67 protein-coding genes (1 of these 67 cut by a window edge) are annotated in these 49,651 nt (G+C 67.6%); 9 read left to right on the top strand and 58 right to left on the bottom strand.

The genetic code is table 11. The features are described 5' to 3' along the window. The 8 genes in view from ABNQ39_RS00335 to ABNQ39_RS00300 are tightly spaced (at most 5 nt apart) and all read left to right on the top strand, a layout consistent with a single transcriptional unit that may run on beyond the window. Positions 1 to 406 carry the 3' end of a hypothetical protein gene (locus ABNQ39_RS00335; RefSeq protein ID WP_376956452.1) on the top strand. 659 nt of this gene lie to the left of the window's left edge, so only the last 406 of its 1,065 coding nucleotides appear in the window; the start codon falls outside the window, past its left edge; its stop codon occupies positions 404 to 406. A gap of 5 nt (positions 407 to 411) precedes the next feature. After that, a complete protein-coding gene (locus ABNQ39_RS00330) occupies positions 412 to 1,611 on the top strand; it encodes a Lar family restriction alleviation protein (RefSeq protein WP_376956450.1) in 1,200 nt (399 codons plus the stop codon). 3 nt (positions 1,612 to 1,614) lie between these two features. Then, on the top strand, positions 1,615 to 2,382 hold the full coding sequence (locus ABNQ39_RS00325; protein ID WP_376956448.1) for a DNA cytosine methyltransferase: 768 nt from the start codon (positions 1,615 to 1,617) through the stop codon (positions 2,380 to 2,382). After that, the gene (locus ABNQ39_RS00320) at positions 2,379 to 2,849 is read left to right on the top strand and encodes a hypothetical protein (protein ID WP_376956446.1); all 471 of its coding nucleotides are present in this window, start codon (positions 2,379 to 2,381) and stop codon (positions 2,847 to 2,849) included. Before ABNQ39_RS00325 ends, ABNQ39_RS00320 begins: the two co-directional genes overlap by 4 nt. Beyond that, the gene (locus ABNQ39_RS00315; RefSeq protein ID WP_376956444.1) at positions 2,842 to 3,156 is read left to right on the top strand and encodes a hypothetical protein; all 315 of its coding nucleotides are present in this window, start codon (positions 2,842 to 2,844) and stop codon (positions 3,154 to 3,156) included. The genes ABNQ39_RS00320 and ABNQ39_RS00315 overlap by 8 nt, the downstream gene beginning before the upstream one ends. Further along, complete coding sequence (locus ABNQ39_RS00310; protein ID WP_376956442.1) at positions 3,143 to 3,319, top strand: hypothetical protein; 177 nt, start codon at positions 3,143 to 3,145, stop codon at positions 3,317 to 3,319. Before ABNQ39_RS00315 ends, ABNQ39_RS00310 begins: the two co-directional genes overlap by 14 nt. Beyond that, on the top strand, positions 3,319 to 3,666 hold the full coding sequence (locus tag ABNQ39_RS00305) for a hypothetical protein (protein WP_376956440.1): 348 nt from the start codon (positions 3,319 to 3,321) through the stop codon (positions 3,664 to 3,666). The genes ABNQ39_RS00310 and ABNQ39_RS00305 overlap by 1 nt, the downstream gene beginning before the upstream one ends. Next, positions 3,659 to 4,375, top strand: a complete 717-nt coding sequence (locus ABNQ39_RS00300) for a hypothetical protein (protein WP_376956438.1) — start codon at positions 3,659 to 3,661, stop codon at positions 4,373 to 4,375. The genes ABNQ39_RS00305 and ABNQ39_RS00300 overlap by 8 nt, the downstream gene beginning before the upstream one ends. On the opposite strand, the gene ABNQ39_RS00295 is transcribed toward ABNQ39_RS00300, so the two are convergent. The 4 genes from ABNQ39_RS00295 to ABNQ39_RS00280 all read right to left on the bottom strand — a co-directional run bounded on the left by ABNQ39_RS00295 (position 4,372) and on the right by ABNQ39_RS00280 (position 7,329). Further along, positions 4,372 to 4,935: a hypothetical protein gene (locus ABNQ39_RS00295; RefSeq protein WP_376956436.1), complete on the bottom strand. Its 564-nt coding sequence runs from the start codon at positions 4,933 to 4,935 to the stop codon at positions 4,372 to 4,374. The two genes, ABNQ39_RS00300 and ABNQ39_RS00295, sit on opposite strands and share 4 nt — an antisense overlap. Next, on the bottom strand, positions 4,935 to 5,549 hold the full coding sequence (locus ABNQ39_RS00290; RefSeq protein ID WP_376956434.1) for a ParA family protein: 615 nt from the start codon (positions 5,547 to 5,549) through the stop codon (positions 4,935 to 4,937). Before ABNQ39_RS00290 ends, ABNQ39_RS00295 begins: the two co-directional genes overlap by 1 nt. After that, positions 5,546 to 6,052 carry a hypothetical protein gene (locus tag ABNQ39_RS00285; RefSeq protein WP_376956432.1) on the bottom strand — a complete coding sequence of 169 codons (507 nt, stop codon included), beginning with the start codon at positions 6,050 to 6,052 and terminating at the stop codon, positions 5,546 to 5,548. The genes ABNQ39_RS00290 and ABNQ39_RS00285 overlap by 4 nt, the downstream gene beginning before the upstream one ends. An 869-nt stretch (positions 6,053 to 6,921) precedes the next feature. Further along, a complete protein-coding gene (locus ABNQ39_RS00280) occupies positions 6,922 to 7,329 on the bottom strand; it encodes a 3TM-type holin (RefSeq protein ID WP_376956430.1) in 408 nt (135 codons plus the stop codon). Positions 7,330 to 7,491: 162 nt separating this feature from the next. On the opposite strand from ABNQ39_RS00280, the gene ABNQ39_RS00275 reads away from it, so the two are divergent. Further along, on the top strand, positions 7,492 to 8,013 hold the full coding sequence (locus ABNQ39_RS00275) for an HNH endonuclease signature motif containing protein (protein WP_376956428.1): 522 nt from the start codon (positions 7,492 to 7,494) through the stop codon (positions 8,011 to 8,013). A 147-nt stretch (positions 8,014 to 8,160) separates the two neighbouring features. Here the strand turns inward: ABNQ39_RS00275 and ABNQ39_RS00270 are convergent, their stop codons facing one another. The 54 genes from ABNQ39_RS00270 to ABNQ39_RS00005 form a co-directional block, all read right to left on the bottom strand. Beyond that, on the bottom strand, positions 8,161 to 8,526 hold the full coding sequence (locus tag ABNQ39_RS00270) for a hypothetical protein (protein WP_376956426.1): 366 nt from the start codon (positions 8,524 to 8,526) through the stop codon (positions 8,161 to 8,163). Beyond that, positions 8,523 to 9,200: a glycoside hydrolase family protein gene (locus tag ABNQ39_RS00265; protein ID WP_376956424.1), complete on the bottom strand. Its 678-nt coding sequence runs from the start codon at positions 9,198 to 9,200 to the stop codon at positions 8,523 to 8,525. The genes ABNQ39_RS00270 and ABNQ39_RS00265 overlap by 4 nt, the downstream gene beginning before the upstream one ends. A 64-nt stretch (positions 9,201 to 9,264) precedes the next feature. Further along, complete coding sequence (locus tag ABNQ39_RS00260) at positions 9,265 to 9,474, bottom strand: hypothetical protein (protein WP_376956422.1); 210 nt, start codon at positions 9,472 to 9,474, stop codon at positions 9,265 to 9,267. Further along, positions 9,471 to 9,914 carry a hypothetical protein gene (locus ABNQ39_RS00255; RefSeq protein WP_376956420.1) on the bottom strand — a complete coding sequence of 148 codons (444 nt, stop codon included), beginning with the start codon at positions 9,912 to 9,914 and terminating at the stop codon, positions 9,471 to 9,473. The genes ABNQ39_RS00260 and ABNQ39_RS00255 overlap by 4 nt, the downstream gene beginning before the upstream one ends. After that, positions 9,911 to 10,234 (bottom strand): hypothetical protein, encoded by a 324-nt coding sequence (locus tag ABNQ39_RS00250; RefSeq protein WP_376956418.1) that lies wholly within the window; start codon positions 10,232 to 10,234, stop codon positions 9,911 to 9,913. The genes ABNQ39_RS00255 and ABNQ39_RS00250 overlap by 4 nt, the downstream gene beginning before the upstream one ends. Before the next feature lie 68 nt (positions 10,235 to 10,302). Further along, a complete protein-coding gene (locus ABNQ39_RS00245; RefSeq protein ID WP_376956416.1) occupies positions 10,303 to 16,653 on the bottom strand; it encodes an LPD38 domain-containing protein in 6,351 nt (2,116 codons plus the stop codon). Further along, on the bottom strand, positions 16,653 to 19,259 hold the full coding sequence (locus ABNQ39_RS00240; protein ID WP_376956414.1) for a hypothetical protein: 2,607 nt from the start codon (positions 19,257 to 19,259) through the stop codon (positions 16,653 to 16,655). The genes ABNQ39_RS00245 and ABNQ39_RS00240 overlap by 1 nt, the downstream gene beginning before the upstream one ends. A gap of 3 nt (positions 19,260 to 19,262) precedes the next feature. Continuing rightward, positions 19,263 to 19,697, bottom strand: a complete 435-nt coding sequence (locus ABNQ39_RS00235; protein ID WP_376956412.1) for a GNAT family N-acetyltransferase — start codon at positions 19,695 to 19,697, stop codon at positions 19,263 to 19,265. Positions 19,698 to 19,705: 8 nt separating this feature from the next. Beyond that, a complete protein-coding gene (locus ABNQ39_RS00230) occupies positions 19,706 to 21,106 on the bottom strand; it encodes a hypothetical protein (protein ID WP_376956410.1) in 1,401 nt (466 codons plus the stop codon). Continuing rightward, positions 21,103 to 21,378, bottom strand: a complete 276-nt coding sequence (locus ABNQ39_RS00225) for a hypothetical protein (RefSeq protein WP_376956408.1) — start codon at positions 21,376 to 21,378, stop codon at positions 21,103 to 21,105. The genes ABNQ39_RS00230 and ABNQ39_RS00225 overlap by 4 nt, the downstream gene beginning before the upstream one ends. Beyond that, complete coding sequence (locus ABNQ39_RS00220; protein WP_376956406.1) at positions 21,375 to 22,892, bottom strand: hypothetical protein; 1,518 nt, start codon at positions 22,890 to 22,892, stop codon at positions 21,375 to 21,377. Before ABNQ39_RS00220 ends, ABNQ39_RS00225 begins: the two co-directional genes overlap by 4 nt. A gap of 31 nt (positions 22,893 to 22,923) precedes the next feature. Beyond that, positions 22,924 to 23,865, bottom strand: coding sequence for a glycine-rich protein (locus tag ABNQ39_RS00215; protein ID WP_376956404.1), 942 nt, complete (start codon positions 23,863 to 23,865; stop codon positions 22,924 to 22,926). 2 nt (positions 23,866 to 23,867) lie between these two features. Beyond that, entirely contained in the window at positions 23,868 to 24,731 is an 864-nt protein-coding gene (locus tag ABNQ39_RS00210) for a hypothetical protein (protein WP_376956402.1), read from the bottom strand. 7 nt (positions 24,732 to 24,738) lie between these two features. After that, positions 24,739 to 25,449 (bottom strand): phage adaptor protein, encoded by a 711-nt coding sequence (locus ABNQ39_RS00205; protein WP_376956400.1) that lies wholly within the window; start codon positions 25,447 to 25,449, stop codon positions 24,739 to 24,741. Positions 25,450 to 25,452: 3 nt separating this feature from the next. After that, positions 25,453 to 25,770, bottom strand: a complete 318-nt coding sequence (locus tag ABNQ39_RS00200; protein WP_376956398.1) for a hypothetical protein — start codon at positions 25,768 to 25,770, stop codon at positions 25,453 to 25,455. Positions 25,771 to 25,781: 11 nt separating this feature from the next. Then, positions 25,782 to 27,749, bottom strand: a complete 1,968-nt coding sequence (locus ABNQ39_RS00195; RefSeq protein WP_376956396.1) for a hypothetical protein — start codon at positions 27,747 to 27,749, stop codon at positions 25,782 to 25,784. Position 27,750: 1 nt separating this feature from the next. Beyond that, the gene (locus ABNQ39_RS00190; protein ID WP_376956394.1) at positions 27,751 to 28,071 is read right to left on the bottom strand and encodes a hypothetical protein; all 321 of its coding nucleotides are present in this window, start codon (positions 28,069 to 28,071) and stop codon (positions 27,751 to 27,753) included. Beyond that, on the bottom strand, positions 28,068 to 28,739 hold the full coding sequence (locus ABNQ39_RS00185; RefSeq protein WP_376956392.1) for a phage adaptor protein: 672 nt from the start codon (positions 28,737 to 28,739) through the stop codon (positions 28,068 to 28,070). The genes ABNQ39_RS00190 and ABNQ39_RS00185 overlap by 4 nt, the downstream gene beginning before the upstream one ends. Continuing rightward, positions 28,739 to 29,050: a hypothetical protein gene (locus ABNQ39_RS00180; protein WP_376956390.1), complete on the bottom strand. Its 312-nt coding sequence runs from the start codon at positions 29,048 to 29,050 to the stop codon at positions 28,739 to 28,741. The genes ABNQ39_RS00185 and ABNQ39_RS00180 overlap by 1 nt, the downstream gene beginning before the upstream one ends. Next, positions 29,047 to 29,283 carry a DUF6321 domain-containing protein gene (locus ABNQ39_RS00175; RefSeq protein WP_376956388.1) on the bottom strand — a complete coding sequence of 79 codons (237 nt, stop codon included), beginning with the start codon at positions 29,281 to 29,283 and terminating at the stop codon, positions 29,047 to 29,049. The genes ABNQ39_RS00180 and ABNQ39_RS00175 overlap by 4 nt, the downstream gene beginning before the upstream one ends. 72 nt (positions 29,284 to 29,355) lie before the next feature. Further along, positions 29,356 to 29,748 carry a hypothetical protein gene (locus ABNQ39_RS00170; protein ID WP_376956387.1) on the bottom strand — a complete coding sequence of 131 codons (393 nt, stop codon included), beginning with the start codon at positions 29,746 to 29,748 and terminating at the stop codon, positions 29,356 to 29,358. Beyond that, positions 29,745 to 30,101, bottom strand: coding sequence for a hypothetical protein (locus ABNQ39_RS00165; protein WP_376956385.1), 357 nt, complete (start codon positions 30,099 to 30,101; stop codon positions 29,745 to 29,747). The genes ABNQ39_RS00170 and ABNQ39_RS00165 overlap by 4 nt, the downstream gene beginning before the upstream one ends. Positions 30,102 to 30,116: 15 nt before the next feature. Continuing rightward, positions 30,117 to 31,031 (bottom strand): hypothetical protein, encoded by a 915-nt coding sequence (locus ABNQ39_RS00160; RefSeq protein ID WP_376956383.1) that lies wholly within the window; start codon positions 31,029 to 31,031, stop codon positions 30,117 to 30,119. 92 nt (positions 31,032 to 31,123) lie between these two features. Next, a complete protein-coding gene (locus tag ABNQ39_RS00155) occupies positions 31,124 to 32,029 on the bottom strand; it encodes a phage major capsid protein (protein WP_376956381.1) in 906 nt (301 codons plus the stop codon). A 12-nt stretch (positions 32,030 to 32,041) separates the two neighbouring features. Next, positions 32,042 to 32,614, bottom strand: a complete 573-nt coding sequence (locus ABNQ39_RS00150; RefSeq protein WP_376956379.1) for a hypothetical protein — start codon at positions 32,612 to 32,614, stop codon at positions 32,042 to 32,044. 69 nt (positions 32,615 to 32,683) lie between these two features. Continuing rightward, on the bottom strand, positions 32,684 to 33,187 hold the full coding sequence (locus tag ABNQ39_RS00145) for a hypothetical protein (protein WP_376956377.1): 504 nt from the start codon (positions 33,185 to 33,187) through the stop codon (positions 32,684 to 32,686). After that, a complete protein-coding gene (locus ABNQ39_RS00140; protein ID WP_376956375.1) occupies positions 33,184 to 34,113 on the bottom strand; it encodes a hypothetical protein in 930 nt (309 codons plus the stop codon). The genes ABNQ39_RS00145 and ABNQ39_RS00140 overlap by 4 nt, the downstream gene beginning before the upstream one ends. Positions 34,114 to 34,117: 4 nt before the next feature. After that, positions 34,118 to 34,357: a hypothetical protein gene (locus tag ABNQ39_RS00135; RefSeq protein WP_376956373.1), complete on the bottom strand. Its 240-nt coding sequence runs from the start codon at positions 34,355 to 34,357 to the stop codon at positions 34,118 to 34,120. Between the two features lie 3 nt (positions 34,358 to 34,360). Then, positions 34,361 to 34,591, bottom strand: coding sequence for a hypothetical protein (locus tag ABNQ39_RS00130; RefSeq protein ID WP_376956371.1), 231 nt, complete (start codon positions 34,589 to 34,591; stop codon positions 34,361 to 34,363). Then, positions 34,591 to 34,950, bottom strand: coding sequence for a hypothetical protein (locus ABNQ39_RS00125; RefSeq protein ID WP_376956369.1), 360 nt, complete (start codon positions 34,948 to 34,950; stop codon positions 34,591 to 34,593). The genes ABNQ39_RS00130 and ABNQ39_RS00125 overlap by 1 nt, the downstream gene beginning before the upstream one ends. Further along, positions 34,947 to 35,171 carry a hypothetical protein gene (locus tag ABNQ39_RS00120; RefSeq protein WP_376956367.1) on the bottom strand — a complete coding sequence of 75 codons (225 nt, stop codon included), beginning with the start codon at positions 35,169 to 35,171 and terminating at the stop codon, positions 34,947 to 34,949. The genes ABNQ39_RS00125 and ABNQ39_RS00120 overlap by 4 nt, the downstream gene beginning before the upstream one ends. Next, on the bottom strand, positions 35,171 to 35,386 hold the full coding sequence (locus ABNQ39_RS00115) for a hypothetical protein (protein WP_376956365.1): 216 nt from the start codon (positions 35,384 to 35,386) through the stop codon (positions 35,171 to 35,173). Before ABNQ39_RS00115 ends, ABNQ39_RS00120 begins: the two co-directional genes overlap by 1 nt. 1 nt (position 35,387) lies before the next feature. Beyond that, entirely contained in the window at positions 35,388 to 35,588 is a 201-nt protein-coding gene (locus ABNQ39_RS00110; protein ID WP_376956363.1) for a hypothetical protein, read from the bottom strand. Next, positions 35,588 to 38,137: a hypothetical protein gene (locus ABNQ39_RS00105; RefSeq protein WP_376956361.1), complete on the bottom strand. Its 2,550-nt coding sequence runs from the start codon at positions 38,135 to 38,137 to the stop codon at positions 35,588 to 35,590. Before ABNQ39_RS00105 ends, ABNQ39_RS00110 begins: the two co-directional genes overlap by 1 nt. Positions 38,138 to 38,141: 4 nt before the next feature. After that, positions 38,142 to 38,417: a hypothetical protein gene (locus ABNQ39_RS00100; RefSeq protein ID WP_376956359.1), complete on the bottom strand. Its 276-nt coding sequence runs from the start codon at positions 38,415 to 38,417 to the stop codon at positions 38,142 to 38,144. Between the two features lie 305 nt (positions 38,418 to 38,722). Then, positions 38,723 to 38,941 carry a hypothetical protein gene (locus tag ABNQ39_RS00095; RefSeq protein WP_376956357.1) on the bottom strand — a complete coding sequence of 73 codons (219 nt, stop codon included), beginning with the start codon at positions 38,939 to 38,941 and terminating at the stop codon, positions 38,723 to 38,725. A gap of 2 nt (positions 38,942 to 38,943) precedes the next feature. After that, positions 38,944 to 39,315, bottom strand: a complete 372-nt coding sequence (locus ABNQ39_RS00090; protein WP_376956355.1) for a hypothetical protein — start codon at positions 39,313 to 39,315, stop codon at positions 38,944 to 38,946. A 119-nt stretch (positions 39,316 to 39,434) separates the two neighbouring features. Then, complete coding sequence (locus ABNQ39_RS00085) at positions 39,435 to 40,001, bottom strand: hypothetical protein (protein WP_376956353.1); 567 nt, start codon at positions 39,999 to 40,001, stop codon at positions 39,435 to 39,437. A 79-nt stretch (positions 40,002 to 40,080) separates the two neighbouring features. Then, on the bottom strand, positions 40,081 to 41,592 hold the full coding sequence (locus ABNQ39_RS00080; RefSeq protein WP_376956351.1) for a terminase large subunit domain-containing protein: 1,512 nt from the start codon (positions 41,590 to 41,592) through the stop codon (positions 40,081 to 40,083). Continuing rightward, the gene (locus tag ABNQ39_RS00075) at positions 41,543 to 42,079 is read right to left on the bottom strand and encodes a hypothetical protein (protein WP_376956349.1); all 537 of its coding nucleotides are present in this window, start codon (positions 42,077 to 42,079) and stop codon (positions 41,543 to 41,545) included. Before ABNQ39_RS00075 ends, ABNQ39_RS00080 begins: the two co-directional genes overlap by 50 nt. Continuing rightward, entirely contained in the window at positions 42,057 to 42,593 is a 537-nt protein-coding gene (locus tag ABNQ39_RS00070; protein WP_376956347.1) for a hypothetical protein, read from the bottom strand. Before ABNQ39_RS00070 ends, ABNQ39_RS00075 begins: the two co-directional genes overlap by 23 nt. Next, positions 42,590 to 43,051, bottom strand: a complete 462-nt coding sequence (locus tag ABNQ39_RS00065) for a phage holin family protein (RefSeq protein WP_376956345.1) — start codon at positions 43,049 to 43,051, stop codon at positions 42,590 to 42,592. The genes ABNQ39_RS00070 and ABNQ39_RS00065 overlap by 4 nt, the downstream gene beginning before the upstream one ends. A 289-nt stretch (positions 43,052 to 43,340) precedes the next feature. Beyond that, a complete protein-coding gene (locus ABNQ39_RS00060; RefSeq protein ID WP_376956343.1) occupies positions 43,341 to 43,625 on the bottom strand; it encodes a hypothetical protein in 285 nt (94 codons plus the stop codon). Between the two features lie 36 nt (positions 43,626 to 43,661). After that, positions 43,662 to 44,399 (bottom strand): hypothetical protein, encoded by a 738-nt coding sequence (locus ABNQ39_RS00055; RefSeq protein ID WP_376956341.1) that lies wholly within the window; start codon positions 44,397 to 44,399, stop codon positions 43,662 to 43,664. Next, a complete protein-coding gene (locus tag ABNQ39_RS00050; RefSeq protein WP_376956339.1) occupies positions 44,396 to 44,698 on the bottom strand; it encodes a hypothetical protein in 303 nt (100 codons plus the stop codon). Before ABNQ39_RS00050 ends, ABNQ39_RS00055 begins: the two co-directional genes overlap by 4 nt. Continuing rightward, positions 44,691 to 45,314, bottom strand: a complete 624-nt coding sequence (locus ABNQ39_RS00045) for a hypothetical protein (protein WP_376956337.1) — start codon at positions 45,312 to 45,314, stop codon at positions 44,691 to 44,693. Before ABNQ39_RS00045 ends, ABNQ39_RS00050 begins: the two co-directional genes overlap by 8 nt. Further along, positions 45,295 to 46,266 (bottom strand): hypothetical protein, encoded by a 972-nt coding sequence (locus ABNQ39_RS00040; RefSeq protein WP_376956335.1) that lies wholly within the window; start codon positions 46,264 to 46,266, stop codon positions 45,295 to 45,297. Before ABNQ39_RS00040 ends, ABNQ39_RS00045 begins: the two co-directional genes overlap by 20 nt. 6 nt (positions 46,267 to 46,272) lie before the next feature. Beyond that, positions 46,273 to 46,494 (bottom strand): hypothetical protein, encoded by a 222-nt coding sequence (locus tag ABNQ39_RS00035; RefSeq protein WP_376956333.1) that lies wholly within the window; start codon positions 46,492 to 46,494, stop codon positions 46,273 to 46,275. Next, a complete protein-coding gene (locus ABNQ39_RS00030; protein WP_376956331.1) occupies positions 46,491 to 47,135 on the bottom strand; it encodes an SAM-dependent DNA methyltransferase in 645 nt (214 codons plus the stop codon). Before ABNQ39_RS00030 ends, ABNQ39_RS00035 begins: the two co-directional genes overlap by 4 nt. Further along, positions 47,132 to 47,362 (bottom strand): hypothetical protein, encoded by a 231-nt coding sequence (locus ABNQ39_RS00025; RefSeq protein ID WP_376956329.1) that lies wholly within the window; start codon positions 47,360 to 47,362, stop codon positions 47,132 to 47,134. Before ABNQ39_RS00025 ends, ABNQ39_RS00030 begins: the two co-directional genes overlap by 4 nt. Further along, positions 47,359 to 48,267: an AAA family ATPase gene (locus tag ABNQ39_RS00020; protein ID WP_376956327.1), complete on the bottom strand. Its 909-nt coding sequence runs from the start codon at positions 48,265 to 48,267 to the stop codon at positions 47,359 to 47,361. Before ABNQ39_RS00020 ends, ABNQ39_RS00025 begins: the two co-directional genes overlap by 4 nt. Next, positions 48,264 to 48,884 (bottom strand): DUF2312 domain-containing protein, encoded by a 621-nt coding sequence (locus ABNQ39_RS00015; protein WP_376956325.1) that lies wholly within the window; start codon positions 48,882 to 48,884, stop codon positions 48,264 to 48,266. Before ABNQ39_RS00015 ends, ABNQ39_RS00020 begins: the two co-directional genes overlap by 4 nt. Then, positions 48,881 to 49,309 carry a DUF1064 domain-containing protein gene (locus ABNQ39_RS00010; RefSeq protein ID WP_376956323.1) on the bottom strand — a complete coding sequence of 143 codons (429 nt, stop codon included), beginning with the start codon at positions 49,307 to 49,309 and terminating at the stop codon, positions 48,881 to 48,883. Before ABNQ39_RS00010 ends, ABNQ39_RS00015 begins: the two co-directional genes overlap by 4 nt. 14 nt (positions 49,310 to 49,323) lie before the next feature. Beyond that, positions 49,324 to 49,651 (bottom strand): hypothetical protein (locus ABNQ39_RS00005; protein ID WP_376956321.1); only part of this gene is annotated, 328 nt, incomplete at its 5' end.

Genomic DNA, 49,651 nt, shown 5'->3' with positions numbered 1-49,651 from the left:
CATGAACAACATGTGGGGCATGGTCTACGGTCCGGGGAAGAATGACTGCACATGGAGGCATGCGCGGGAGTTCTTCCTGTGTGATCCGCGCGAGGTTCCGAGGAAGGTGAGCCCGTATCGTCGCAAGCGCCTGGAGGCCGAGTTGTCCCGCGCCGTGAGCGCCATGGACTTCCGCCGGGCCGAAGTGCTGAAGCGCATCCTTTTCGGCGAACAGCCTCAGTACCGGATTTGGAGCGAGCGGAAGGACGCGTGGTATGCGCCCGAGTCTTGTGGCTACCGATCCGACAAGGTGGACGCCGGCCTCTACACCGAAGACGAAGCGCGCCGCCTGATTGCCGGACACAGCTTCCTGAAGATGATCCCCGTCTTCCCCAATTTCCAACCGGCACAAGTGGCCGCGGAGTGACCAGCATGACCGAGACCACCGCCCTGCCCGCCGCCTCTCCCTGCGAACACTGCGGCAGCACCGACATCTTCATCGAGCGCGAAGATCTTTCGGCCTATCAGGCGCACTGCAACGACTGCGGATCGCGCGGACCCGCCGTCGAAGAGGGCCGGTATTACGACGACGAGGAAGCCGGGCAGCGCGACGCGATCATTGCCTGGAATATGCGCAAGCGCATCGCGTCGCAGTCGCCAGAGCCAATCCCAGCCGGTTGGTGGTCCGCCCTAGAAGTCGCCCTCCCGATCTTGGAATACAACGCCGGCCTGCGACCAGCAGACCGCATGGCCGTCAACTGCGCCACAGCCGAGCACGCCGCCGATCTGGTTAGGGCGCTGCTGTCCGGCGAGCGAGCGCCTCAGACTGACGCCCCCGTAATCGAGGCCCTGAAGAAGCTCGTCAGCGTCGTTGAGGATTTCCATAGCTACTGCCGCGATCCTGACCGTCCATGCCACGATCCCGATGCAGAATGCCCGATCCAGATGGGGGAGTGGATTGACGACGCGGATAAGGCGGCGCTTGAAGAGGCAAAGGAAGCCATCTCCGCCTGGAACCATCGCGCCACTCCGCCCGCCCTCTCCGCCTCCCCGGCCGGGTGGCTGGACCCTGCCGCCTACCGCAAGGACGGCACCATGGTCCGCCTGCTGATCGAGCAGCCAGCCGACAGCAGCGTCGACGAGGAGACCAACCCCACCGCCGATGTCGCTGCTGGCGAGACGTGGGAAACCATCGGCTGGAACAATGCCGAAAACACCGGCGGGGAAACAGGCTGGCAGTTCGCAGGCTGGGACTGGAGCCATGACTGTTGGACCGAGGGACGCGGTAAGGTCGTCGGCTGGCTGCCCTACCGCTCCGCCCCCGCCGCCGCACCGTCTCCCGCCCCGCAAGAGGCGCTGACCGTCCTGCAATGGCTTCTGGAGCAGTGGGAAGGCGATGGGTGGGTGACCAATCAGGAAGCCATGGCCGCCCGCGTCCGTGACGTGCTGTCAGGCAAGGCGTCCGCCACCCCGCCGGCCGGGGAAGTGCGGGAGGCGCTGATCAAAGCAGCAGAGACGCTGTTGCAGGCGCCCGATCTGCACGACGTGCCGGATGAAGACAAAGACCCGGAGACGGTGGACGCTGAGCGACAGCTTCGCGCCGCCCTGGCCTCCGCACGCAGGGAGGGGTGAAGGATGGCCAAGCTCCGCGTGCTGGACTTGTTCAGCGGCCTTGGAGGTTTTTCGGTCGGCTTGGAGCGAGCCGGCAGCTTCGAGACCATAGCCTTTGTAGAAAACAACGAGCCGGCGCAGAAAATCCTCGCCCGGCACTGGCCTGGGGTGCCTTGCCTTGGAGACGTTTCCGCCGCTGAGTTCCCAGACGCCGATATCATCACTGCCGGATTTCCTTGCCAAGACATCAGTCTCGCGGGGAGAGGCGCCGGCTTGGCCGGGGCTCGTTCAGGACTGTTCTGGGAGGTGGTGCGAGCCATTCGCGTGGTACGACCCGTCTACGTCCTGCTGGAGAACGTGGCAGCGCTGCTTGGTCGCGGGATGGGCACTGTGGCAGGAGCCCTGGCCGAGAGCGGGTATGATGCGGAATGGGATTGCATACCGGCGGCGTCCGTTGGCGCCCCTCACATCCGTGACAGAGCGTGGGTTGTTGCCTACCCCAGTTCTGGAAAACGGCGGTCGATCCTTGTCGCATGTGACCGATTGGCGTGGCGCGACACCTTACCACAACGGAAAGAAGGTTCAGGTGCACCTGAGGGCCTTCTTGAAGCTGCGTGGGGTGACGATGCGGTCATGGTCGCTGACACGCTTAGCCGAATGGATGATGGGGTACGGTTTCGGCTGGACGGATACAACCGATGCGCTAACGCCGTCGTCCCGCAAATCCCGGAAATGATCGGCCGCGCCATTCTGGCCGCAGAAGCCGCCCGCACTCAGGAGCCCGCCCGATGACCGACACCAGCACCGCCCCGACGCCGGAAGAGCTGGCGGCCCGCGTCGAACTTGTCGGCACCGAAGCCGCGCAAGCCGAAATCCGCGAGGACATCGCCGCCGCGATCCGCCAGCACTCGGAAGCGCTGGAGGCGCGGATCGCCGAGCTGACGGCCGACCTCGACATGGTGCAGCGAGAGCTTGCCGTCCGCACCGATGAGTGCGTGACGGCGGAGGCCCGCGCCACCACCGCAGAAGCCGCACTGGCCGCAATGACGGCAGAGCGGGACAAGCTGCGGGAGGCGCTGGAGCGTGAGGCCGCATGGAACGAGGCTGAGGCGGCTATCTGCGATCAGCAAGCCGCCGCCGCGCTCACCGGAAGCGATGCCCCCAACAAGCCCTTCTTCGAAGGTGCGGCGCATACCCACAGGAAGGCCGCTCGTCGCCTGTCTGCTGCCATCCAGCCCCAGGAGCCGGCCAATGGCTGACCGGCAAGAGAACATCGACGCGTTCTACTGGGCAGTCGGCCCGTGCTGCGCAGGCTGTGACTGGTGGGGAAGCATCAACAGCAGCGTCGGGGAATGCACAAAGTCCGCACCGGTAGCTGCTGGCGACCGGATAGCCATGCTCGGCATGGAGCGCGCCAGCATTGATCCGGGCGCCGGGCACATCCTGACGACACGCAATCACCGATGCGGCGACTTTCGAGACACCTTCGACTGGTCGTCCCTGCCACTGCCCTATCGGAAGCGCATCGGCGCTTTGACCAAGGAGCCCCATCATGCCGCCCGCTGACCTGCTCGCCAGAGCCCGCAACGCGACGACCGAAAAGCGGATGCCGGACTGGTGGCATCGCCTTGCTGCCGAGGAAATGCGCCTTCTCTGCTACGACCCAACCGGCGCGACATGGCGCGAGATGGTGGCGGAGGCCGCCGGCAGCGGTGGGGAGGTGGGTTGATGGCCACCATGTTCAAGGCGGTTTACGGTTCGCCGCGCCCTGTTACCGTAGAGTGCGAGGTGCCGGCATATCCGAACGCGGACGCTGACGGCTGCACGATCTATGAGAACACCCATTTCCTCTCGGAAGCGGAAGCATGGGAGCGCGTGCTCGCCGAACACGACGCCGGCTTGTCGCTTGAGGCTCGGCGGGTGAAGAACCTGCGGGCTGAACTGGAGGCGGCGGAGAAAAGCACCGCCACAGCCGCCATTCTCGCCACGGAAGCGCGGGAGGCGTTCCGCCAATGGGAGAGGCGGCAGACAGAAGATGACGCCGGCCAGGCCGGTGGGGAGGTGGGGAATGGGTGACAAGCTGCTGACCGCCAAGGCACCGAAGACCAACGACATCGACTTACGGCTGGCGGTGACGCGCGCCCTGCTTGACGCAGGCGTGCCGCGCGACGCCATCCGCCACGAAATCACCTTGGACAGCAACAGCAGCGACGGGCGGGCCGACATGGTCATTGCCCTGGATCGCTGCATCACCGGCATCGAGATCAAGTCAGGCAAGGACACGCTGGACCGGCTGGATAGCCAGCGGGAACGGTATGGCGCTCGCTTCGACCGCCTGTGTCTGGTGCTGGACGTGCGGCATGAGCCGAATGACGGATACGCCATGGCGGCGCTTGGCTTTGGCGTTGGACGGGTTTACGAGGGCGACGCCCTGCGCAAGTGCCAAGGCGACTTCGGCTGTTCTGCGGCGCCATGGGAACCGCCGGGCTGGTCAGATATCCGCCGGGCCGATTGGGGCGCGGGAGAGCGGATGTCGCCGTATGCCATGCTGGCGATGCTGTGGGCGGAAGAGGTTGGCGTGGTCGGCGCCGATCTGGTGCGCTCTGGATGCGTTCCGCCCACGCCGCTGGACACCCGCTATCGGCTCATCCCCTACCTTGCCGAGCATGCCAGCATCGGACAGCTTCTCCCCCGCATCGCCGCAGCACTTCGTGCCCGTCGGCTGAACAGGTGGGAAGAAGCCTTTTGGGCCCGTTACGATGCGCAGTCACTTGCGGCCGCCTAACCCAGCGCCGCCAACTCCCGATCCACCTCATCCAGTTCCGCCAGCAACCGGGCGCGTCGGGCCACCAGCTCGGCGCGCTTGTCGCTTGGCGGGGGAGGGGAGGGGGAGCGGAGGCGGCGCTTGAACGCCACCAACTCGGCGCGCTTCACGTCGGGCCGGATCAGGCCGGCATCGGCGGCGGCGGCGCGTTCGGTGTCGCTCAGCGTCAGGATCTCGTAGGCGACCGTGTATTCCGGCGGCAGCAGCTGGACGAACTCTGGGTCACGCTCCGCCGCGGTCGCCAGGGCCATCAGCTTGTTGGCCGTCGGGTGCTTGAAGGGCATCCGCTCGTCGACCATCCGCATGAATTCACCGTGCGGCGCCGTCCCGCGCCACGCCATCAGCAGTTCGCCGATTGCGACCCAGCGGTCGCGCGCCTCCGTCCACAGCCGGCGGATCGCAGTCTCAAAGTCTTCCCCGGGGAATAGTTTGACCATCGTCCCGGCTGGCGCGGTGGATGGCAACTGGTCGACCGCGACCGCACGCGGCCGCTCAACGTGCCGGATTCCCTTGATCGCCATCACCGCCCCAACAGCCTGAGGACCGCGCCGGCAATGGCGGACAAGTCAGCGCGCACGCCGGCGCTCGCCAGATGCTGCCCGGTGAAGCTTGCCTCCGCATAGGCGGTGCGCAGCGGCATCTCGACCGGCAGGCGGGGGATCTCCAGCCGGTCCAGTTCCTCGCGCGCCACGGCCAGCACCTGGGTGCGGGCGTTGACCTGCGTCAGGATGGCGGCATGCGGGATCGGCCGGCGCGACATGGCCTCTGCGTTCCGCACCACGTCCTGCGTGCGCGCAGCTTCCCCGATGTCCGCCCGGTCCGGCCGGCACGGGATCAGGACCACGTCAGCCGCCGCCGCCGCATAGACCATGCCCTTTGCCAGCAGCCCGGCGACGTCGATCAGCACCATGTCCGCCGCCTCGCGGCCGCGCGTCGCTTCCGCCAGGATGGCGTCTTCGCCGACAGCCCGGCAGTCGATGCCGGAGCCCTCCAGCCGGTCGAGCAGGTTGCGGTTTGGATCGGTGTCGAGCGCCAGGACGCGCTTGCCATTGGCGCGCCAGAAGGCCGCCAGCCCGGCCGCGAGCGTGGTCTTGCTCGCCCCGCCCTTCGACGTCGCGATGGTGATGATCGTCATGGTCGCCAAACCCTCCCCGATCCGGCGGCGACCGTGGCGCGATTCGGCGGTGCGGTCAAGGCTGCATCTCGGGCGTCGGCGATGGCGTTCCCGAACCGGGCGAGCGCTGCGGCAAGCGCAGGATCCATAGGAGGATCTTGTTTCGTAGATCCCGGCCGATCCTCGGACTTGTGTGCCGGCGCGGCCGCGGGGATCGTCCACAGGTACAGGTTCACGGCGTTCGCGCGCACGGTTCCGCCGTTCCGCCCCGGTCGGTCGGCTTTCCGGCGCACCACCTGCAGCAGCCCGGCCAGCACCAGTTCGAGCGCCTGGACAGCAGCTCCGACGGTAGATCGCGCCGCCCCGGACAGCCGCGCGATCCGGTCATAGGTCGCCTTCACGCGGCCGAACTGGTCGCACGCCATCAGCAGCGCCCGGGCAATCCCGCGCTGGGCATGGGTCAGGCCGCGCATGGCCTGAATGCGCGCTGCCATCCTGGCCCGCGCGTTTCGGTCAATCGCCATCTTTCCTTCGCGCCCAGGCACGCGAAAGCCCCGCCCGCCCATGCGGGCGCACCTGTCCCGTTCGCTCCCCACCAGCCAGCCGAACGCGGGCATGCGTCAAGCGGTGGCGCGAAACGCGCGGTTTCAGATTGACAATGTTGGGGGAGGTGACGCAGAGTCGGGGTCGCCAAACACACCGAACTCTGCGACAGGCTCCGCCCTCTTGGGTTGGGGCCTTCGTCGTTTCTGGGGCTTGCGCCTCCTGCTGTGAAATCCGGGGGCCATCCTGCGCCGACGGGGCCGGGAGAGGCAAGGGCGGCGTGATCGGAAGCGGAACGACTCGGTCGGGGCCTCGCGTGCGCGCGAGTCGCGGCGATTTCCCCGCATAACGGTGATTCCGGAAAATCGAAAATGTCACACGCAAGCGCCGTTTGCGCTCGTCGGCAGTTGTGGCGATTCGGCGGCGTGGCTATATTTGGGGCGTTGCGTTGGTGTGCGTCTGGTGGGGCGACGCAGTAAATGGGGCGCCGGATTGACCGGGCAGCGGGCAACCGCTGATAAATGGGGAACCAGCAGCCGCGCAACCAAGATTCGCCCAGCGATGGGATCATAGCATTCGAGGGCCGCGAGCAGGCCGGTAAAGTCGGGGAAGCCCAAGAGGCTGGCGTGGTGAACCCGATGCCCTCAATGAGTTGCGGCAGGACAGGCGCAGAAGCGACGGGGGAAGACCGATACCCCGCACGCCCGCGGCGCTGATGGACACGGCTCGCCGCAAGCAGACAGGGCGTCCTTCGGGGCGCCCTTGCCGCTTCACCTGAACAGCCACGACACCACCGCCCCAACGACCAGCGCCGCGCCGGTGGCGACGCCGGCCACGAAGGCAAGCGCGATCACCGCGCGACCCCCTTCACCTTCTCGAAGGTCCGGTACGCGCCCAGCCCGAGCATCGGCACCAGCAGCCCCATCAGGGTATCGGTATCGATCTGTGGCATCGGCGTCCCGGGCGACCAGATCGACAACGCCCACCCCATCAGCGGATAGCCGACGGTCTGGACCAGCAGGCCGAGAACGCAGACCCAACCGACAGCCGGCCGCCAGCCGGAGACGAACAGCGACGGGTTGGTGGCCTCCGCGGCGTTCACCTGGAGCTGCGACGTGTCGCCGGCCTGGAGCATGGCGACGATCTGCGCGTTGGCCGATGCTGCGGCCTTCGCCTTGGCGTCGGGGTCCGGGATCTTGTCGATCAGGTCGGCGATGACGGGGGTCAGGGCGGTGATCAGGGGGATCGCTACGGCCATGAGAGGACTCCTTTCTGAGATTTCTGGCAAAGAAAAGGCCGCCTCAGCGCATGCTGGGCGGCTTGGTGTTCGACTTGCGTTCTGGTAAAATAAAGGCGGCCCGGAAGGCGTCTCACCGCCAGTCCGAGCCTCATCGCTGACCGGCTATTGGGAGCCAGAGCAATGTCCAAGCACGCTACAGCCACGCCCGAACTCACGCAAGCGCGCCTCCGTGAGTTGCTGCACTACGACCCCGAGACGGGGGTGTTTACGTGGCTCGTCCGTCGGCAGGGAATCCGCGCGGATCGGGCGGCTGGGTGCGTCAGTTCGCCGGGCTATATTCTCATCGGCGTTGATGGGCGATTGTGCCGTGCTCACCGCCTCGCATGGCTTTACATGACTGGCGAGTGGCCCGCCGCCGAAATAGATCACATCAACCGCGCTCGGGGGGATAACCGCTGGAACAATCTCCGCCTTGCGACCGGAAGTCAGAACCAGGGCAACCGGTCGGTGAACAGCGACAACAAATCCGGCGTCAAAGGTGTGTCGTGGAGCCAGAAGCGCGGCATGTGGAAAGCGCAGATAGGGGCGGCGGGCAAGCGTCGCTGCCTTGGATATTTCCCCGATTGCGCCGTTGCCGCTGCAGCCTACGCCGCGGCGGCGGCCGAGCATTTTGGGGAGTTCGCCAATGCGCCGATTCCCTGACGAGCAACTCATGAAGGGTCTTGGCGCGTCATCGTGGTTCAGAATGTGGCCGCAGCCAAGCTGACGGTCCGCGATAGCACGACAGCCCCCACGCGGTCGGGATGGGCGGTCGATGGCTAGGTTTGGGGTGCGACCTAGCCATAGAGATCAACTGCCGTAGTCGATTGCCACGACGCGGCCGTCCAGCCATCCGAAGCTGTCCATCTTGTGTTCGGCCGGGATGATGTAGTCCTGGCGGTTGGTGAACTGCTCGGGATCGAATGAGAACCACTCTTCCCGCGTCATCGGCCGAGCGCGCGGCATCACGTTGAGGAAGCCACCGGGTAGCGCAAAGATGACCGGACATAAGCCGTCCCAGCCGCATCGCGAGAACTGCCGCTCCTGCATGTTGCCGAGCAGGCCCCAGAGGAAGGTGCGCCAGCTATGCGGGCTCGGCAGCTTCACAACATAGCCGCCGATGAACAGGACAAGGCGCGTCGCTCCGGCGCGAGAACATCCGATGCGCATGGTCACAACCCCATCGCCGCCGCCGTCTTCGGCCCAACGATTCCATCGGCGACGAGGAAGTGCGCAGCCTGCCAGCGGGTCACCGCCGCCTTCGTCAGCGGGCCGTAATGCCCGTCCGGGGTGACGCCGACGATGCGCTGGATCGCCTTGATGCGGTCGGCGTCCGATCCGGCCGGAGCGGTGATGGCCTGGGGCATGGGGTGCGGGGTGTCGACCCCCACCTCGACACCCCAGGGTCGACCTTCGAACAGCGCCTGCTCGGCGGCCCGGCGCGCGACGAGGCCCGGCAGCTTCGTCAGCTTGCCGTTGACCGTGGCGTTGACCCACCGGCCGAACTGCTCGGCAGCGCCCGCGTCACCAACGTTCAGGAGCTTGAGCAGGGTGGACGATGCCAGCGAGCCGGCCCCCAAGTTGAACACGAAGCTGGCGAGCGCGCCGCGCTGGTCGTCGGTCAGCGGCACCTTCACGTAGCGGTCCACATCGGCGGCAGCTTCCGCGAGGTCAGCAGCCAGAAGCTGCTCGGCTTGCGCCAGCGTAACGGTCATGCCCATGACGACATCGGGACCTGTGTGGCCCCACGCCACGGTGGGCACGCCGGCTGGGCACAAATATGCTTTCAGGTACAGGCCCTCGAAATGCTTCACAAGATCGACCGCGGCTTGGGTGACGGGCTTGGTCATGGGTTCTCCAAAAGAAAAGGCCCGCCGGGGGCGGGCCTGGGGTTCGTGGGGTGAGAGTGGGGGCCTATTGTAAATTTCCAGAGGAGATCATCCTGACGCGGATTTCCCGGCAGTCGATCACGGCGCACCTGATCGCGAGATCGGCCTTGGCGCTGTAGACCATCTGGTCGAGATCGGCCTTGGCCTTGGCGTATTTCCGGTCAATGTCGTGTTTCCCATAGAACCCGATGGCAATGGCGCAGGCGGCCAGGAACAGGACGGCTCCGTCGCTCATCCCGCACCCCCGGCGCCGGGCGCCTTCGGGGAGGCCCGCACTGCGGCTATCATGGCGCGCATTTGTTCGACGGTATACTCCTTATCAAAAATTGCCATAGCCGCCACAATCTCGGGCGTCGCCATTTTTTCAAGGATGCCGACAAGATCCTTCTCGGCCGAAAGAACTTCAGGGCTCGAACGCATCGCGTTTTCCGAAACGCACTCGCGCCAATATGGTACGTGATTTCGGTCGGCCATGCCTTTTTCGAGAAGGCCATAGAGGTTGCCGTACGACCCGCGCGCCTTATCGACAATGCTCTTCGCAAGGCTGGCGGCCAGAAGGACATTCTCAGTCAGCGCGGGCGCGACGCCATGATCCTCCATGTAACCACCCACCATCTCCGCCACTGCCTCGACTATGGTGTCGTCGGGCGATATGGCGTCCTTGGCGCCGGTCATTTCGCACCTTCGGCGCCAGGCGCCTTTGGGGAGGCGGCGATCACCGCCCGCACCAAATCGCGCGGGCGAACTTCCTCGTAGCCGGTCAGCCACGGCCCGGCGGTCACGGCGCTGTCCATATCGACGTGCCCGTCCTTCGGCACCACAGCCCACCCCATCGCCTCCAGCGCCCCATAAACGGCGCGCAAGACCCGCCTAGCTTTCATTTCGTTCACTGGTCGGCCCGGTTCATCAAGAGCCGCTTCGGTGATGCCGACTTCGCGGCCAATGGCCTGGATGATGGCGTCGTCTATGGTATTGTCGGTCTTGGTGTCGGTCATCTCTGGTCCTTTCAGGGATTGGCGTCAGCCGGCGGTTCGCCCCCGCCGACCGACACCGCATTCTACCATCACGCCGCGTTGCGCTCCACCGCCGCCGCGTTGCGCTCCTTGATCTTCTGCAAGATCCCCTCCGTCCGCTTGGCGATGGCGTTCCGCTTGGCGATGAGGTCATCCATCTTCGCCCGCTTCTCGTCCGGCGACATCTCGTCGTCCGAGCGAATGTCGTTGATCCGCCGCGTCAAGCCGCCGATCTGCTCGCCCATCTTCTCGATCTGCTTCCGGGCGCCGACCAGCCCGGCGTTGTCGCGTTGCAGTTCCTTCGCCCGGTCGAGTTCGCCGTCCTGGCGCAGCTTGCGGATGGTGGACCACGTCTCGTCAGCCTGATGCTTCAGGTCGTAGAAATCGCCCACCCAGCGGTTCGCGGCGTCCGGCCCGGTCTTGTAGAACCTTCCGAACGCGGACTCGACCGCCGGCGACAGGATCGGTACGGACCCGAACGCGCCGGCCGGCTTGCTCGGCACTGCGCCCGATGCGCCCATGATCGCATCCATGCCGGCGAGCGCCATCTGCCCCAGCGTGCCGAGATAGCCGCCGATCAGATGCTCCGCCTTCATGGGGCTGATGTTCGCCTCGCGCCCAAGCGCCGCGAGCGTGGCATTCGTCCGGGCGTCGGCCCGCTCGCCCGGCCGGACCTTCTGCTGCTGCGGTCCTTCGACCGGCCGCTCCGTGAAGAAGTCATAGTTCGTGTAGACCTCCAGCGCGGGCTTCACGGCCTGCGGGACCGGATTGAACTGGAAGGTGTTGAGGAAGGTCATTGCCGTCGCCTTCATCAAGTCGCCGCCGTCGCTCTTCTGGATCGCGTCAAACAGGAACTCGGGCATCGTCGAGAAGATCGCGCCGAACTCAAAGGGCTTCGGAATCAAGACCGTGCTGTCGCCGACCGGAACGATATAGTAGCTCAGCCGCCGCTCGAGCGGGGCGTCCTTCACCCGGTCGTCATCGCCGAACGCAGCAGTCAACGCCGCCGACACGCCGGTCAGCAGCAGGCCGCGCAGGAAGACGCCCTTCAGCGCCGCCTTGTCGCCCTGCGTCTCGGCCAGCCGGTACAGGCCCTGGATGCGGGCGTTGAGGAACGGCACCAGCGGTAGCATGAAGCGCAGGGACTGGTTGGCGCCCTTCCGGCTGAAGTTCAGCAGGTTGAGCGCCTGATAGGCCGCCTCCGCCTTGCTGGCGCCCTGGTCCAGCAGGTTCCGATAGATGGCGTCGCGGTTCGCCACTTCGGTCCAGGAGCCGACCTCCTCCAGCGGGCGGAGCGCGGCATCCAGGGCTCGCTTACCCTTCTCCAGCGGGTAAACGATCTTATCCAGAATGCCCTTCGGCGACGTCGCCACCTCGACGCCCAGCCGGCGCTTGAACTCCGCCGCCATGTCGCGGGCGCCATGCCCGAACTCGTAGCCACCGATGCCGGCCGCCGCCTTCAGCTCCTTCACGCTGTCGGCCTTCTTCGCCGCGCGGATCAGTCCGGTAATGCCGTTGTTCGCCAGGGTCAGCGTGCCACCGGTCTGCACCCAGGCGGACGCGCTGTCTCGGATGAAGTTGGCCAGCATGAAGCCGGGCGACGCCGTGACGCCGCGCCGCAGGACGTTGGAGAAGCTGGCCAGCCCCTTGTAGATGCCGGCCTGTTGCTCCGGCCGCAGCCCAGCCATCGCCGCCATCACCGCCGGGTCTTCGGCGACGAAGTGGCGCTTCACGCCCTTGTCGAAGAACGCCGCGCTGCCAGCCTTCTCATCGGCGGCGGTCAGGTTCTTGGCCTCGCCGATCTCCGACAGAACGCCATGGATGCGGCGCATCGCCTCGTTCCGCATGCCGGCCTTGGCCAGGGCAGTGGCGTTGCGGATGACATTCTCCGCCAGATCGCCGATCTTGTCGGTCCCGCCCTCCAGCTTCCGGATCTTGGGATCGGGGTTGGACAGCTTCGCCAGCGTGGCCGGCGGCGGCAGTTCTCCGGTCTCTTCGGCGACGCGGTAGAACGGCACATAGTCCATGCCGTTGGCGTAGATGTCGCGCGACGCCGCCTTGATGACGCCCGTGTCCACGGCGAAGTCGAGCATGGCCCGGTTGAACTTCTGGTAGCCGTCGAAGACCTTCTTGAATTCTGGCGTCTCCATGGCGAGCGCCTCCTTAACCTGCGCGTCGGTCATGAAGCCGGTCAGGTTCCGGATGCGCCGGGTCTTGTCGTCGATCTGGTCGCTCAGCTTGCGAATCATCTCCCTGCCGTCGGAGATGGCCTTCTCCAGCTTCTGGCGCTTTTGGGCCATGGCCGGATCGTTCTGGATGCTGGCGAGCGCCTTTTCATTCGTCTCGGTCTGCCGCTCGACCTGAGCCAGTTCGCGACGCCAGCCGGCAACCGCCTGACGGTCGCGGCTGGTGACGCCTTCCGTCCGCTTGGCGATGGCGTAGAGCTGGAACCGCTTGTAGTCGTCGGCGCTCTTCAGCGGCTTGAAGATGTCCAGCAGGCCGCCGCCGCCCTTCACGTTCTCGACGATGCCCTCCGTCGCGTTCCAGCGCAGCGGCCCCTCGACCAGCATGGACTCCAGGCGGCCGCTGTCCTGCACCGCCAGCTCGGTCATCTTGGCTGCCGACACGCGGGCGTCGCGCAGCTTCGCCTGCCGGCCGGCCTTGCTCTCCGCGCGCATCTCAAGGTCGAAGATCGGCTGGAACTGGTTGACCAACTGCCGCACCGCCTCCGACCCGATGCCGGACCGGTTGGCGCCGAACGCCTTCTTCACCCGCTCGGCAAGGCTCGGCTGGTCGGCCAGGATCGCGTCGGCCAGGGCCTGTTCGGTCGGGGCCAGGGCGAAGCTGTCCCGCTCTGGCTTGGCCTCCCCCTGCCCTTCCGGCCGCTGCTGGCGCTCAAAGGCCTCCGCTACCGCGCCGGCCGGCTGTTCCTGCGCCCCGCGTCGCCCGATGCGGCCCTCGTCGATTGCCCGGAAAACGCTCTCCGGAGTGGTGAAGCCCTGGCCGCGGAACGCCTGCCCCACCGCGGCGAAGAAGTCGCGGATGCGCTCCAGGATCGCCCGCACCGCGCCGGCATCGCGGCGCCCGGCCTGCCAGTCGGCGAACAGGTCGGCGACGGCCTCCTCGAACATGGACTCCTCGTCCAGACCCATGTTCTTGTAGCGCCGCCGGACGCTGGCCAGCTTCACGCCGTCGTCGCGCAGGGCGGCCTGCTTCAGCGCGTCCCACTGCTTCTGGGTCAGCAGGCCAAGCTCGCGGATGGCGTGGACGGCCTCGTGATCCAGCGTCATCGCCCGATCTGGAGCGGAGGTCGCCACCTCGATGACGCGCCGGCCATAGCGGCCCAGCGCGCCGGGGATTGCTTCGCCGGTCCGCCGGTCTCGGATCGCATCCACCAGCCGGAAGCCGACGCGGTCGTCGATGCCGTAGCGCTTCAGTTGCGCGCGAAGGTCGGCTTCCAGGGCGGGGGCGGCGCGTTCGGCTTCGTCGGTCAGGCGGAAGCGGTCGCCCTCCACCCGCTCGATGCTGTGCGCCGCCGTCAGCGGCTGGAGCTTCTTGCCATCGTCACGGGTCACCAAAGTCCGCGGCCCGCGCTCTCCGGTCAGCGTCGCCTCGTAGGCCTGACCGGTCTTGGCGTTGGTCACGCGGACGCGGTCGCCGGGCTGGGGGGTGGCCTGGACTTCTCCTGCCCGCAACTCCGGGTATTCTGCCAGCACCCGCTCCGACACGGGCTGCCCTTCGGCGAGAGCGCGGCGAACAGCCTCACGGTGATGGAAGGGGGCAAGATCGCTCACCGGCGGCTCGCCGCGATGCGCTTGCTCACGCAGGCGCGCCAGCTCGGCCTCTGCGTTGGCGAGGCTTCCAGGCTCCAGTTCGCCGAAGCGCCGCATCCGCGCGACGTTCCATTGCTGGGCTGCGACCTTGCGGGGGAGGTCTTCAAGGTCGCGGCTCCGCATCCAAGCAGCCGCCTCCGCCTTGGTCATTTGCCAAGGCGTCACCGCCGGGAAAGGCTTCTCCATCGCCCGCACATTGGCCTCGAATGCCCCCGCATCCATCAAGCCCCAGCCGCCGTTTACCTCGACCGGGACCAGGAACTGCTCTTTGAGGTCTGGCCGGGTCCGCGCCACATTGGCGGCGGCCCGCTCGGTGGGAAACGGCTTTCCGCCCTTGGTCAGGATCGGGGATGCCTCGGGGGCCGCTTGCTGAACACCCTCATCCCGACCGCGTGGGGGCGCCTGCACCTCCTGCACGTCGCGCGGCGCTTCCTGCGGCCGAAGCTCCTCCAGCCGGGCGCGCGCATCCTCGACCTGCCGGTTCTTCTGCCGGAACAGGTCCGTCTTGCGCGTCCGCTCGGCCGGGTCGGGCTCCGCAGCGATCTGCTTCTGGAGGGCGCCCATCTCGCGCGTGCGGCGGTCGATCAGCTTTTGCAGGTCGGCCGCCTGCTGCGACTGCGCTTCCATGAAGCGATTGGCCGCGCTCGAGGCAGGTTCCGGCAAAGCTGGCGTTTCGGCGACATCCGGGCGCGCGGGCGGGGGCTCTGCGGCAGCCAGCTCGTTGCGCTGCGCCATCTCCGGCGTGTAGCGGCCTTCCTGGCGCGGCGCCTCCAGCAGCCCGGCCGGGCGATCCATGCCGATCTGCGCCGGCCGGCCGGCATCGTCCAGCAGCGTGGCGTCCGGCGGCAGCGCGGCCATGGCCGGATCGTCGGTCGCGCCGCGGTAGACGTCCGGCAGATTGCGCGGCGGCAGCGGTGGGTTGGTGTCGGGAGGCTGGACGCCTTCGGGCTTTGGCGGCTGGGGCGTCAGGTTGTCCAGCCGGTTTCGCGCGGCCATGTAGTTATCACGAGCAACTGTCCACCGCTGGACCAGCGCGTCGCGCTCTTCAGGAGTCGGGGCGGCCGCCGCCTCATCGGCAGTAGAGCGGTCGCCGTCCTTCAGCGGTCGCAGCGCTTCCTGCGCGGCATCCATCTCGTCGGAGAAGCGCTGCACATCCGCCTGCGCCTGCCGAACCTCCGGCCGGTCGCCCATCACGAAGCCTTCGCCCTGGGGCTGCGGCGCCGGCAGGGCGAGCGTCTCGTTGTCGGCCTGCGGCTCTTCGGCGGACACCGCGGGCGCCTCCTCCGGCTTCGCGCCGCGCCGCCCCATCCGCTCGACAGCCTTGTGCCCGGTGACCATCGTCGCGCCGGCGCCGACGTTCAGGGCGTAGTCCTGCAGAAGTTCCTCGGCCGTCGTCTCGCGCCCGGCCGCTGCATTCTGCGTCGCGCGCTGCCCGACACCGAGCGCTGGCTGCACGCCGAAAATCTGCGCCAGGGCCTCGCTGATCGGGCGCTTGATGGCGCCTTCCGCCGTCTTGCCGAACAGCCCGACCCCCGGCGCGAGGCCCATGGCCGCACCGAAGGCGCCAGCAATGCCGGACTGCTGCAGGGCGCGGTCGACCGCGGCATCGTGATCCAGACCATCGGCGCGGGCGCGCTGGTATTCTGGGGCCAGCGACTGGACGAACGAGCCGCCCCCGAACCCAAGCGCGCTGCCGACCAGGGCGCCGGGCGGACCGGCAACCGCAGAGCCAGCGGCGCCGCCAGCGATGCCGGCCGCGACCGTGGGCGCGCTGCCGCCGAGGCCGGAACCGATCTGTGCCGCCCACCACTTCGGATCCGTCCAGCCCTTGCTGATCGGCGTCGTCAGCAGCTCGTCGATGCCATCGGCTTCCTTCGCCTCCGCCGGCCGCTCCTGGCTGAAGCTGGGGGCGTTGGCCGTGTTGCGGATCGCCTCGCCGGCGCCGCGGGCGGCTGCCGTGCCGAAGGTGGCGATGATGCCGGGGGCGGGCTTGGGTGGCGCCTTCACGTCGGACAGAAAATCCTCGGCCGACACGCCATCGCCTGCGCCACCACCGCCAGTGTCGCCCAGGAAATCCTCTGCCGATCCACCGCCCAGCCCATCGTCGTCAGCGCCGCCGGCCAGCGTTGGGCGTCCCCGCATGCCACCCAGCACCTTCGGCACATAGGCGCGCGTCTCCGCCGGCAGGGACGAGCGGCGCCCGGCCCGGTAATCGTCCACCGTGCCGGGGCCGGCATTGTAGGCCGCGAGCGCCAGCGACGGGTCGTTCTGGTAGCGGTCCAGCATCTGCCGCAGGTACGCCGTCCCGGCGAGCACGTTGGTGCGCGGCTCGAAGCGGTCGGAGCCGAGGCCGTGCTGCCGGCGCATGTCGTCGAAGGTGCCCGGCATCAGCTGCATCAGGCCGGCCGCCCCCTTGTTGGAGACGGCGCGGGCATCGCCAGCGGACTCCACGCCCATGGTCGCGCGGATCAGGTCGGGCGCGACGCCGAACCGGCTGGAGGCCTCCGCGACGTAATCGTCGACAGGGTTGCCGGCCGGGGCGCTGTCGAGAAAGGATTCGGCGTCCATCACTTCATCCCGAAGTTATCGCGGAGGATCTGTAGGGCCTGATCGCGCGGCAACTTGCCGGCGGCGACCGCAGCTTTCACATCGGCCGGGGATGAGAAGCCGCTGGGGTTGTTTCCGGGCGCGGCGCCCATTCCCTGACCGATCAGAGCGCCGGACCTGCGCAGCGCCTCTTCCGGGCTCAACTCCGGGTTCTGCTCAAGCAGTGCCTTGCTGAAATCGACGATCAGCTTCTGCTTGGCGTAGGGGTTTTCCTTGCTGTGATTCAGCAACTGGAAGGCTTCCTGTGGGCTCTTCGCCACGCCCAACTTGACCAGCGCGTTGATGTTGGTGGTCATGGCTGTGGTCCCGGCGTCCGGCGTGTTGCGCTGCGCAGCGAGCGCCTTGGCCGCATCGGTCTGCGCCCGCAGCAGTTCGCCCTTTGGCCCAAGCAGCGCCGCATCCTGTGCGTCCTGATGCTTCGCCCGTCCTTCGGCCAGGGCAAGCTGGCGGTCGAGGCGCTTCTCCACGTTGCCCTGCCGGCGGTCCTGCACATCGAGGCGCTTCTGCTGCTGCATCTGCGCCAGCGATTGCGCCCCGGCGGCGCCGATGTTGCTGAGGGCGTTCGGCCCGCGCTGCGCCAGCAGGTTCAGGCCGAATTGCAGGGCCGGCATCGCCCAGCCCGGCGTCGCGTCGCCACCACCGCCGCCTTCGGTCGGCTGGCCGGCTGCGGCTGGGGCAGCGGCAGGCCGGCCGGGGCCGCCGTCTCCGGCCGGGATATCGCCTGGCACCTCGCCGGCAAGCCCCATCGGCGGCTCGGAAGCGATGTCCTGGGTCACGTCATCCTGCGGCGACACGGACGGCGCCGGGGTGCGGTCGGCGCCGGCAAGCCCCTGCGGGTCGGCATCGGTCTCGTCCACCTCGCCACCGACCGGGACGTCGATGTCATCGTCGGCGTTGTCGGTTCCCAGGGCATAGTCCAGCCCAGACGGCGGCGCCGGAAGTTCGCCCTGTGACGGATAGGCGCCGCTGAAACCGCTGTAGTCTGGGTTCTCGCCCCGCAGGTCGGCCAGCGATGGGGCGAGGCCGGCCCGCTCGCCGACCGGCTTGGACAGCGTGTCGGCAGCAGCGGCGAGGCCCTGCTTGATGGAGGGTAAGATCGTGCCCTGATTGTAGCCGGGCTGGTAGGGCTGGTCGCGCGCACCGGCCGGCTGCCGATAGCCAGGGCGGTCCGGGTTGCGGCGGCGGTTGATCTCGCGCAGGGCGGAGATATCCCCCGCCTGCGCCGCCTTCTGCAGGATGTCGTCAGGGAGCGTGGTCCAGTCCACCGCCCCGCCGTCGGCGTAGGCGCCCAGCCCTTCCGTCACCATGCCGCCATCGGCGAAATTGAACAGTCCAGCCCCCCTTGCCAGCCCGTACAGGCCAAGGCCGGTGGAGGCGAGGCCGCCGATCTGCGACACCGTGCTGGGCCCAGGCGCGCTCGATGTGGTTGTGCCTTCGCGGCTCGCCGCCGAACCATTCATGACGCTGCCCAACCAGCCGATCTGCGTCTTCGGGTAATCGCGCTGGTTCGTGAAGTCCTGGTAGGCGAGGTTCAGGTTCTGCTGATCCAGCCCCTGCTGCTGTGCCCCAATGCCCATCAGCGCGTTGCCGCTGGCAAGGCCCATGCCCTGCTGCTGCGTGCCCAGGCTGCCGAGCAGGCCGGCGGCGGAAAGGCGCTGGTTGGCTTGGGTCAGCCCCGCCTGCTGGTTCGCCTGCTGTGCCTGCAAGTTCAGCTGGTTGTTGAACTGGTCGGCCTGGTTCTGCGCGCCCGCCGTGAACTGCCGTGCCGCGTTCTGTGCGCTCATGTTGGCAAGGCCGAACTGGTTCTGCGCCTGCTGGTTGGCGAGCGCCGTCGATGCGTCATACCCGGCGTTCGTGGTCTGCGCCTGGAGGTTGGCGTTCTGGTTCGCCAACTGCCCCTGGAACTGCCGGCCGAGATCGGTCTGCGCCTGCTGCTGGGCATTGGTGAAGCCGCTGCTCATCAGGTTTCCGGTGGCGGTTCCGATGGCGGTGGCGCGATTCCGGTTGTTCTCGGCGTTCTCAATAGCCGCCCGGTCGCCACCGAAGGCGCCCTTAAGCGCAGCATTCGCTGCACCCTGTTGGCCGGTACGGTCGTAGCTGCGGTTGATCTCGCCGACGGTCGAGTCCACCACCGACTGCGTGTAGGGGTCCATGTAGGTGTTGAGGTTCACCGACCCCAAGCCCTGCCCCTGCACCTGATCGGCAGACACATTGCGGATATCGCCGCGATTGGCGAGGTTGGCGGTACCCGTCACCGCATCGTACCCGTGCGCGGCATAGCTGCCGGGCTGGAGCAGGCTGCCGGCCATGTTGCTGCCGGCGATGCCGGCGGCTGTGTCGATGCCGGATTGCAGCGCGCCGGACCCAGCCCCCGCGGCGTTGCGGATCGCCTGCATGCCGGCCTGCTGGTCGCCGGTGAAGTCGGCGATGCGCGGGGCGTCGTAGGGCTGGTAGGGCATGCCAGCCGCCGCCACGCCCTGGTCGATGACGCCATAGAGCCTGTCGCGCAACCCTGGATCAAGGGACTGCGTCGTGGTGCTGGTCTGCTGGCTGCTGCCGAAGCACATGGATCAATCCCCCTTGAATATGGCGCCGACCTGCGGGAGGTAGCGCGCGAACAGCCGGCGCTTGCCCTCGGTGCGCTGATCGGTGAACACGGCGGCGACGAACGGGACCTTCACCTTGCGGGCGGTCTCCAGGGCATTCAGCAGCAGGTCCTTGGCATGGGTCGAGCGGCGGTGATCGGGGTGAACGAAGGTCCACATCTCCTGAAGGTGCCACGCCGTCGTGTACCAGAACTGGTCGAAGACCATGCCCAGCGTGCCGACGATGGCCCCATCCTCGGCGCAGGCAACCAGCACGGCGCCGGTGCCGCGGTCGAAGCAGCGAGCGACGACGGCTCGGGCCTTCTCCTCATCCGGCGGCGCCATGCCGATTTCGGCATGCATCAGACGGAGGAGGTCTTCGACGGCCGGGATATCGCCGGCCGTGGCGTAGCGGATCATGACAGTCCTCACTTCGGCGGGGGCAGAGTGGAGGCCTTGCGGGCCAGATCGGCGCGGGCCATGGCGACCAGCTTGTCGAGCAGGTCGGCGCCGCGATTGACATTGCCCCCACCCAGCGCAGCGACGCGGGCGGGAGGCACCTTGTATTCGCCGCCGGACAGCCGGACCGGCACCCGGCCGCCGCGGGCGAATCCGTCATCGGCGCCCGCGGGCAAACGGGACAGAGCGGCATCCAGGGCCTTGGCCCCGGCGGCGGTGTTGCCTTCTCCAGCCCATGAAACGACGTCGGCCGGAAGGACGTACGTCCCTGGCGGAACGCGATCCTTCACCTTGTCGGCGCGACCGGGCGAGACGTGGTCGACGAGGCCGCCGGAGGCATAGACCATGCCGCCATCGGCGCGCGGGCTGTCGTGGCTCGGGCCGCCGCCGTTGCTGTTGCCCCCGCCTCCGCCACCACCGCCGCCGCTGCTGCTGCCGCCACCACCACCGCTGCCATCGGAGCCGTCGCGGTCTCCACCGAAACCGCCGAGGCCGCGGGACGCTCCCAAGCCCATGCTGGGGCCATAGGATCCATCGGCACTGATCGACCGGGCGGAAATGCCGCCGACGCCAGATGCCGGCGCCGCGCTGATGCCGTCGCTGTTGTTCGGCTGGGCGTTGTCCCATCCACGCTCGATGCCATAGGCGGCCAGCCGGCCGGCTGGGGTGTTGCCGAAATTCGTGGTGCCGTAATCGTTGCCAAGCCCAAACGGCGCATAGGCGCCGGCGATCTGCGCCGCGGACAGGCCCGGCAGGCCGAGCCCTTGCATCACGTCATTGTTGTAGGAAAGGTTGTTGGCAGTGATCCCGGCGTTGGCCAGCGAGGCGATGGTGCCGATGGGGCCGGGCATGAAGCCGGCCGCCATCCAGGCTGCGCGCTCCGCCGGCGTGCGGTCGATGAAGCCGCCCAGGCCATTGTCAGACGGCATGCCGGTCGTGCCGTCGCGGGCGCTGCCGTCGGCATTGGTCCGCCCATCGCCGGGCGTGCCGCCAGCATCGGCGGAAACGCCGCCTCGCGACCCACTTCCGGTCATGCCGCCGCCCTGCCCGCCTTGATCGCGCTGGAAGCCCTGCGGCATGAAGCCGGTCGCCCCTTGCGCCGCCGCCGGCGCCGGCGGGACAACGCCGCGGCCCTGGTATTGGAAGAAACTGTGCTCGCCGCCGTCCATCCCGTAGCGCTTCAGGTTGCGGCCGGAGCCGCTTACCGGGGTGTAGGTGCGCGGGATGGAGACGTTTCCCGCCGCATCCTTGGTGAACCAGGAGCTGCCGGGCGCTGCTGCCGCCGCGGTCGCCGTCCCGGCGGCGGGGCTTGCGGTGAGGCCGAGCATCTGTGCGAGCTGGGCCGGGGTCAGGTCGTCGATGCTGGTCACGCCAGAATCCCCTTCGCTTTGAGGTCGGCAATCACCGTCGAGACGACGTTGCCGAGATCGGTGGTGGACGGCGTCGACGCCATGGTGAGGCTGCGCCGAGCGGTGTAGTCGGACACCTGATAGGGCTGCGCCGCCCCGCTTCCATCGCGGCCCGTCGCGGCCTGAAGCAGCGGGTCGAGCTGGGTCGCCAGCGACCGCGCGAGGCTGCCAGCCCAGCGCTCCAGATCGGCTGGCGTCGGGTTCGGCGGGAGACGTGGGATCGTCAGGCTCATCGGCGGCCATCCGGATTGGAGTTGATGCGGACGGCGCCAAGCCGCCAGGACGTGCCGGCCTGCCCGGCGCTCTCGAAGCGCACCGCCATCTGCCGGCCGCGCGCCCGGGGCGTGATGAACGTCGTCGTCGGCGTGATGGTGTAGGGGCCGATGCTGCGCGGCGTGGACGACGGATAGTCGGCCACCTTCAGCGTGAGGAGCGCGCTGCCGGTCAGGGTCTGGTCGGGGAGAATGCGGTCCACGAAGGTAAACGGCGTCCCGTCGCTGATGTCGAAAAAGCCACTCTCAAGATACCACGGTATCGGGGTACCGTCAGCATCATAACCAAATTCATGGTAATAAAGAGTGCCTTCCGGAGAGGTTGCCAGCGGGTATCCGAAGATGTCGCGGTCCGTCCAGCAGGTTCGTGCAAGGCTGCCAGTTGCCCATACATTTTCGACATAGTTCCAAGAGATATAGCTGTCGTTTTCCACAGATGCCGAAGACGGAAAGAACCATACGGCTTCATTGGCGACGGTGTTCAATGCCCCATAGATCTTCTGCGACTGAATGCGGTTCATGCCCTTGAACACCGCGTCATGCTCGGTGCAGGGCAGCGTCTGGGGCGCGCCGCCGCGATAGAGGAAGAACGAGCCTTCCGACATCCACACGGTGGTGCCGTTGACGTCCACCGCCGCGTGCGGGCTGATGAGACCGCAGTTCCCGCCCAGCTGGTCAAATCCGTAGTAGTAGGGCGCGCCAGCGAACTTCATCGACCAGAGCGCCTTGTCGGTCCAGATCAGATGTTCGTTCGTCGCGGTGACGCCGGCCATGATCTGGCTGCCGCCGGACAGTCGGAAGCTGCCCGCGCTGTTGGTCGCCGTCGCCGTCCAGACCGTGTAATCCTCGACATCGGAGAAGCGAACCAGCAGCGGGTCATAGTTCGTCGTCGCGCCAGGATCGGAACAGCCCAGCGCGATCAGGTGGCGCTCCGGCATGCCGACCAGGATGGACCGGACCTGCTGCGGGGCCTGCGAGATCAGCGTCGCCGGATTGATCGTCGCGCCGCTGGGCTGCCAGACATAGATGCCGTTCTCGCGGGGGTTGGCGAGCAGGAACTCGCCCCAATTGGCGAGCGACCATGTCCGCGGCTGCTGGCCGACCAGCGGAACGCTGCGAGGCGTGCCCCAGGTCTCCGTCCCCCAGGTACTGGCGCCCCAGCCGAAGGAGGTCGCGGCGTCGGCCGGACCGGCAGCGAGCCCGGACGGGGTGATGTCGTATCCTCCGCCGCGGAAGATGTAGAGGTTGGTGTTGGTGCCGATACCGGCAACGCCTTCGCCGTCCAGCTGAGACCATGTGTGGATGCCGCGGGCAACGCCGGACAGACCACTGGCCGCCAGCGTCCAGCCGCCCCAGGTCTGCGGCTGTCCATCACGGAACCGGATCAGGTTGGAGTCCGACCACCCGCCTTCATTCAGCGTCGGCGTGGCCTGTTTGTTGATGCCGGGCCGGAGCGTGATCTTGTTCAGCGGCATGCATGCCTCGCGGCTGGAATGTTGTCGCGCATCAGGCTGCGAATTTCAGGACGACGAGGCCGGGCTGTTCGCTGTTGCCGGCGCTGTTCGTGTAATCGGGGTCCGTGCGGTTCGCGGCCTGCCAGTCGGTAGCGGCGATGAGCGTGCCGGAGCCGGTGCTGTCATAGCTGGAGCCGCCGCCACCGCCGGCATCCCGGCCGAAGGTCGTGTTGAAGCTGACGCCACCACCACCGCCGCCGCGCCAGCCGCCGCCGCCCCCACCGCTGGAGCCGCCCGCGCCATTGCCGCCAGTTCCGCCAGAGCCGGCACTGCCGGCCGGGCCGCTGGAACTGCCATTGCCGCCCGCGCCAGGGGACGATTGCGTGCCGCCTTTGCCACCACCGGTCAGCCCAGCATTCGGAGCATCTGCGCCGGCCGTTCCGCCGCCTCCGCCGCCCCGGGTGGTGGCGCCACCTCCTCCACCTCCGCCAGCGATCAGCACGGGCACGCCGTTGATGTACAGCTCGGTCGCGCCGCCGCCGCTGCGTCCGTTCCCGCCGCCGTTGCGGGTGCCGCTGCCGCTGGTGCCGGGCGCCCCGAACAACCCATCCCCAGGGCCTCCAGCCGCATAGGCGAGGACGTCTCCGGGCGAAAGCGAGAACACCGCCGTAGCATACCCGCCGCCACCGCCGTCGCGGGATCGGTCGAAGGGGTCGGAGAGCCCTCCCCCGGGACCCCACAGCTTCGCCGTCATCGTGCAGGCCACCGACACGATGATCGTCTGCGTCGTCGTGGCTTGGCTGCTGACGTTCGCCGGGTAGCTGCCGCGGGCTGCGGCCATCAGCATGTCGGCGATGCCGAAGATGGCGCGCGGCCGGTCGTGCCGGCGGAGGCGGATGCGCGCAGAAGGCAGACGCCGACCGGTGGGGTTCAGCTTCCGGCGCAGCGGCGCGACGGCTTGGCGCGCGGCCAGCCGGTGCAGATCGGCGGCCATGGTCAGATGCCCGGAATGATGGAGAAGGTGGTCAACCCGGACGAGTAGACCTTCCCGGCGATGCCGTTGTATTTGTTCGGCGACAGGTTCGGCGTGATGTTGCCGATGGCCGTCCAGTTGGCGCCGAAGGTCATACCGGTGATGCCGCCGGATGGATTCTTGGTCAGGATGAAGAAGCCCTGCACCTTGCCGCTCGGGGGCAGGTTGGTCGGGTTGGCAAAGACCGGGCTGCTGACCAGCGTTTGGGCGTCGAAGTCGTTCCCGGCCGACAGGTCCATGGTGTAGGTCGACCCGGACGGCGTGATGACCGTCACGGTCTCTTTCACCGCGCCGCCCATGGTGCCGCCCGCCGTGGGGAGCGCGCCAACCTGGGATGCTGTGACGCCGGTCAACTGCGATCCGTCCACCGCCGGGATCTTCGCCGATCCGTCCAGGCGCAGCAGCTTGTTGGCCGTGGTGCCAGAGCCCCAGAACTCCAGCACGTCGGTCGCGTTGCAGTAGAGCCGCGAGCGCTGCCCCTGCGGCACGGAGACGCCGCTGCCGGACGCGGTCTTGACGGTGACGGTGAAGGCGCCCGAGGTGCCGTTCACGACGTCGTACAGTTTCATCGTCGCCGGGACGATGACGTTGACGCTCGCGCTCAGTGTGCCGGTCAGCAGCAGCATGGCGCAGCGCGCCTGATCGGCGACGCCGTTGTTCGCGGTCAGCGTGACGTCCGTGCTGGACAGCGCCACCGTGGCCTGCCCGACGATGGCGGTCTCCAGCAGCGTGCCGAGGTTGGTGTTGGTCTTCTGTCCCCAGGTGCCGGACTGTTCGCCGTCGGCCATCAGTTCCAGGCGGAGGGATGTGCTGTAGGTGCTGGGCATCTATTCCTCACGCGGTGGGGATGGCGGCGGACGGCGACGCGCGGTCGACCCAGGCCCCGCCCTTGCGCCGGGCTTCTTCCGCCTTGGCCGAGGCAAGCGCGCCCTGATACTGCTGCTCCCAGCTCATCGCCTGCCGGGGATCGTCGCTCTGCGCCCCGAAATTCCGCTGGTAGCCGGCGGCGAACACCAGGGCGGCATAGAGCATCAGGTCCGGATAGAGCGTGGCGAGGTTGGTGGTCGTGTTGGTTGCGGACAGCGCAGCCGGCCGGAAGGTGCCGACGATCTCGACCGGGGCGGCGGTGGACGGCGTCGGAGCCACCTGAATCGTCAGCGGGCCGGGGTCGGCGCCGGTCAGGGCGTAGTATTTCGGCGTGCCGGTGACGGCGGGATCGGGCCAGTATTCCCGGACGAAGGTGTCGGCACGATGCTCCAGCGCCTGCCGCTTCGTGGTGCCGGCACCCAGCGGATAGAACCGGAACTCGCGCACCTCCAGCAGGTCGGTCGGGGGCGCCAGCGTAGCGTTGTCCTCGGGCGTGCCGGACGAGCCGAAGGTCGAGGCCCAGGTCTTGCGGCACCAGATCGGGTCGAGTTCCCGATAGATCCGCTGCTCGGCGCCCTCGATGATCTGCGGCAGAACGGCGACGAAATCCGGATCGGTGGCGTCGACGATCATGTGCAGCGCCATCGCCGCCTTGAAGCTGTCGTAGGTGTAGGGCATCGGTCAGGCCTGCGGTTCGACCAGCCGGAGAGCCGCGACCTGCGCCTCCAGATCGGCGATCCGGGCCAGGGCGGCGTCGCGATCCGCATCGGCGGCAGCCTTGGCGGTCAGCGCATCGGCCTGAACCTGGGTCAGCAAATCGCCGAGCGGAAAGCCGGCGGCCGTCTCCAGCGTCAGCGGCTCCGCTTGCCCGAGCGTTTCGCCGATTGCCGTCCCGTCGTCCTCGCGGATCACGTAGCGGTGCTGGACGTGCACGCCAGCCAGGGCGCCGGACTGATCCCAGCGAGCAAGAAACTCGTATGGCTGCTTGATGGTCTGCATGGCGATTCCCCTTATGAGGCGACGGTGCCGTCTGCGTAGTACCAGCTCGACCCACTGGCCCATGCCGGCTTGTTTCTGTCGGAGACCCACACCCCCTTGACCGCCCCGGAAGCGCTCGGGAGCGTGGCAAAGGTGTAGCTGCGCAGGCACAGATGGCTGCTGGCGTCGACGATGGTGTTGGTGCCGGCATTGTGGCTGACCACGCCGGCATTCGAGACCTGGAACCAGTTGGTCCCGCTGGTCGGGCCCGACGTTGCCCCGGTGGCGATGATCACGCTTCCGAAGCCGGCGATGCGGGCGTCATTGCTGGAGCGGGTCATCGAGTAGATGTGCGTTGACCCTGCATACCCCGTGACGCCCGCCCCGCTCGTGGCGGCCGGACCGCGGATTTCGTTGGCACGGATGTCGAACACGTCCGTAGAGCTGATGGCCGCGGTGATGACATTCGAAGCCTTGCGGTAGAAGCCGCTGACGGTTTCCTGCGCGAAGGACATGGCCGGGGCGCCGGCCGATCCGTCCGCGAACAGCGCGCGAACATTTGCCATCGACCCGCCATAGGTGAGGCTGATGATGTTGGTGTCGCTCAACGGCTGCGTGACGCCATCGCTGGTTGGCAGCGGCCAGAAGATGTTCTTTCCCGTTCCCGACAGGCCGCCGATGCCCTGGATGCCCGTGCAGTTGATGAAGGCATTCTCCAGCGGGAAAGCGGTCGAGCCGGGCCATTGCGTGAAGTAGAAGCTGTTGCCCCCGGTGTTGCTGCCGGTCGGCAGGAAGACGACTTCCTGGAGCAGGTTGTTGTCGGCCCCGGACACGCGACAGCCGGCCGATCCCGACGCGCCGCCATAGAAAATCGTGCCGCCGGTGAAGATGTTGCGGGCGCTGTCCGGGTTGCCGGCGAGGGTCGTTGCGGTGCTGACGCCGCTGGTCAGGACGATCCCGTCCGCCGTCGAGGACGCGGCGCCGAACGCATAGCACTGCTGGAAAGTGTTGTCGGCATTGCCGTAGGCGACACCGGTTGGGAACCCGGTCCGGGTCGTGAGGTAATAGCCGGCGGAGGTGAAATTCTTGACGACGACGCGGTCGAAACGTCCCTGCGTGATGTGGCAGTTCAGTTGCCCGATCCCCGCCTTGCTGTTGGCGTCGAGCGTGACGTTGATCAGGCCGACGCTGTGCAGCGGTCCGGCAAACTGGATGACAGCCTTGGACGTGCTGGTGGTGCCGTTATAGACGATCCGGGTCGCCCCGGAGATCTCGACGTTGGACACCTCCGATCCGGTGCCGGAGCCCTGGCCGACGATGACGATGCCATGGTGTTTCGTCGATTGCTGGCTGTTGGAGCCGTTGCCAATCGTCAATGTGTCGCTGACGCTGATAACGCCAACCGGCAGGATCAAGAAGCCGCCGCCCAGCGCGTCGATGGCATCCAGCGCCGCGTTCAGCGCCGCCCAATCGTCCGTCGTCCCGTCGGCCTTCACACCGAAGGCGCGGGCGTCATAGGTGGCTGCGGCCTTCGTCAGCAGGATCGGGACCGTCCCGCCATAGGGCGTGATCGTCAGCGACGAAGCGTCGCCATTGGTCGCGAGGGCGCCCAGCGTCGTCAGCATCGCCGCGGCCGAGGTGCCGGCCAGCAGCGTGCGGGCGAAGCTGGTCAGCGCCGTGGTGGAGGCGGTGCCGGAGCCGGTGAAGTAGGAGATGGTGTCAGCGGCCGGCGTCACGCTGGCCAGCGGGACCAGGGGCGCCGGCAGCGATGCGGCCGGGACGCTGTTGTTCGGCAGGCTGACCGGCCCATCCGCCACAGTGAGCCGGCCGACAGACGCAAGGTCGCTGACCGTGATGTCGTCGAACTCGCTGGGCAGCAGGTTGGTCAGTTGCGACACAAGCGCCTTGCGCGTCACGCCGTCGGCTTGGCTCAGCAGCAGCAGGTCATTGGCCGAAAGCGTCACCGCCTGCGGCAGCTGGGGAATCGTCGTGTTGGCCATGTCACCACCAGGTGAGCGCATCGCCGCCGTCCGTCGTCAGGACGTCGCCGGATTGCGTGATGAGAAGGTTGGATTCCTGATCCTGAAACCGTGGGTTCTGGACCGGGATCGGGTCGCGGCCGGGCTGCCGGCGGCGGTCCTGCGGCTGCGGCGCGTCTAGGCAGTGACGGCAGACCATCAGCCCATTCCACACCGTGCGGTCGCCGCGATAGGCCATCTCCTTGACCAACTGGTCGTGGAAGAAGATCCGACAGCAGCGGTCGCACTGCGCCGCCGCCCGCGGGTTGCGCGGGCTGACGTGGATACGCCGGCGGGCGGTCACTGGTAGAAGCTCATGTTCGGCTGCGCGGTGAACGGCGCCCGCTCGCGCGTCTCGCCGGCCGCCTTGGCATAGGCCATGGCCGCCGCCTGTCCGAGGGAGACTTCACGCTCAGGAACCCACTTCTGCGCCAGCCGCGCCGCCAGCCCGGCGCAGATCGCCTCCAGCCACAGGGCCGGGGCGTCCAGCGTCTCGGTCATGCCGCCGATGTCCTGCAGCTGGCGGATGCGGTAGTAGATCAGCGTGTAGGCCTGATCTGGCGTGGCGTAGAGGTGGATTACCGGCAGCGGCAGGATGCGCTCGACCCAGAACTGACTGGACCGGGCCTGCGTGGTCTTGACCGGGATCGCGGCGTACTGGTCGCGAGTCAGCATGGTGAGGACGGTCTCTGTCGAGCCGTCGAACAGGTTGGCCTCGATGACGTCGACCGTGCCGACCGGCAGCGTGTAGCTGTCGGTGCCGGCCGTCAGTGCCAGAGTCTGCCGCTCCACCGCCCACAGGTTGGACGCGCCGGAGTTGGACCAGTCGATGAACATCAGGTTCAGCGACTTCCGGGCGGACCGGGTCTGCCAGCCTTCCAGCGTGGCCGGGTCCTTGCCGCAGCGCTCCCACGCCTCGGCCATGATCTCGCTGGCGTCGAGGGTGAACGTGTAGGTGCCGGAGGCGGTCATCAGGCAAGCCCCTCCGACGTGATGCCCTCGATGTTCCCGTCCAGGAACTCCCGCTTCAGCACGTCCAGGGCGCCGATGGTGGCGAATGCCGGGCAATCGCCTTGCCAGCCGGTGTAGATGCTGCCGTCGGCCAGGGCCAACGTGGCCGCCACGCCGATGATCTTGCCCTCACGTACCTCCCTGGCGCCCGCCTCAAAGAAAGCGAGCAGGGCGTTGTCGAAGCCATCATCCGTGACGCCGCCCCGAATAACGTGCAGCTCCGCCCCGCCGGCCTTCGGGCGGACGCGGGCGATCCGACAATGCGTATTCATGAACACCCCCAGCGCTTGCGTGCGGCCTTGCCGCGCTCCCCGGTCCAGCCCTTCGAGCGGGCGCAGAAGGACTTGTGCCGCGGATTGTCGGCATCCTTGGTAGGAGCCTTGAGATCCGAGCCGGTGGCGCGGTTCAGCTTCTCGCGCCCCTTGGCGGTCAGCCCGGCGCCCTTCGACACCGGCAGCTTCTCGCCGCGACCGACGGACAGCGGCGGGTCCTTCTTGCCGGCCATCAGCGGCCCCGCTTCTTGGCGTTGGCTTTCTTCACGGCAGCCCGATCCGCCTTCATATCGGCGGCGCTGCCTTCATAGGCCTTCACGCTCTTGCCGGCCTTCTTCGCCGCGGCCTTGTCCATCCGCTTGTCCGCCGCGGTCTTCTCCCACTTGTCCATCGTCATCTTGGCCATGGGTTTGCTCCTGAAGCGCGCGCAGCCGCAGCTGCATGTCGTTGAAGATCGCGGCATCGGCCTGCATGCGGCCGACGGTGGCGGCCTCGGCGGCGGCCATCGCATAGGTGAGGTCGCTGGCCATCCAGGCGAGATCGCCGGGGGCGAGGATCATCTCCCACCCCCAGACGAAGTGGTCGCCCTCGGCTTGGCCCAGCTGGACGCGCAGCCGCCGGCCGTCGCGTTCCAGGCAGAGCCGCCAGTAATCGCCGTTGCTCAGCCGCCGCAGGCCGAGCTGGTCCCATGCGGTCATCGACCGCCCGGACCGGTCTGGATGATGTTCATCACCACCGACGTGCCGGCGATGCCCGTCGACAGTTTGACGCGGATGCCGGACACCGGGCCCTGCGTCGAGTTGTTGTTGTAGTTGCCGTCAGCGTTCGCGGTCTTGCTGGCGACAACGGCGTGGTCGAACCACGTCGCATTGCCGGCCTGGATCACGGCCGAATCGTCGTAGCAGTGCTGCACCGTGTAATTCACGGTGCCGGTGACGACGCAGCCGAAGCCCAGGTTGAAGTCGCTGACGTTGGTGTCGACGATGAACGGAGGCGAATAGTAGGGCGTCGACGCCCCTCCACTCACGGTCCGGCTGGTCGAGCGAGCCATGCGCGATCCCTCCCGTTAAGCCTGGGCCACGCCGAACAGGCTGGTCGAGGACGCGGTCGTCGCGGTAGCCGCGGCGTTCGGCGACAGGGTGATGGCGATCATCAGGCGCTTGCTGCCGTCGGTCGCCGACTGCGTGGCGTAGGTGCCGCGGGTGTCGCCAGTGGTGGCGGTCGCCGTGGTGGTGACGGCAGCCGTGTAGCCGGTCGACGCCGTCAGGAAGGCGCCGTTGAAGCAGGCATCCATCTGCTCCCACAGGTCCGAGCGCAGCGCAAAGCCGAAGATGTCGGTGGTGCCGACGCTGTAGTTGTGGGCATCGGTGAACTGCGGCGTCACCGAGGTGATGTACTTGAACGCCTTCTTGCCGTTGGTCGTGGCGACGCCGGACGCGGCGGTGATGGTCTCGGACATCGCCTGGCCGTAGAGATCGTAGCCGCGGAACAGGAAGTCGCCGCCGGTGGCGCTCGACGAGCCGGTGACCGACGCGGCGCGGGTCACGGCCTTGGTCGGGTCGAACAGCGCCAGCGGGCCGACGGTCAGCGGGGTATAGGCCTGCTCGATGGCGAGCGCGGTGACGCCGGACCGGACGGCGTTGGCCGTGACGTCGTAGACCGAGGCGCCGACGACGATGCCCGATCCGCTGGACGACACCAGGGTCATGGGCGTGCCGCTGACGACGTTGGCGGCGGCAGCGATGTTGGCGACGGCCTTGGCCGCCGGGGTGGCGTTGACGATCCAGATGTAGGGGCTGTTGGCGAAGGCCGGCAGCTTGCCCAGGCCGGTGATGCCGGGCTGATAGGAGAAGCGCGGGTCCAGCGTGGCGACACCCTGGTAGAAGCCGGACGGGCCGGCCTCGGGATTGCCGCCAGCGGACGAGCCGGCCGGCGGGGTGCCGTAGACCATCAGAGGGCCGGAGAAGTGCGAAGCAGTCATGTTAACTCTCCATAAGACTGTCGATGGATGAAAATTGAAAAACGAAGGGCCGCCAGCAAAAGCCAGCGGCCCGAAACGTCATGCCGTCAGAATTACGGCATGCAACCGAAGATGCCGCGGAAGTTGGACCAACCGAACGAATACCGCTCGGTGGCCTTGACCTTCAGGTTGTCGGTGTCGAAGTCGACGAACATGTCGGTCTCCAGCCCGTCGCGCTGGAAGAACTTCAGCGAGTCGGGGCAGTCGGTCTTGATGTACCAGGACTTCGTGTTGGTCAGGAAGTCGTTGATACGGTAGCCGTCCGGCAGCGCGCCCATGGAGCGCAGGGCGTTGATGTCGTTGTCGGCGGTGCCGACGCGCAGCTCGGTCTTCAGCAGCCGCTCGGCGACGAACTGGAGTTCGGGCGGCACGATCATCTTGCGCGGGGTCACCAGCTTGCGCAGGCCGGCCGCATCCTTGAAGCGGCGGATGGCGACGATGGCGTCCTGAAGCGACGTCTCGTTCAGCTCGGCCTGCACCGTGAAGGTGTTGCCGACGGTGCCGACATCGATCGGATGGTCGGTCGCCAGCAGCGGCTTGCTGTCGCCGCCATAGTAGGTGCCCGTGCTGTCCATCGCGTTGTTCAGGACCGCGGCGCCATAGACCTCCTTGGTCTGCTGGAGCGAGGCCTTCAGGGCGCGGGTGTTCGGGGCGAACTGCGACTTGTAGAGGTTGTCGCGGATCGCGTACCTCGTCATGACGAAGCCCAGGCCCACACCCTTATGGATGTAGACGTACTGGTAACGCTCGCCCATGTCCTCGTAGGCGATGCTCTGGCCTTCGTTGCGCAGCTGGCCGAGGCCCAGCAGCTTCACCTCGACATCGACCTCGCGGTACATCTCGGAGGTGTTCTTGTCGAAGATCTCGGTCCACTGCTGGGGCAGGGAATCGTACTCGCCGAAGACCGCATTCAGCCCCGGCAGCAGCAGGTCTTTTACCTGTGCGGTGGTCATAACCATGGCGGCTGCTCCTTAGATGCCGGTGTTGACGCGGAAGTCGTGCAGCGCCGGCGCGACCAGCACCTTGGCGTAGGCCGAGGTGGGGTCGTTGTCCGGGCGGCTCACCACCTCGATCAGGCGGAACTGCGCGGCGCTGGTGGTCAGCGTGGAATAATCCAACTGCTCGGCGGACAGGCCGGTCGCGGCGCTGCCGGCGGTGGCGACGATGTTGAAGTTGGCGCCCAGGTCTGCCGGGATCGTTGCGGCGGCGTTCATCTGCGCCTCGAAGACCATGTTCGGGTCGTCGATGACGAAGGCGGTCACGTCCTGGCTAGCGAGCGTCGTGACGGACGCGGGCCAGTACGGCGACTTGATCCGCTGGCCGGCCGCGTTGGTGTACTCGCAGCCGATGAAGATGCCGCGCATCTGGTCGCCGGCACCGGCCCGGTTGAGATAGCCGGTGTTGATCAGCTTGACGACATCGCCGTTGTAGATGCTGGTGCTGTAGCCGGAGGCGATGCGGTAGGAAGCAACCGCGCCGGTCCAGGCAGCACCGTCGAGACGCCGCTCGGGCTTGAAGCCCAGCGGAGCGGAGACGTTTGCCATCGTGTGGCTCCTATGATGATGGGGTGATTGCCGTCACCGACGGAAGCGCGCCCGGCGCGGGCCACGCGATCATGCGTCGGCGAAACGGCCCTTGCGGACGGTCGCCGCGTTCTCGTTGGGATCCTGGCGGAGGGCCTGGAAATTCTCGCCGTCGAGAAGCTGGGTGTTGCCCCTGCGATCCCGGTCGACGGAGGCGAGGAGTTCGGCGTTCTGTTTCGCGAAGGCGGCGCGGTCCTCGTCACCGTACTCCTTCGGTCGCTGCATCAGGATCATGCCGCCACGCCGGATCAGGCCGTGCGTGTCGGTCGGGGCGCCGGGCAGCGGCGGCGGCACCAGAGCGGGGTACTGCGCCGACAGAGCGGGCTCCCACGCGTCTTCCATGTTGGCCTGCACGTTGTCGCCATCGTGCTGGCCGAGGTAGGTCTCGCGGACCCACTTCAGCTCGACGTCCTGCGGCAGTAGGCGGGGATCGATATGCAGGCGTCCGCGACCGTCGGCGGTGCTGCCGCGGCGTTGCACGGCGGCGCGGGTGTCGGTGCTGCGCGTGGTGGCAGCGCGCGGAGTCTGGCTCATGCGAGCTTCCCCTTCTTCTGGAGGGCGACGAGGGACTTGGCGTAGGCCTCGGGGGTGAGGCCCAGCGACTTGGCGATGCTGACCTGATCGGCGGTCAGGCGGACCTTGCCGGCGCCGGGGGTTCCGGCGGGGGCGGCAGCCTGCCGCGTCACCGGAGCGACACCGGCGGCAGCGGGGCGACGGGCCTGCGACTGCTGGGCCGCGGGCTGTTCGGCATAGCCGTCGTCCTCGAACGCGTCGGGGAAATCGGCCCGCATGCGACGGTCGATTTCCGCAAAGTATTCGGGGGTCTCGGGCTTCAGGCCCTTGGCGACGGCGCCGTAATGGTGGCCGACGGCCGCCTGGGTCAAGGCGCGGTCGGCGCCGAACCAGTCGTTCTCCGACCGCCACGCAGCCATGGCGGGGCTTTCCTGCCGCTGAGCCGGCTGCTGCTGGTGCTGCTGGGCGGGCTGGCGATCCTGCTCCGCCTGCTGCTGGGGCTTGGCCTGCGCGACCTGCTCCAGGCGCACGGTGGCGGAGGCAATCCGCCGCTGGGCCTCGGCCATCTTCGCGGCGTCGCCGGAATCCATGGCCGTCTGGGCGTCTGCGGTGGCCCGCTCCAGTTCCTGCTGGGCGTTCTGCTCCGCCCAGGTGAGGCCGGTCTGCACGGTGCTGGTTAGCCTCGCGCGCAGTTCGGCGTTTTCGCGCTCAAGGTTGGCGCGGCGCTCCGCCTCCAGAACGGCGGCGTTGCGGTGGCGGTCGCGCTGGGCGACCAGCTTGCCGATGCGCTTTTGAACGCGCTCGGACAGCCCCTCGTCGTCTTCGGCCCGGCGGCCGGGCTGAGTGCCTTGCCGGTCGGCAGAGCCCGGCTGATCCAGCGCAGCCGTCTCCGTTCCGGCGGGGAGTTCGACCTCCATGCCGGCATCCTGCAAATCGTCGCTCATCATCGTCCTATTGGTCGGCGCGGCTTTCACGGCCGCGAAGGGCAAGCACGCGCGAGAGGAAGGCGCATTGCTCGGCGGAGACGACGCACCGCTGCGCCGGCACCAGGGACAGTTCGGCGAGACGCGCGCGGATTGCGGCGTCGCCGACGTCCTGGAAGACAGCGATCAGGTTGGCGTCGTCGACATGCCCCATGGCCAGCCGCAGATGGGCGGCCTGGGACAAAGCGGAGGCGACGGGGCTGGGCATCGGTCAGAGAGGCTGACGGATGCCGCCGGCCATGCCGTCGGTCATGATGGTGATGATCTGGTCCTTCTCGATGCGAAGGATCTGGCGCCCGGCATCCCGCTCCACGCCGCCGTCGACCTCCTCCCACGGCAATCCCTCGAAATGGGACAGCGTGACGGTCAGGACCGGATCGCGCATCAGCCGCTCGGTGAAGCGGCGAACCAGCGCGATGGCGTCGGCGGAGAGGGTGGACATCAGGCGACCTTGGCCGGATCGGCGACGACGGTGGTCAGGCGGTCGTCCGGCACGGTGAACAGCAGATAGTCGCCGTACTTGAACTTGCCGGCCTGGTTCTCGTAGCTCGGAACCATCGCCCAATCGCCGGGCTTGACCCACGCGCCGCCGGGATAGCGGTTGCGGTCGGCATAGGCGTCGGGCCCCAGCGCCAGGACGAGACCGACGCGGCCCTGGAACTCGTCTTCCTTGCGGGTCTGGTCGGCCAGGATGATGCCGCCCTTCGTGCGCTCGGGACGGATGTAGACGGCGCACAGGACGTTGTAGCCGGTCGGCCGGACATCGCTCCCGATGGCAGACAGAAGCTCTTCATGCGTCACAGCGAGATCTCCGCCTTGATGCGCTCGATCAGCGACCAGATCGGGCCGAGGACGTGGGCCTCGACGTTGTGCTCGATGGCGCGATAGTGGGCCAGCAGGTCGTCATGGACATGGGCCAGGGTCAGGGCCGGCGCGGCATCAGTTGCCGGCGCTTCCACCGGGGAGACCGGTTCCGACGTCACGACTTCAGGAACGGCCGGCGCGGCCTGTTCTTCGCTCATCACTCTCTCCGTTCGGTGTGCAGGTGCTTGGCATCGTCACCCAGCGTCTTGACGATGGTGGCGCGGGCCTCCTCCAGCCCGGCCAGCCGCCCAGTCAGGCGGCGGTATTCGGGGAAGTCCTGGGCACTGCCGGCCAGGATCGTGGACTTGGCGGACGACACGGCGTCGTCCAGCTGGCGCAGGACGTTGCTGGCGAAGCTGACGGTTTCGGTCACGTCAGCACCCGCCCTTCTTCACGCGGCCGCCGCGCTTGAACATCGCCTCGTCGCCGTCCGGCTCGCCCATCGGCGCGGCCATCTTCGGCATCGGAGGAGGCGGGGCGCTCTTGGCCCGCGTAACCTTCATCGGCTTCACCTTGCCGCCGCGGGCATAGCCGCAGTCCGCCAGCATCTTGCCGGCCTTCGCGCGCTGGTCCATCACTGCTGACCCTTTCGCTTGGTGGAGGTGTGCTGCGCCGCGCCGGCCAGCCCATCCATGCCGGTGACGATCTGCGCCACATGGCCGAGCTGCTGCGTGGCATGCGTCTGGTCGGCCGCGCCTTTGCGGGCGGCTTCCTGGATGACCTTGACCTGATTGTCCTGGCGGCGCTGCTCCCGCTCGGCCGCGTTGTCGGCCATGGTCATGCGCAGGCGCTCCAGTTCGACGGCATCCTGGCGGGCGGCCTGCTCGGCCTTGCGCTCGCTCTCCTCGCGCTGCTGCTCCAGTTCGGCCACGCGGATCTGATTCTCCTGCACCTGCATCTGAAGCTCTTCCGGCGACGGACCGGCAGCGCCCTTGGCCGGCGGCGCCATGCTGGCCTGGATGCCCTGAAGCAGTGGGCCGGTGGCCTGCGCGACAGCGGCGGCAAGCTGCGCCTCGATCTGCGGCGGCAGCGGCTGGCCGGGCGGCGGCAGCGGAATGTTGGGCGCCATCGCCTGAAGCTGCTGGCGGTACAGCGCGGCGACGTGCTCGCCGATGTGGGCGGCCAAGGCCTGGGCGGCGCCCGGGTTGGTGGCCTGCGCGATCTGCACCTGACCCTGATGGGCGATGATGTGGGCCTGATGGACCTGCTGCGGGCCGACGGCAAGCGGTGCGCCGCGCATGGCGTTGGCGAACTCGCTGATCGGATCCAGCGGAACGGCGGTCGGGGGCGGCGGCATCAGGCGCTGCACCTCCGATGGCGTGTACCCCAGCGTCACCAGCATCCGCTGCGTCGCATAGGCCCGGTCCATTCCGGGGGTGGTACCGGCCAGTTGCAGCGTGGCCTGGGCGATGGCGAGGCGCTGGGTCTGCGTCGGGTTGTTCGGATCGCTGACCGGCTGGACGTCCTCGGTGTCGCGGAAGTCGGCGGCGATGGCCTGCCCGCGTTGACCGTTGGCGCGGTAGGTGTAGGTGGCGCCCTCCTCCTCACCGAACAGCCGGGCCAGCAGCCTCAGCTCCTTGCGGTGCGCGGTGTGCAGCCGCTTGATCTGCGCTGTTTCCGGCCGCTGTGCCTTCTCCAGCAGCGCGACGGTGGTGCCGACCGGAGCATCCTGCCGGCCGTCGCCAACCTGCATGTCCATCGTGTTGCCGACGCGCTGACCCGACGACACGACGTCCATCAAGGCGGCGGCCATCGTCGGGCCGGGCTCCTTGTAGGGCAGCGGCATGATGACCTGATCGATGGGCAGGCCGCCGGTGTCGATCTCCACAAACTCGCACGGCCCGATGGTGCTGGCGTTATCCATCCGGATTCCCTTGTTCCGGAATCCGCCAGGGAAGTTGGCCAGCGTGCCGCCGTCGATGATCTGGCGCCGCAGCTTGGTCGCAGCATCCGACGAGCCGCCCAGGACGTGCGCATAGCCCCAGCCGTAGAAGCCCAAGCCCGGCATCAGTTGGTAATGCACGAACCAGTCGCGCGGGCGCAGCTGCTCGTCGCCCTGTTCCCAATTGCGCGCCAACCGCAGCACGCGGCAGCTGTCGCGGTCGAGCGTGACGATGTAGGGCAGCGGCAGGCCGGTCGGCTCCATCAAGCCGGTGTCGGGGTTCGGTGCCTCATGACGCAGGCCGGGGACATCGATGTCGAGTTCGCAGTGGACCTCGTAGATCGTGTGCTCCTCGTCGCCCTCAGCCAGCACCGGCGCGCGGCCGTCGGTCAGGTCCTGCACCTCGGTCGCCGCGTCGCCGCGGGCATCCTCGGTCGGCTGCGACAGGTCGATGCGACGATAGTAGCCGGCCAGCTGGTTGCGGATCAGGTCGCCGGCCGACAGTGTGAACTGGTGGGTGATGCGCGACGCATCCTCCAGCGCGGTCGCGCCGTAATTCACGATCAGGTCTTTGGGGTGGATCGACGGCGCGACTGGCCGGTCCTTCACGGGATCCCGATAGACCTTTTTGAAGGCCGAGCCCGAGATGAAGCAGACCAGCAGCATCTGGTCGAAGTCGGGGTAATAGCCCTCGTAGACCGTGGTCAGGTAGTAGTTCAGCCACGTCTGTTTGCGCTGGGCCTGCTGCTCGGTCTCCGGATCGGCATCGTCGGCGATCTCGACGCGCACCGGCCCGGCGGCCGGCAGCATCTCCGCCCGGGCGTTGGCGTGGCCGCGAAGCACAGCCTCCAGCATCAGCGGGTGATAGACGCCGGCCGCGCCGGGGAACGGCTTGTCGCGCTGCTCGGTTTTGATGCCCAGCAGCTTCACGCCCTCGGCATACTGCTCCAGCCATTCCTGCCGGCTGGCGTCATCGGCCTCGACGCCAAGCAGCAGATCGGCCGCGATGCCGGACAGGATGGACTCGTCCAATGCCTCGGCGAGGTTGGCGCCCCACCCCATCTCTGCCAGCCCCGGCGCGCCGGCGGACGGGTCCAGGTCGACGAGGACGGACCCATCCTCTTCCTCGGTCACGACGGCGCCGGTCGGCGTGACCTGCGGCTGCGGCTGGTCGCCGGGCAGCAGAACGTCCATCGGCGCGCCGAGACCGGCGCCCTGCATGTCGGGGGTGGAGATGCCCAAGGGGTCAGTCCTTGTACGTCAGGGTCAGTGCGCCGCGCAGGACGATGGCGTCGGTGATGGGGTTTCGCTCCAGCGACAGCGGCGTCTCCCACCACAGCGACCCGCCGGGCTGGAGGCGAGACACCTCATCCCAGGCGGCGCCAACCGCGGCAGGCTCGTCCTTGCCCGCATGGTTGAAGATGACGTGCGTGCGCGAGGCGTAGGCGACAGGCTTGTCGATGGTGCGGTCGGCCGCGACGACGTGTTGCAGCTCGGCCAGGGTTGTGGGGATGAGCGGCATGGTCAGCCCTTCTGGCCCATGCGAAGCCGCGCGGCCTCCACCATGGCGATGGCGGCGCGGAGGAAGGTGGTGGAGGGGATGGGCATCAGTGCTTCCGCCCTTCGCGGCATTCCCACCACATGCCGAACGCCACCCACAGCAGAAGCGGCGTCCACGCGATGGCGTAGACGATCAGTTCGTTAAGGCCACCGCCGCACGCGCCCATCACTCGTCCCCACCCTTCATGTCCCACCACAGCGCGAACAGGCCGACGATGCCGACCGCCGCGCCGATGGTCAGGCAGAGGTTGGCGAACTGGAGGGCGGTCATGGGAGAGACTCCTTCAGCACGGTCACCATCTGCGGCGCGCCGGGAGCGAAGGTGTAGAGCGTGCCGTTGGGCAGCTCCCACACGCGCTCACCAACCTCCGGACGCTTCAGCCACGCCAACCGATCCGGCGTGACGGCCACGGTCTCGACCGGAGCACCGGGGCACCCATCGAAGTGGCGGCCGGCGCCCAGGCCGCAGTGGCGACAGGCGGCCATGGTCAACCGATCCGCTCGATACGGGACGCGCAGCCGAGCAGTTCCTCGGTCAGCATCGCGATCTCGTTGACGAGATCCCGGAGCGCATCGCTCGAGGAGGCCGGGCCGGAGCCCGTGTTGTTGCCGACGCTCGGCGTCGGCTTGCCGCCCAGGACGCGGTCGTTGAAGGCGTCGATGCGATCCACGCCGGCGCGCAGGCCCTGCCGCGTGTGCGACAGGCGCTCGTACAGTTCGACCAGCAGCGGGGGCTCGGCCTTGACGCAGACGTCCTGGCCCGCCCGAGACGCAATCGCCTGCATCTTCTGGTGCATCTGCGCGTTCCCTGGTGCGCCACTGCTGGCGCAGGCTTTGATGGTGTCGTGGTTAAATTCCATCTCAGGTCTCCTCAGGTTGGCGCTGCCATCCTCCCGATGCCTGGAGAAGCGGAACCGATCCGCTCGCCAGCCCGAGGAGTTCGTGCAGCATCGTTGCCCATGGCAGCGGGCGGAAGGGGTTAGAGAGACGCCCTCACATCGGCGTCCGGCGCGCGGCCCATTGTGGCGATGGCAAAGCTGATGCAGCGCTTGCCTCTGTGGTCATAGACCCTCGGGCGCTCGATCCAGGCGACGTCATGCGGACGCCGAAGCTGCGTCGAGCCATCGCCAAAGCAGGCCTGCTCAAGCCACTGGTAGGCCGACCCGACGAGACTGCGCATCAGGGATGCCTCGTCATGATCGCCGTCGCGATCAAAGCCATATCGGAATTCGGCGCGAGTTGCGCCGCGGAGCCGTTCCGCAGGGAGAACGCGAACGCTCGCCGCAGAGAGCATGGCGTCCAGGCCGATAGCCACCATGTCCGTGAGGGGCTGGACCACAGCGTCAACCGCATCGACTGGCGCTTGCGGCTCCCAACATTCCGGATCGGCACGGCGGAGCGAGTTCAACACCCGGACAGCCTCGTCGCGGCGGCGGAACTCGGCAACGTCGTCGCATCCCGCCGAGATGGGCGATATCTCCGCTCGCGTCAGCACCCAGCGGGTAACCTGCCTCAGGTCGTACTTGACTGTCTTCTGCTCGGCCATTGCCTTGCTCCGTTGCTTTGTCAGGGTGAAGTGTCCTCACCGGCCGCAGATGCGACCGATGCGAAAGGGGTCTGGGCGCTCAGTACAGCGCGCCGCGGGGCTGGACGGGCGGCGGGGCCGGCGCGTCTTCCTCGTAGAGTTCGATGCCCGACTTGCGGATCCAGTTCAGCGCCTGGGTCACGGTGTCGGTGATGTCCTTGGTCGCGCCCTTCGGAAAGGCCGCGCACTCGTCGATGACCATGGATGCGAACGGCCGCCACATCGGCTCTCCGTCCGGCGCGAACATCGGCTTCTCGCTCGTGTCCATCTGGACCGGCGCGAACACCGATCCGGAACCGAAGATCGACGTCACGGCGTGTGCGCGGGCCACCTTGTCGCCCTCGCCCGTCGGGTTGATGCCGGTGATCGACACCCGCGGGTTCCGGCGGCGAAGCTCCTGCATCACGCTGATGCCATTGGCCTTCGCCTCGATCAGCAGCTTGTCCAGCTTGAAGAAGTCGCGGGTCTCTTCGATCTGGACCACCAGCGCGTTGAACTCCAGCCGCTCGCGCCAAGCGTATCGCAGCAGCACCCGCGTGTTGCCCAGGTCGTCGGTGTAGACGTACCAGACCGTGCAGGCGCAGCAGTCGTTCTCCTCCTTCTCGGTGAAGGCGGTGTCGATCGATGCGAACGCCAGGGTCGGCTCTGGGAAATCCTTCTCCGTCCAGGGCTGCCAGAACGAGCGCTTCAGGATGTCGCCCGAGCCGCGGACCTTCCAGTTTCCCCCGAGAAGCCGCTCCCGCTGGACTGTCGGGAGCGCCATCAGGTTCGCCAGATAGCCGGGGTCGGCCTCCATCAGCGCCTTGTTGTCCGACAGCGTGGCCGGAATGAACGTTACCGACTTCGGCTGAAGCTGGAGCGGCTTGCCGTCCGGTCCAATGGGCGAGATACCCAGCTTCTCCGGCGTCAACTCGCTCGCCCTGTCGGCCCAATGCAGCGTGTCGCTGATGCGAACGAACCACCGCATCCGACCGGCGCGCTCCGGGATCGGATAGCCCGTCTGCTGGTCGATCCACCAGCCGATGAAGGACGCCACCCAACTGTCCGCGTCCGGGTTGCAGGTGGCACGGACATAGGGCCGGACACCGCACATCGACCGGTTGCGGGACAGCATGTAGAAGAACTGCGTCTCGGTGAAGTGGGTCAGCTCGTCGAAGCAGATCAGCGGAACCTGCGCGCCCTGCCAGTCCAAGACGTTGGACTCGTGTTCGAGGTGCGCGAACTTCACCTTCCCGCCTCCGGGGAACCTCCATTCTAGAACGTCGTTGCGCGGCTTGGCCCCGAGAACGCCGAACAGCTTGACGCTTTCGTCCCACAGGCCGCCGGGGTTGCGGACCTGCACCGTCGTCCGGCGGAAGAACACCGCGGCGAACTGCGGATTGTTGCTGTGCCTCAGCGCCTCCAGCAGGAGAGCCCAGGACTTGCCGCCGCCGGCACTGCCGCCGTAGATGGCGATGTCGGCCGAGGTGGAGAGAAACGTTTCCTGCGGTCCGACTTGCGGCCTAATCTCGACCGTTGGACGGGACGTAGATGTTGACCTGCGGCCTGTCATCGTCGGGGTCTTCCGCGGCGTCCAGGTTAAAGGCTTGGCGTTCGAGCGGGATCAGCTTGGCGGTTGTGCGGGCCAATCCCTCAACTGCCTGCACCGCATCGGACAGCCCTTTCAGATCGCCGATATCATTCAGCAGAATGTCTGCCTTGTTGCGCAGCCTCTCGGTGAGGGATGCAAGGGACTTGATGTCCTTGCGGTGTGTCTGGACGACGGAGACGCGCACGTCGGCCGCCTGCCTGACAACCTCCTCATCTGCGAGCTTCGCATCCTCCCCTATGGGCCTGCGCAGTTCTTCGCGAAGAAGCTTCGCATTTGTGGCCTTGCGCACCTCGTCGGAGAGATCGCGCGACCATTCGTAACGCTTGGCTCTGTCGCGGATTGCCGCTTCAGTGCAGCCGAACTTCTCCGCTAATTGCCGGTTCGAAAGAGTGCCTGTGCGGTACTCTTTCTCGCACGCCGCCCAATCAACCGTTCCGCGCTTCGTCATCGGCGCCGCTCATCTCTTTGCGGGCCATCACATCGGCCGCCGCTTCCGCCCAGATAATCTCGTGCTCCAACACGGCACCAATCGGAACAAACATCACGCCGGCCCTTTCGCATGCCTGCGCGTAGAGCAGGGAGTCGGTACCGATGGTAGGGGCGACGAGAATGCAGCGGATGTGCTTGAGCGTCCGGGAATAGCCCATCTGGACGGCGTACGACATGAGCTGCCCAATTCCGCCCAGAATGTCGCGGTCTGACTTGGCGTCTTTGACCTCGACAATGCTGGCGGTACCATCGGCGTGGAAGAACACGAAATCGGCCCTTCCGCGCGGGAAACCAAACTCCTGCTCGACCCTGATGATCTGCGGCAGACCAAAGGCCCGCTCTATCGTGCCCGCGCTGTCAAGGTACAGCTTGATGACGGAAACCGCTCCGGCCTCTCCCAATGGAAAGCGACCACGTCCAGCGCGGTATTCCGCCTCGACCTTCTCCCAATCGACCTGCTTCCTCTCGCTCACTTCCCGTCCCGCCCCATGTCCAACCGATCGATGGCGGCCGAAGGCGGCGCCATCTGGGATAACGATCCTATCCCGAACCGCTTGGCGATGGCTCCGACCACCATGTCGATGCCCTTGGGCCCGAGCCAGCCCAGGATGGCCGCGCCGGCGGAGATCGTCGTGACGCTCATGCCCATGTAGTCCCCGATGCCGCCGGCGATGATGCCGACGCCCAGGACGGTGGGCACCTCGTAGAGCAGATGGACGGACAGCATCTTGCGGTCGCCACGCTGCGCAAGCTGGCTGTGTCGCATGAGGACTCCGACGGCTGCGGATAAGGCCGGACCGATCAGGCCCGAGGCGGCGTTCGCGAGATCGGGCGAGGGTTCAGCCACAGGCGCGCTCCAGAAAAGCAAAAGGGCCGCGAAGGTTCCCCTGCGCAGCCCACATTTCGGCAATTTCGACCATACCCGTACCATGCCCCACTTTCTGCGTCAATAGCGCTTCTACTCCAGTCGGTTAGCGTTTTCGCCGCAATTTCGGAGAAATCATCCTGTCAAGGGGTAGGCGGTGCGCAATTCTGGGAATGCCCCTCGTGCGCGTGCACACATGAGGATCGCCCCGTTCGGGTGAGGCGACCATCCATGCGGATCGCCCCACCCTCAAAATCGCGTCGCTGAGTGGCCTCTGAACCCCACGCCCGTCTCGATGTACATCCGCTTGTCCAGGACGCATGGGCGACGCGATGCAAGGGGGCTAGCGTCGATTTTATGCGGGAACCGCCACCCCCTCTTCGTCCATGAACCGGACGAACGGGACGAACTTGCCCCACCGGGCGGCAGTCTTGTCGTTCTCGACGACGGTCCGCTTCGCCGCGGCGTGGATGCTGGAGACGTTCAGGCAGGGCTTGCCGTCACGCAGGACAGTCATCGGTTGGTCAGCGTGTCCGGCTTCCTCCAGCTTTCGGCAGAGCGCGAGGATCGGCGTGCGATGGGTGACGGCGATACCCAGAGCTTCGGCGGTGTCTTCGCAGGTCAGCGTGGCGGTGATCATGATTTCCTCGTCGTGAAGGTCGGTTGGGCTGGGGCGTTAGGGGATGTCGATGATCCGCCGCGTCCGAAACGGCACTTGGCCAAGCGCCTCATCGAGCGTCAGGATCGCCGCCTCGAACGCATCGGCGACGGCGTTGGTCATGGCGATGAAGGCTGGGTCCGGGCTGTAGTCCAGCAGGCAGTATGGCGACCAGACCTGATCCACCGGCGGGTTGTCACGGTTGACGGCCTTTGCCCGACGCAGGCTGATGCGGTAACGCCACCGGTAGCGACCGCCGCAGGCCCACCGCTCGACGACGCCGCGGTCATCGCTGGCCGCAAGCTGTTCCCGCTCGGCCCTGGTCAGGCGGATTTGCTGGATAGCAACCCACTCGCCCTCAGTCGCGGGCGCTGCCCCGCCATGGCCATCCCTCCGGCGCGCCACCGGCTGCGGCTTGGCGTCCGACCGCTCCGGCACGATCCCGGTCCTGGCCGCCTCGATGACCAGCTGCGCAACGTCGTGGTCCAGCAGCCCGGCGACGACCCGGTGCACAGCCGCTGCATCCGGATGCACCCCTGGCCGTGGCCCGTCGGCGTCCATGCCGATCAGCTGGTCGGCCCATGCGGCGCGGCTCCAGGTCGAATGCCCGAAGCCCAGCCGGTCGGCACGCTGCGGCCCGTAGGTCCAGACCAGAAGCTCCCACAACGTCACCGGCAGGCGGGTGTCCTCCGCGACGGACGCCGGCGGCAGGGTCGGCGCGGCGGCGAAGCTGGCGGGGGTCGGCATCGCGGTCATCGTGCGGTCTCCGTGGGCTTGGCGGTTTCGACGAGCTGTGCAGCGCGGCCTGTCCGCGGCGGGTAGGGCGCGATCCGGCCGTCTTCGATCTGGATGGCGCGGGATCGGCGCGAGCAGCCACGGCAGCCCGGCGTGTGAGCGAACTGCCGGGCCCGGCTGTCGTTGCTGGCGGCGTCAGCGCAGGCCGCCGCTTGGTCCCAGCACCAGCCCTGACGGGGCGGCAGCGCCTCGGGCGGGTGCTTGACGGGGTTCAGCCAGCAGTGCGGCCGGCCCGTGTAGCGGTTCATGCTGTCAACCATTCGCGCCTCCCTCCGTGCTGGCGGTGCCGCTGGCCGCGCGCTCCCACGGCTTGGGCACGCGCTTGAACGCCTGCGTCTCCGCCATGACGCGCCGCACGGCCTCGCGGTGATCGCTGACCGGATCTGGCTTCAGGTCGGCCGCCTGGGCCGGCACCGTCTGCGGCACCACCGGCATGGCGCGGACCTGCTCGGCCATCGCGGCGGCGGCTGCGATCTCCTCCGGGGTGCGCTCCCGCGGCGCGCTGTATTCCGCCCGGGCCTTGGCCTCGCGCTCAGCGATCATGGCCGCGGTCTTCAGGCGCAGCAGGCGCGTCTGCCGCTCCCGCAACTCGGTCTCGGCGAAGGCGCGGATGTCGCCCGGCATCGGCAGGGTCCGGTACCGGTGGGTTCGGATCGTCTCGCGGACCGCGTTGAGCAGGATGTCCGCCGGCAGGTCGGACAGGGCGGCGTCATAGCCTCGCACGGTATCGGCGATCTGAGCGCGCCGACGGGCCGGGTTGGCGTCCAGCGGGATCACGCCATAGCGCTCGACCCATTGCATCAGCTCGTCCATGGACACGGCGAACTGCTGGACGTCGGCCGGGGCGAGCGCCGATTCAGCCGACGCGACCAGCACTGGCAGTTGGCCGCGGACCTCCGGCGGCAGCGGCTCCGCTGGGGTCCAGGCGGTGAGCCAGACCGTCGAGGACTCCAGGACGGCGGGCGGCAGGGTCTTCGCCGTACGACCGGGCAGAGGGACGATGTTGCTGGGGGCCTTGGGCTTGTCGGACATTGGGTTCGCTCCGGTTGGCGAGGGCGGTTTCGATCCAGGGCACGGGGTCTGCGATTGGGGGGCTGTGCTCGCGACATTCACGCATCAGGGCCAGGACGACGGCTTCGCGTCCGCCCTTGCACCAGCGGCCGACGAGGCCGCGCATCTGGTCGGGTTTCTTGCCGGTGGACTTGGCGAGCCACTGGAGCCCCCTGCCCCAGACCAGCTCGGCGTCCGTCGGGTCGGATGGGTCGTCAGTGGTCGGCTGATCGAGGGGCGGCGATGGGTCGTCCTCGTCGCTCTGAGGCTGGCCGTCATCGGCGCCGTCGGCGCCCAAGGAGGCGTCAGCCTCCTTGGTAAGTTCTTTTATTTTATTCTCTTCTTTGTTCTTGGTCCTTTTGCGGTCCTCTTGCGGTCCTGCTCCGGTCCCGTTTGCGGTCCTTTTGCGGTCCTCGCTGTTTTCAGAACCCTCGTTAATGCCTTGATATACCTTGTAATTCTTGATGAGGTATACGGTCCCAGCTCGTTGCGGGCAGCGGTCCAAAAAAGGCTCGATCATACCCTCAGCGACCATGCGATGAATTAGCGAGCGGAGGGTGTTGCGGTGCAGACCGAAGGCTTCGGCCGTCGGACGCTCCGCCATCAGCAGTTCGCCGACGCCCAGCTTGACCGGCCCGAACTTCGTCCGGATCGTGGTCTCGCACCACTGCGCGGTGTCCTTCATCCAGGAGAAGACGGCAGCCTCCTGGTAGGAGCGGAACACAGGGTTGTCCCACATGCGCCGGTACTGTCGGGTGTAGCCGCCCTCGGGATTCATCGTGTGCTACTCCGCCGCGTTGGCCGGCGCGGCTGCCGGGCTGGTGAGAAGGTCCGGCTGGCTGTCCTGCGCCTTCGCCCGCGCCGCCATGCGCTCGTATTCGGTGGCGAGGTCGTCATAGGCGATGGCCGCGGCACTGCCGGTGCGCGTGGCCTTGCGGATCAGCTTGGCGCGGTTGCGGGCGACGCTGGCGGCGAGTTCCAGGCCGGGGGCGGTGTTGGTGGTCATGCCGCCACCTCATCGGCCGGCCAGTCGCTGGCGCGCTCCAGGGTCTTGCGGCAGGGCGGGATGTGGCGCCACCGAGTGTCGGTTTGCCCGTGAAGGAAGATGACCCACGCATAGGCCGTCGCCGTGCTGGCCTTGCGGTCGAGCCGCCCCTTCACCATCGGCACCCGTTCGGCGAACTGCGCGATCAGGGACGGTGGGATCTCCTGGAAAAGCTCGTACCGCTCCAGCGTCTCCATCCAGGTGCCGCGGACCAGCATGGCGCAGCCGAGACGGGCCACGCTCATCGCGCGGCGCACGAAGGCGGTGGCGAGCCGGAACGGCGGGTTGGTGATGACCATGTCCGGCAGCTCGGCCGGCCGGATCGGCATCAGGAAGTCCAGCACCTCGAAGCCGGCGCCATAGTCGTGGACATCGGAGGCGCGGACGCTGCCGAAATACTCTCTCAGCGGCGCGACCATGTAGCCACGGTTGGCGGCCGGCTCCCACACGCTGAGTGCGCGCAGGTTGTGCGGGAACAGGTTCATCGGCAGGCCATGCTCGCACAGAGCGCGGACGCTCCAGGGCGGGCTCGGGAAATCATCAAGGCTGTCGTGCGGTTCGGCGCGCTGCGCCATGACCGCGTGGGATCGGTTCTGGCTCATCGCCCACCCTCCCGAGCGACCCGGTCGCCCTTCTCGGTCCGGCTGAACAGCAGGTCGCGCGGCACGCGCTGCTGATCGACGAGCCCCATGCCGACCAGGGTGTTCAGCGCGACCTGCGTCGACGCGATGTCCTGGCCGGCGGCGTCGGCGATGGTGGAGGCGCGGGCGGCCTGCCCGGATCGGCTGGCCGGCGTGGCGCAGAGGATGGCGCGGGTTTCGGGGGTCATGCGGCGCCCCGGGTTGGCGGCCAGGGCAGACCCGACAGGCGCTGCATGACCTTTGTGTCGGCCCAGAGGGGCGGGCGGGCGGTTTCAGCGTGCGGCTGAATGGCGGCCACCACGCGCCCGATCACCGCTTCCGGTGTGTTTTCCCCGCCAAAGCGAGCCTGAAGGATCAGGTCTCGCTTGATCCCTTCCATCAAGTTGCGCAGCAGCGCCGGGGTGGCGCCGTTGGTCAGATCACAGACCAACCCAACCGCGTCTTCGTCCCATGAGAAAGGCGCAAGGTAGCGCGCCAGTATCGCGTAACGGCTGTCGGGATCAGGGAGTCCGATGTCGAGCTGAAGGCCGAACCGGCGCCAGAGGGCCGGGTCGATGTCTTCGGCGCGGTTGGTCGCGGCGATCACGGCGCCTGGGTAGTGATCGATCATCGACATCAGCGCAATGACCATCGCGTTGCGCTCGTTGCCGCAGGATGTCCCGTCTGACTGCCGCTTTGTGCCGATAGCGTCGATCTCGTCCAGAAACAACACCAACTCCTGGTGCCGGCTATTCGCGGCCGAGAACAGCTTTTGCAGGTTGTTCCCGGTCTCCCCAAGATGCGACCCGACGATGGTCTGCATGTTGACCTCCACCAGAGCCACGCCGAGGCGAGCGGACAGGTGGTGCGCCAGCGTCGTCTTCCCGCAACCGGGAGGCCCGGCCAAGATGCCGGTGCGGCGCGGGGACAGCCCGACAGCCTTCAGCTCCTCCTCGCATTGCAGTTCCACGAGCCAGCGGTGCACGGCGGCGCGGACGGGGCCAGTGAGGATGGGGGCCTCCGCATCGGACGGTTGATGCACGCGGCCAAAGCGGGCGATGTCGGGCGGGACGTCGATAAACGTTGGCCGCATCTCGCGAACGTTCCGGCTCATGCCGCCTTCCTTTCATCGCTGCCGGCCGACTTCTTCGCCCGCTTCCACGCGTCGGGGATGTCCATGCCGTCTGAGCCGGCGGCCTTGCACCACTCCTCGTCCCAAGCGGCGCGGCGCTGGTCGCGAGCGGGGAACGGATTGTCCGTCACGGGCTTCCCGGCCTTCGCGGCATCGCGGCCCATGGAGCGAGCCTCCTCCATCGTCGGCCCGGGGTCGGGCTGCTGCTCATCCGCTTCTGGGTTCGCTGCCGGCTTGGTGAAATCTTCGATGTCGGATTGGTCGCCATTCGCGGCGGGCGGCGGGGGCGCCGCGCTTTTGCGGGACAGCCGGCGCACCGCGGCATCTCCCAGCGGCGTGCCGTTCAGCATGCCAAGGGCGGCCTTATACAGGTCGTCCAGCGCCTCCTGCTCGTCGCGCTCCTCCTGCGTCAGTTCGCGCAGTTTGATCATTCGGCGGATGGTCTTGACGTCGAAGCCGGATCCCTTGGCCTCGGCCATGATCTCCTTTTGGTCTTCGCGCAGTCCCTTGATTTCCTCCTGAAGACGCTCCCAGCGCTCCACGAAGCTCTTCAGCCGGTCAGCGGCGATCCCGCCGACGTCGTTGGGGTTCTTGCTCATGCTGCAATCTCCGTGATGCGGATGCCGTGGATCGCCTGGACCAGCTTCGCTTTCAGCCGGTACACGGGCGTCCGCACTCCCTTCACGTCCTCGCAGACGGCCACCCCGTCGCGGACATAGCGGAAGTCGGCAATCCATTTGGCGATGTGTTCGCCGTTGATGGTGATGTCGTAGGGGACTTGGCGCTCCAGACCGGTGATCAGGCCGGCGCGCTCTTCGAGTTTCAGGACAGACCAGCGGTTGGCTTCGGCCTTGCTGTCGAACCAGACGCCGTCAACCTTCGTGCGCTCGGCTCCGAACTTGTTGGCCTTCTTCTCCGCCCGCAGCTTCCCCTGTTCGCGCTCGGCAAAGAGCACGTTGTCGATCTGGCGCAGGGCGTCAGGGCCGAGGCAGGACAGGGGGATGGCGCGGGCGGAGCGGCTCATCGGCGGACTCCTCCTTACGGGGTGGGGGAAATGGTGGGCGGCTCGCCCTCGCGCTTGGCCTTTGCCTTGGCCTTCTCCTTCTGGCCGGTCTGGTAACCGGTCAGTTCGCGGCGCCACGCCTCACGCTGGCCGGTCGTGCCGTCCTTGCGGGTCCACTTCGATTGCGGCTTGTGGGTTGCGGGGTCGATTTCGTTGTCGGCCCGATCCGCAAAGAGCCCGGCGTCGATTGCCTGCTGCGCCATGGCCGCCATATCCAGGGCGTCGCGCCGGCTGAAAATCTGGTAATCCGACGGGATCGGGAAGCCGTTCAGATCGCGTTCCATATCCTTCAAGCCTCCAGCA

This window comes from Azospirillum sp. A26 (genome assembly GCF_042604635.1).
GTDB lineage: Bacteria > Pseudomonadota > Alphaproteobacteria > Azospirillales > Azospirillaceae > Azospirillum > Azospirillum palustre.
This window is presented reverse-complemented; position numbering and strand designations above follow the sequence as displayed.

Excerpts from the sequence above, each read along its gene's own strand:
- ABNQ39_RS00330 (WP_376956450.1), top strand. The coding sequence starts at position 412 with ATGACCGAGACCACCGCCCTGCCCGCCGCCTCTCCCTGCGAACACTGC.
- ABNQ39_RS00325 (WP_376956448.1), top strand. The coding sequence starts at position 1,615 with ATGGCCAAGCTCCGCGTGCTGGACTTGTTCAGCGGCCTTGGAGGTTTT.
- ABNQ39_RS00320 (WP_376956446.1), top strand. The coding sequence starts at position 2,379 with ATGACCGACACCAGCACCGCCCCGACGCCGGAAGAGCTGGCGGCCCGC.
- ABNQ39_RS00315 (WP_376956444.1), top strand. The coding sequence starts at position 2,842 with ATGGCTGACCGGCAAGAGAACATCGACGCGTTCTACTGGGCAGTCGGC.
- ABNQ39_RS00310 (WP_376956442.1), top strand. The coding sequence starts at position 3,143 with ATGCCGCCCGCTGACCTGCTCGCCAGAGCCCGCAACGCGACGACCGAA.
- ABNQ39_RS00305 (WP_376956440.1), top strand. The coding sequence starts at position 3,319 with ATGGCCACCATGTTCAAGGCGGTTTACGGTTCGCCGCGCCCTGTTACC.
- ABNQ39_RS00300 (WP_376956438.1), top strand. The coding sequence starts at position 3,659 with ATGGGTGACAAGCTGCTGACCGCCAAGGCACCGAAGACCAACGACATC.
- ABNQ39_RS00295 (WP_376956436.1), bottom strand. The coding sequence starts at position 4,935 with ATGGCGATCAAGGGAATCCGGCACGTTGAGCGGCCGCGTGCGGTCGCG.
- ABNQ39_RS00290 (WP_376956434.1), bottom strand. The coding sequence starts at position 5,549 with ATGACGATCATCACCATCGCGACGTCGAAGGGCGGGGCGAGCAAGACC.
- ABNQ39_RS00285 (WP_376956432.1), bottom strand. The coding sequence starts at position 6,052 with ATGGCGATTGACCGAAACGCGCGGGCCAGGATGGCAGCGCGCATTCAG.
- ABNQ39_RS00280 (WP_376956430.1), bottom strand. The coding sequence starts at position 7,329 with ATGGCCGTAGCGATCCCCCTGATCACCGCCCTGACCCCCGTCATCGCC.
- ABNQ39_RS00275 (WP_376956428.1), top strand. The coding sequence starts at position 7,492 with ATGTCCAAGCACGCTACAGCCACGCCCGAACTCACGCAAGCGCGCCTC.
- ABNQ39_RS00265 (WP_376956424.1), bottom strand. The coding sequence starts at position 9,200 with ATGACCAAGCCCGTCACCCAAGCCGCGGTCGATCTTGTGAAGCATTTC.
- ABNQ39_RS00260 (WP_376956422.1), bottom strand. The coding sequence starts at position 9,474 with ATGAGCGACGGAGCCGTCCTGTTCCTGGCCGCCTGCGCCATTGCCATC.
- ABNQ39_RS00255 (WP_376956420.1), bottom strand. The coding sequence starts at position 9,914 with ATGACCGGCGCCAAGGACGCCATATCGCCCGACGACACCATAGTCGAG.
- ABNQ39_RS00250 (WP_376956418.1), bottom strand. The coding sequence starts at position 10,234 with ATGACCGACACCAAGACCGACAATACCATAGACGACGCCATCATCCAG.
- ABNQ39_RS00245 (WP_376956416.1), bottom strand. The coding sequence starts at position 16,653 with ATGGACGCCGAATCCTTTCTCGACAGCGCCCCGGCCGGCAACCCTGTC.
- ABNQ39_RS00240 (WP_376956414.1), bottom strand. The coding sequence starts at position 19,259 with ATGTGCTTCGGCAGCAGCCAGCAGACCAGCACCACGACGCAGTCCCTT.
- ABNQ39_RS00235 (WP_376956412.1), bottom strand. The coding sequence starts at position 19,697 with ATGATCCGCTACGCCACGGCCGGCGATATCCCGGCCGTCGAAGACCTC.
- ABNQ39_RS00225 (WP_376956408.1), bottom strand. The coding sequence starts at position 21,378 with ATGAGCCTGACGATCCCACGTCTCCCGCCGAACCCGACGCCAGCCGAT.
- ABNQ39_RS00220 (WP_376956406.1), bottom strand. The coding sequence starts at position 22,892 with ATGCCGCTGAACAAGATCACGCTCCGGCCCGGCATCAACAAACAGGCC.
- ABNQ39_RS00215 (WP_376956404.1), bottom strand. The coding sequence starts at position 23,865 with ATGGCCGCCGATCTGCACCGGCTGGCCGCGCGCCAAGCCGTCGCGCCG.
- ABNQ39_RS00210 (WP_376956402.1), bottom strand. The coding sequence starts at position 24,731 with ATGCCCAGCACCTACAGCACATCCCTCCGCCTGGAACTGATGGCCGAC.
- ABNQ39_RS00205 (WP_376956400.1), bottom strand. The coding sequence starts at position 25,449 with ATGCCCTACACCTACGACAGCTTCAAGGCGGCGATGGCGCTGCACATG.
- ABNQ39_RS00200 (WP_376956398.1), bottom strand. The coding sequence starts at position 25,770 with ATGCAGACCATCAAGCAGCCATACGAGTTTCTTGCTCGCTGGGATCAG.
- ABNQ39_RS00195 (WP_376956396.1), bottom strand. The coding sequence starts at position 27,749 with ATGGCCAACACGACGATTCCCCAGCTGCCGCAGGCGGTGACGCTTTCG.
- ABNQ39_RS00185 (WP_376956392.1), bottom strand. The coding sequence starts at position 28,739 with ATGACCGCCTCCGGCACCTACACGTTCACCCTCGACGCCAGCGAGATC.
- ABNQ39_RS00180 (WP_376956390.1), bottom strand. The coding sequence starts at position 29,050 with ATGAATACGCATTGTCGGATCGCCCGCGTCCGCCCGAAGGCCGGCGGG.
- ABNQ39_RS00175 (WP_376956388.1), bottom strand. The coding sequence starts at position 29,283 with ATGGCCGGCAAGAAGGACCCGCCGCTGTCCGTCGGTCGCGGCGAGAAG.
- ABNQ39_RS00170 (WP_376956387.1), bottom strand. The coding sequence starts at position 29,748 with ATGACCGCATGGGACCAGCTCGGCCTGCGGCGGCTGAGCAACGGCGAT.
- ABNQ39_RS00165 (WP_376956385.1), bottom strand. The coding sequence starts at position 30,101 with ATGGCTCGCTCGACCAGCCGGACCGTGAGTGGAGGGGCGTCGACGCCC.
- ABNQ39_RS00160 (WP_376956383.1), bottom strand. The coding sequence starts at position 31,031 with ATGACTGCTTCGCACTTCTCCGGCCCTCTGATGGTCTACGGCACCCCG.
- ABNQ39_RS00155 (WP_376956381.1), bottom strand. The coding sequence starts at position 32,029 with ATGGTTATGACCACCGCACAGGTAAAAGACCTGCTGCTGCCGGGGCTG.
- ABNQ39_RS00150 (WP_376956379.1), bottom strand. The coding sequence starts at position 32,614 with ATGGCAAACGTCTCCGCTCCGCTGGGCTTCAAGCCCGAGCGGCGTCTC.
- ABNQ39_RS00145 (WP_376956377.1), bottom strand. The coding sequence starts at position 33,187 with ATGAGCCAGACTCCGCGCGCTGCCACCACGCGCAGCACCGACACCCGC.
- ABNQ39_RS00140 (WP_376956375.1), bottom strand. The coding sequence starts at position 34,113 with ATGATGAGCGACGATTTGCAGGATGCCGGCATGGAGGTCGAACTCCCC.
- ABNQ39_RS00135 (WP_376956373.1), bottom strand. The coding sequence starts at position 34,357 with ATGCCCAGCCCCGTCGCCTCCGCTTTGTCCCAGGCCGCCCATCTGCGG.
- ABNQ39_RS00130 (WP_376956371.1), bottom strand. The coding sequence starts at position 34,591 with ATGTCCACCCTCTCCGCCGACGCCATCGCGCTGGTTCGCCGCTTCACC.
- ABNQ39_RS00120 (WP_376956367.1), bottom strand. The coding sequence starts at position 35,171 with ATGAGCGAAGAACAGGCCGCGCCGGCCGTTCCTGAAGTCGTGACGTCG.
- ABNQ39_RS00110 (WP_376956363.1), bottom strand. The coding sequence starts at position 35,588 with ATGGACCAGCGCGCGAAGGCCGGCAAGATGCTGGCGGACTGCGGCTAT.
- ABNQ39_RS00100 (WP_376956359.1), bottom strand. The coding sequence starts at position 38,417 with ATGCCGCTCATCCCCACAACCCTGGCCGAGCTGCAACACGTCGTCGCG.
- ABNQ39_RS00095 (WP_376956357.1), bottom strand. The coding sequence starts at position 38,941 with ATGGCCGCCTGTCGCCACTGCGGCCTGGGCGCCGGCCGCCACTTCGAT.
- ABNQ39_RS00090 (WP_376956355.1), bottom strand. The coding sequence starts at position 39,315 with ATGGAATTTAACCACGACACCATCAAAGCCTGCGCCAGCAGTGGCGCA.
- ABNQ39_RS00085 (WP_376956353.1), bottom strand. The coding sequence starts at position 40,001 with ATGGCCGAGCAGAAGACAGTCAAGTACGACCTGAGGCAGGTTACCCGC.
- ABNQ39_RS00080 (WP_376956351.1), bottom strand. The coding sequence starts at position 41,592 with ATGACAGGCCGCAGGTCAACATCTACGTCCCGTCCAACGGTCGAGATT.
- ABNQ39_RS00075 (WP_376956349.1), bottom strand. The coding sequence starts at position 42,079 with ATGACGAAGCGCGGAACGGTTGATTGGGCGGCGTGCGAGAAAGAGTAC.
- ABNQ39_RS00065 (WP_376956345.1), bottom strand. The coding sequence starts at position 43,051 with ATGGTACGGGTATGGTCGAAATTGCCGAAATGTGGGCTGCGCAGGGGA.
- ABNQ39_RS00060 (WP_376956343.1), bottom strand. The coding sequence starts at position 43,625 with ATGATCACCGCCACGCTGACCTGCGAAGACACCGCCGAAGCTCTGGGT.
- ABNQ39_RS00055 (WP_376956341.1), bottom strand. The coding sequence starts at position 44,399 with ATGACCGCGATGCCGACCCCCGCCAGCTTCGCCGCCGCGCCGACCCTG.
- ABNQ39_RS00050 (WP_376956339.1), bottom strand. The coding sequence starts at position 44,698 with ATGGTTGACAGCATGAACCGCTACACGGGCCGGCCGCACTGCTGGCTG.
- ABNQ39_RS00040 (WP_376956335.1), bottom strand. The coding sequence starts at position 46,266 with ATGAATCCCGAGGGCGGCTACACCCGACAGTACCGGCGCATGTGGGAC.
- ABNQ39_RS00035 (WP_376956333.1), bottom strand. The coding sequence starts at position 46,494 with ATGACCACCAACACCGCCCCCGGCCTGGAACTCGCCGCCAGCGTCGCC.
- ABNQ39_RS00030 (WP_376956331.1), bottom strand. The coding sequence starts at position 47,135 with ATGAGCCAGAACCGATCCCACGCGGTCATGGCGCAGCGCGCCGAACCG.
- ABNQ39_RS00025 (WP_376956329.1), bottom strand. The coding sequence starts at position 47,362 with ATGACCCCCGAAACCCGCGCCATCCTCTGCGCCACGCCGGCCAGCCGA.
- ABNQ39_RS00020 (WP_376956327.1), bottom strand. The coding sequence starts at position 48,267 with ATGAGCCGGAACGTTCGCGAGATGCGGCCAACGTTTATCGACGTCCCG.
- ABNQ39_RS00015 (WP_376956325.1), bottom strand. The coding sequence starts at position 48,884 with ATGAGCAAGAACCCCAACGACGTCGGCGGGATCGCCGCTGACCGGCTG.
- ABNQ39_RS00010 (WP_376956323.1), bottom strand. The coding sequence starts at position 49,309 with ATGAGCCGCTCCGCCCGCGCCATCCCCCTGTCCTGCCTCGGCCCTGAC.